We start from the raw sequence: 57,671 nt of genomic DNA, 5'->3' as shown, positions 1-57,671 counted from the left end.
GCAATACGCTGCGAATAAATTTCAATTTTGCCGCTCTCCGTTTTTAACGGGTGCGTTTGCGGGTCACGGCGGAAATCGGCAAAACGAACAAAGCTGGCGTTCTCTGCGTTCTCTGGCATTTCGAAAATTTCATTCGCTTCCCAGAATTGGGCGAACGGCGGTAGTGTCACGCCCTGCGACGCGCCGCGCTGTCCGGCAATCTGATAAAACGTCTCAAGCCATTCAAGATCGGATTTACCTTCAGTAAAACGCTCCCGACCGCCCTGCTCCCAGCGCTCACTCAGCTCCGCGAACACCTCAAAATCATCGCGCGCCTCATCACGTGGCGGCACTACCCGCTTCATCGGCACCATATGCTGATTGCTGTAATCACCGGTCATGGTGAGATCGTTACGCTCAAATGAGGTCGTCGCCGGCAGAACGATATCGGCATGTCTGGCCGCTGCCGTCCAGAAGCATTCAGAAATAACCACCAGCTCGGGCTTTTGCCAGGCACGAATCAGGCGGTTAGTATCCTGATGGTGGGTAAAGTTAGCGCCGCCCGCCCACCAGACAAAACGAATATCCGGGAAATGGCGATCCATCCCGTTGTGCTGATAAAAACCGCCCGGATTCTCCAGCGCTTCGACAATGCGCGCGACCGGAATTTTCTCTACCGCATCAATGCCCCCCTGCACAGAACCTTGCATCGAGGCCAGCACCGCCGCGCGACGCGTCGGATTGCCGCCATTGGCAAAGTGATAGGAGAGCCCAAAACCGCCGCCCGGGGTGCCAATCTGACCCAACATGGCCGCAAGTGTCACCAGCATCCAGTGTTTTTGCTCGCCAAACTGCTGGCGCTGCATTCCCCAGCCGGACATCAACATAGTGGTGTTTTGATGGAACAACGCTGCAAGTTCACGAATTTTAGCGCTCTCAACGCCACAAATTTCCGCAGCCCACTCCGCGGTTTTGGCAACACCGTCGGTTTTCCCTGTCAGGTAGTCGGCGAAGGTGTCAAAGCCGGTCGTGCAGCGCGCCAGAAACGCAGCGTCATGCCAGCCATTTTCCACCAGCGTATGGGCGATCCCTAACATCATGGCGACATCGGTGCCCATATGCGGGGCGATCCACTCGGCGCTTTCTCCCAGGAAATCCATCGTTTCAGAACGCATCGGATCGATGCAGATCAATCGCTTGCCGCTTTTACGCAGGGCGTCGAAATAAGGAATGCCCTGCTCATCCGAGGCATTCCACGCAATTTTCAGGGTGTTGAGTGGATTGGCGCTCCACAACACCACCACATCGGTATGCTCCAGCACCAGCGGCCAGCTGGTCTGCTGCTGGTAAACTTCATTGCCCCCCACGACGTAGGGCATAATCGCCTGCGCCGCACCGGTGGAATAGTCGCCAAGATGCCCGGTGTAACCGCCCGCCAGGCTCATGTAGCGCTGTAGCAAGGTGGCTGCTTTATGCAGCACGCCGTTGGAGCGCCAGCCATACGACCCCGCGAAAATGGAAGAAGAACCGTAGCTGTCGCGGATGCGCTGATGCTGAGAGTGGATCAGCGCCAGCGCGTCGTCCCAGCTCACGCGCACAAATTCATCCTGCCCGCGAATCCCCTGCGGTTTATCCGGCGAGGCCAAAAAGCCTTTACGCACCATCGGCCAGCGCACGCGCGTTTTACTGTGAACCTGATCGCGCACAACGGTTTGTAGCGAGTTGGGGTGCGTTGTTGGCAGCGCCCCGCGCGAGGACAACACATTCTCGCCGTCGGTTTCAACCAGCATCGGGCCCCAGTGGGCTGCGGTCAGAATCGTTTTTGTTTTGGTGGTCAAAGCGTGCGCTCCTGGGTTGGCTGTTGCAGGTATGACGGCCTTCTTTGAGGCTGTTTATGGTTTGACACAAATTTCAGAGTTATCCCCGGAATTTTCTACGTATCCGGACGTCATAATCAACCGCCACGTGCGTCGTGGCAAAGAATAAAAAGGATTAAGGAAAGAAGATGAATAAACGCGTACTCGTTATTGCCGCTCTGGTGAGCGGAGCTCTGGCTGTTTCTGGCTGCACCACAAACCCTTATACCGGTGAACGCGAAGCGGGCAAATCCGGTATTGGCGCAGGGATTGGTTCATTGGTAGGCGCAGGCGTGGGCGTGCTCTCCTCCTCGAAAAAAGATCGCGGCAAAGGCGCTCTGATTGGAGCGGCAGCAGGCGCAGCGCTCGGCGGCGGCGTGGGTTATTACATGGATGTGCAGGAAGCCAAACTGCGTGACAAAATGCAGGGAACAGGCGTGAGTGTGACGCGAAGTGGCGATAACATCATCCTGAACATGCCAAACAATGTCACCTTCGACAGCAGCAGCGCAACGCTTAAACCGGCAGGCGCGAACACCCTGACCGGCGTGGCGATGGTCCTGAAGGAGTACAGTAAAACGGCCGTCAACGTGACGGGCTACACGGACAGCACGGGCAGTCAGGATCTGAATATGCGCCTGTCTCAGCAGCGTGCCGATTCAGTCGCCAGCGCGCTCATTACTCAGGGAGTCGCCGCTAACCGCATCCGCACCAACGGGATGGGGCCGGCAAATCCAATCGCCAGCAACAGTACGGTAGAAGGCAAAGCGCAAAACCGCCGCGTTGAGATCACCTTAAGCCCGATTCAGTAAGTCAATCCAACGGCAACACCCGTTGCCGTTGCGTGTTTTCGCCCTCTCACTGTGGGGATGCGGACATCAGCGTGCGCATTTCCCCCTCTCCCTCAAGGGAAAGCCTCCCGTGGAGAGGGCCGGAGTGAGGGCATCAGGCCACACAGACCATCCGGCACGAAGCGCTTGCCATAGTTATTTTTCCCGCTAAGGTGTTCTCACTAATCCCAAGGGAATCAACGATGAGCAAATCAGCACGGCCAACCATCAGCGATGTGGCGAAAGCCGCCAAAACCGGTAAAACCAGTATTTCACGCTATCTGAATGGCGAGAAACATCTGCTTTCCGATGCATTGCTGGCCCGTATTGAACAGGCCATCGCTGAACTCGATTATCGTCCCAGCCTGATGGCACGCGGCCTGAAGCGCGGGCGTACCCGCCTTATCGGGCTGATTATCGCCGACATTACCAACCCCTACTCGGTGAACGTATTGAGTGGCATTGAAGCCGCCTGCCGCGAAAAAGGGTTTACGCCGCTGGTCTGTAACACCAATAACGAAGTGGACCAGGAGCTGCACTATCTCGATCTGCTGCGCAGTTACCAGGTTGAAGGCATTGTCGTTAATGCCGTTGGGATGCGTGAAGAAGGGCTTAACCGCCTGCAACAATCCTCTCTGCCGATGGTGCTCATCGACCGCAAAATCCCGGAATTCGCCTGCGATGTGGTGGGGCTGGACAACACTCAGGCGGCGACAACCGCCACAGAACATCTTATCGAGCAGGGTTTTGAGGCGATTTTATTTATGAGCGAGCCGCTGGGAATGGTCAACACCCGCCGCGATCGCCTGAGCGCATTTCGCGCCACTTTGGCTCGTTATCCCGGCGTCATCGCCGAAAATGCCGAAATTCCGCTGCATGAAGCCGATCAAATGGATAATACCCTGCGCCAGTTCCATACCCGTCATCGCGGAATGCGTAAAGCGGTGATCTCGGCCAACGGTGCCCTCACGCTGCAGGTTGCACGCTCCCTCAAGCGCATCGGACTGCACTGGGGCAGCGATATCGGTCTGTTAGGGTTTGACGAACTGGAATGGGCAGAGCTGGCAGGTGTCGGCATTACGACGCTCAAACAGCCCACCTGGCAGATAGGCTACGCCGCTGTCGAACAGGTGGTACGCCGCATTGAAGGTCTCAACGATGCCGTTCGTGAGCAGGTTTTCTCTGGTGAGCTGATCGTGCGGGGTTCAACCGCACGTTAATTTCCCCTTCGTGATGACGATCATAAATTCACTATCCTGACCTTTCTTTTGGAACCGGTTCCATCTAGCGTATTTATTATCAGCTATGAACAGGAATCAGCCAATGGCCAGGAAAATCATCGTCGTGACCGCCGCGTATGGCGCGGATAAGGTACGTCAGGCAGGCGGACAGCGAGCCATGCTGCCGATCATCGCTTCGGGTGGCGCAGATGGCGTCGAGATCCGGCGTGAACTCTTCAGCGATGAGGAGTTGCAGACACTCCCAACGCTGGCGCAGTCAATCGAATTGCTGGGGTTGTTTGCCTGCTACTCCGCCCCCGACGCGTTATTGATGCCCGACGGCACGCTCAATCCTGAACTCCCGCGCTATCTCGCGGAAGCCAGTACGCTGAATGCGCTGTGGCTCAAGGTGTCACTCGGCCATTTCCGCGACAAACAACCGCTTGACGAGCTGCGTGCTTTGCTCGTTGAGAGCGGTATGCCGCTGGTTGTCGAAAATGACCAGACCGACTGCGGCCAACTCGCGCCAATGCAGCGCTTCAAGGCCGCGTGTCGGGTGATGGAATTACCTGTCACCCTCACATTTGATACCGGCAACTGGCTGTGGGTTGGCGAATCACCGGAAGAGGCCGCCCGCCATCTGGCACCAGCGGTCAGTTATATCCACGTCAAAGCCGCTGTTCCGCACCATCATCACTACCGCGCCGTGGCGCCGGATAACGCCGATTCTCGCTGGCTGGATCTGCTCAATCACCTTCCGGCGGATGCGCCGCGCGGCATTGAATTCCCGCTCGAAGGCCCGGATTTAGCCGCGGTGACCCGCCATTACGTCAATTTACTGCGTGAGGAATAACGCTATGTCTGACTCTCTGGATGTCATCACCATCGGTGAAGCGATGGCCATGTTTGTCGCCACCAAAACCGGTGAACTGAGCAGCGTCGACTCCTTTATCAAACGCGTTGCCGGGGCCGAACTGAACGTCGCAACCGGCCTGGCGCGTCTGGGTTTGAACGTCGGCTGGGTCAGCCGCGTAGGTAACGACAGCTTTGGCCAGTTTGTTCTCGATTCGCTGAAAAAAGAGGGGATTGATGCAGCAGGCGTGACGCTCGACGGACGCTTTCCGACCGGGTTTCAGCTGAAGTCTAAAGTCGAAAATGGAACCGATCCCATTGTGGAGTATTTCCGTAAAGGCTCCGCAGCGAGCCATCTTTCGACCGAAGATTATCACCCGGCATATTTCTCCTCGGCACGGCATCTGCATTTGAGCGGCGTAGCGGCAGCGCTGTCGGCCAGCTCTTATACCCTGCTTGATCATGCGGCCAGCACAATGAAAGCCCAGGGGAAAACCATTTCCTTCGATCCAAACCTGCGCCCGGTGCTGTGGAAAAGCGAAGCGGAGATGGTTGAAAAACTGAACCACCTCGCCTTCAAGGCCGACTGGGTTTTACCCGGTGTGAAAGAGGGCATGATCCTGACTGGCGAAACAACACCGGAAGGCATTGCCGATTTTTATCTGAATCAGGGCGTGAAAGCGGTCGTGCTGAAAACGGGTGCCGACGGAGCATGGTTTAAAACCGCCGCAGGAGAGAAAGGCGCGGTGGCCGCGGTGAAGGTTGATAACGTTGTCGATACCGTCGGCGCAGGCGATGGATTCGCCGTGGGGGTGATCAGCGCACTACTGGAAGGCAAAACGCTGCATCAGGCCGTCGCGCGCGGCAACACCATCGGCTCGCTGGCGATTCAGGTGCAGGGCGATAGCGAAGGGCTTCCAACGCGAAAACAACTATCTGAGTGATAACAATTTACCTCCGTGTACCCTACAGACCACGGCGGTACAAACCTCAACCACAGAGGCAAGCCTATGAACAACTCGACCAATGCAGTAAAACGCTGGTGGTACATCATGCCGATCGTGTTTATCACGTACAGCCTGGCGTATCTCGATCGCGCAAATTTTAGTTTCGCTTCCGCTGCCGGGATCACTGAAGATCTGGGGATCACCAAGGGCGTCTCCTCTCTGCTAGGCGCCCTGTTCTTCCTGGGATATTTCTTCTTCCAGATCCCGGGGGCGATCTACGCTGAACGTCGCAGCGTACGCAAACTGATCTTCATCTGCCTGATTTTGTGGGGAGCCTGCGCGTCGCTCACCGGGATGGTCAATAATATCCCTGCGCTGGCCGCGATTCGCTTTATTCTCGGCGTGGTCGAAGCCGCCGTTATGCCTGCGATGCTGATCTACATCAGCAACTGGTTTACCAAATCAGAACGTTCACGCGCCAATACCTTCCTGATTCTGGGTAATCCGGTCACGGTGCTGTGGATGTCAGTGGTCTCCGGATACCTGATCCAGTCGTTCGGCTGGCGTCACATGTTCATCATTGAAGGGTTCCCGGCCATCATCTGGGCATTCTGCTGGTGGGTGCTGGTCAAAGACAAACCGACGCAGGCTAAATGGCTCTCTGAAGCGGAAAAAGCCGCGCTGCAGGCAGAGCTGGATAAAGAGCAACAAGGACTGAAAGCCGTTCGTAACTACAGCGAAGCCTTCCGTTCGCGCAACGTGATCCTGCTTTGTATGCAATATTTTGCGTGGAGTATTGGGGTTTACGGTTTTGTGCTGTGGCTGCCGTCCATTATTCGCAGCGGCGGCGAAAACCTAGGCATGGTCGAAGTCGGCTGGCTCTCATCTGTTCCCTATTTGGCCGCGACCATTGCGATGATTGTCGTCTCCTGGGCATCCGATAAGCTGCAAAACCGTAAGCTTTTCGTCTGGCCGTTGCTGCTGATCGCCGCTTTCGCCTTTATCGGGTCCTGGGCGGTAGGTACCGACCACTTCTGGGTCTCTTACACCTTGCTGGTGATTGCTGGTGCCGCAATGTATGCCCCGTACGGCCCGTTCTTTGCCATTATTCCGGAGATGCTGCCGCGTAACGTCGCGGGTGGCGCGATGGCGCTGATTAACAGCATGGGCGCGCTCGGCTCATTCTTCGGCTCCTGGTTTGTTGGCTATCTGAACGGCGCCACCGGTAATCCTTCAGCTTCATACATTTTTATGGGGGTGGCACTTTTTGCTTCAGTGTGGCTTACTTTGATTGTTAAGCCTGCTAATAATCAACAGTTCCCTGCTGGCGCACGCCACGCCTGAACCTTTTAAAATCAACGGAGATTAGCATGAAGCCGTCCGTCATTTTGTATAAAGCACTGCCCGATGATCTGCAAAAACGTCTTGAAGAACACTTCAGCGTGACTCAGGTGAAAAATTTGAGCCCGGAGACCGTGGCGCAGCACGCAGAAGCCTTTGCCAGCGCCGAAGGGCTGCTGGGTTCAAGCGATAAAGTCGATAGCGCATTGCTGGAGAAAATGCCAAAGCTTCGCGCAACATCGACCATCTCGGTGGGCTACGACAACTTTGATGTCGAGGCCCTCAACGCACGCAAAATCCTGCTGATGCACACGCCGACCGCACTGACAGAAACGGTCGCCGATACGCTGATGGCGCTGGTGCTGAGTACCGCTCGCCGCGTGGTGGAAGTTGCAGAGCGCGTGAAGGCGGGAGAATGGACCAAAAGCATCGGCCCGGACTGGTTCGGCGTTGATGTGCATGGCAAAACGCTGGGCGTCGTTGGCATGGGGCGTATCGGGCTGGCGCTGGCTCAGCGCGCCCATTTCGGCTTCAATATGCCAGTTCTCTACAACGCGCGCCGTCACCACAGCGAAGCCGAAGAGCGCTTCAACGCCCGCTACTGTGATTTAGATACGCTGTTACAGGAAGCGGATTATGTCTGCCTGATCCTGCCGCTGACGGATGAAACCCATCATCTGATCGGTAAAGCCGAATTTGAGAAAATGAAGAAATCAGCCATTTTCATCAATGCGGGTCGTGGCCCGGTTGTGGATGAAAAAGCGCTGATTGAGGCCCTGCAAAATGGAGAGATCCACGCCGCCGGTCTGGACGTGTTTGAACAAGAGCCGTTGCCTGTCGATTCGCCGCTGCTGACGCTGCCCAATGTGGTTGCCCTGCCCCATATTGGCTCCGCCACGCATGAAACCCGCTACAACATGGCGGCCACGGCGGTGGATAATCTGATCGACGCACTGAACGGTAAGACAGAAAAGAACTGCGTGAACCCGCAGGTAAAATCATAAAGCCCTAAACGAAAAAAACCCGCCAGAGGCGGGTTTTTAAATTCTTGTGCTGCTGAGTTGGAAGCTTACAGGCTTACAACGTTACCAGCTGCTGGGCCTTTAGCGCCGCTTTCGATGGTGAAGGAAACTTTCTGACCTTCGTCCAAAGATTTGTAGCCTTCGTTCTGGATAGCAGAGAAGTGTACGAATACATCTTTAGAGCCATCGTCAGGAGTGATGAAGCCGAAACCTTTATCAGCGTTGAACCATTTTACCAGACCAGTCATTTTACCAGACATAGAAATTACCTTTTTAAAAATACGTTTTGCCTTCCGGCGCGATGATGGAATGTGTTACAGATTTTTAAGCGATGAAGGAAGGGTCACTACGAAGGTATCTTTGGATAACTCATCTGGACTGCTTAACTAAACTGCTTTAGGTCTGTGTAACAAACCGACAGGAATAGTTATACCGATGTGATAGATGAATGACAAGCTTTATTTTGATTCATTCGTAAAAAACCCCGCACGAGGCGGGGTTTTATTTTATTCCGTCGCGCTGACTGCCGCGCCCCATGCCTGACTAAAGGCCTGGTGCTGAGAGGCCAGAGGCCCAATCAACGTATTGTACTGACTGGCTTGTTGAGAGGTCGGGAACTGGATACCGTTCGAGACAAAGCTCACCTGCGTACCCTGCTGGGAGATAAAATCACCCACCTGAACCAGCTGCTGGCTAAAAATCTGCGCTGCCGGAATCAGCGGCTGCATCGCATCAGAAGGTTTAGTGACCACTTTCTCGTACACCTTGTCAAACACAGGCTTCAGATCTTCGCCCTGTTTCAACGCGGAGCGGGCAGCATCAGCCTGCATTTTTGCATTCTGTAACTGCTGGCTCAACACGCCAAGCGCGCCGTTAGACTGACGAAGTGGCTCACGCTGGGTCATATAATCCTGCGGAACGCGAATCGCATTCACGCTGTCCACAACCGGACGCAACCCAGAATCCATCGCCTGATTCACTTGCTGTGAATAACCATAAAGGATGGCGTAATCAGAAACGAACGGGCCGAACTGTTTTTTCTGATCCGCAGTCAGCGTAGGCAAATGCTCCCCACTGCGCATCACGGTATTCTGCAGAAAATCGATAAACGCTTTGCGTTGATCGCCTTCTTTATCGAAACACCCACTCAGGCTAATCACCATTAATAACGCCGCAACAGGCGCAAACCAGCGAGAGCAGGACTTTCCTGTCGCCATTTTCTTACTCCTTTCACCCAAAAAAGCGCACACTGGCACACGCGTGCCCAACGCTGACAAGAATAGTCCAGGAGCGGCCTGCAAGATACTCTTTTCATGCAAAACGGCTATTGCCGATTTATTTCTTAGGATTTACAAAAAAATACCACTCAACGCCTGCTTATGATTAATCAGGTAATTAGCATAACTACGCAATGTGCTGAAACGCGTAAGGCGTTAGTTACCGCACGATTAATCACATACGTTACGATCCTTCGCTTGTTTTAATGACTATTCTTAAGTGGCTCTCTGATGTTCATGATCCCGTTGTGCGATTTATGAGGAGTTCTTAATGGAATCTAAAGATCCTATGTTTGAGCTGCTAAGCAGCCTGGAACAAATTGTTTTTAAAGAGTTATCACAGACGATTACCCCGAATCAAAAACCTAATCCCTTTACAGAATTTGAGCGATTGCGCAAAGGGACGGGCCTGAAGACCGATGATTTCGCCAGAGCAATGGGTGTCAGCGTGGCGATGGTTCATGAATGGGAATCAAAACGTGTAAAACCCTCCATGACCGAGTTAAAGCTGATGCGCCTGATTCAGGCAACTCCCACCGTTCAGCAAGCCGTAAATTAACTCTGTACTTATATCGCCCCCGCATTTGCGGGGGTTTGTATTTTATCCATACCGTTCGCAGCGCCATCCCTCCTCTGTCCATACCATCTCATGCGTTAGCCCCAGTCCGTTCAGAAAGGCATCATCATGCGAAACCACCAGCACTGCGCCAGGAAAACCGCCCAACGCCGCCTCGATCGCCTGCACCGAAGCCAAATCAAGATGGTTGGTTGGCTCATCCAGTAGTAGCAACTGAGCGGGGTTTTCCCGCCACAGCACACAGGCCAACGCCGCTTTCAAGCGCTCGCCGCCACTCAGCTCACCCAACGGGAGCATTACTTTATCGGCACCCAGCTGTAACTGTGCCAAACGACTTCGCAGCACGCCCTCTTCTAGCGGCGTGTCATTCAGACTGAGATGTGTGATAAGAGACTGCGTGAGATCCAGTTGAGACAGATGCTGATCGAGATACGCAGTGGTGACGGACACACGACAGACCCCGGAAACAGGCTGGCACTTGCCCAGGATAACGTTCAGCAGAGTCGATTTTCCGCAACCGTTCGGCCCACGTAACGCCACGCGCATCGGCCCGGCCATGCGCCAGTTTATCGGCGCCAGCCCGACGAAAGGCAGGACCACCTCCTCCAGCACCACCACTTGCTTGCCTTCCGCAAGACGGCTACCCGGTAGCGTAAACATCACCGGATTATCCTCTTCGACCCTTTCACGGGCCTGACTGACGGCGCTATTGAGCGCATCGTTTTGATCGCGATGCTGTTTGCGCCATGCACCCGGACGCTCTTTGGCCGCCATCTTGTATTTGATGCGCTCAAACGAGGCGATGTTAAGTGTATCTACCGTGCGCAGGGTTTGCGCGGAGCGTCGTTGGCTTGCGTCATGTTCTTTTTGCATCCGCGCACGCGTTCGTCTGCGCTCCGTTGCTGCATGTTCCAGAGCCGCACGGGCAGACTGCTGTTCGGCCTCCCGCAGACGTTGGTAGTCGGCATAATTTCCGCCATAGACGTGCAAGCCGGATGCACTCAGTTCCAGAATACGTGACACCTGTGCCAGTAACTCGCGATCGTGCGACGCCACCAGCACACCGCCCTGCCAGCGGGCGAGCTGGGCGTAAAACCATTCGCGTCCCTGTCTGTCGAGATGGTTCGTAGGCTCATCGAGTAGCAAAAAGTCAGCACCGGCAGCAAATGCGCCGCACAATAGCGCACGCACGCGTTCGCCGCCGCTCAATTCTGAGGCCGGTTGGTCAGGATCAAAAGGAGGAAGATTGGCCGTGAGAAACGCCGCGGTTAATCGTTCCGCTAAGTCCCAGTAACCGTCGAGACGTTCCAGATCATCCGGCTGATAATCACCGCTGTCGATGCGTCGACGGGCTGCGAAAATGGGGTCGTAGCCAAGCAATTCGGCAAGGGTGGTCTGCGCAGAAATATCGTGCTGCTGTGCCACGTAAACATGCGAACCAAAACGCTCGATATGCCCCTCTGCCGGTGAGTCCAGCCCTGCCAGCATTCGTAACAGCCGCGTCTTGCCGCTACCGTTACGCCCAACCAGCGCGCAGAGCGACGGTTCCAGAGATAAATTCACAGGGCCAAAAAGGATATCGCCCATTGCAAACTGACAGGTGACCTGATGCAAAATAAAAGAAGGGGATTGCGCAAAATGAGCCATAAGCATTCCTGAATGAAATCAAAACATCCCCTGCTGACGCAAAAGCGTTTAGCAAGGATCGAAATTCATCAGTCGTGTTTGTTCATTTTCGGGAAGCGCTCCGGGGAAGAAAAGTTAACGCCGATCAGGATAGCGGCAATCTGGCCCGGATTTCAAGGTTATTTTTTAGCCATTAAAAAACCCGCCGAAGCGGGTTTTAACATTGCTAAGCAAAAGGCAGTGTTACTGCAGCAGCGAAATATCCGCCACACGCAGGAACAGTTCACGCAGTTTTTCGAGCATAGAGAGGCGGTTAATACGCAGCTCTTTATCCTCAACGTTGACCATCACTTTCTCGAAGAACGCATCGATCACTTCACGCAGCTCGGCCAGCTCCACCAGCGCTTCCTGGTAGCGTCCTTCCGCGAAGTACGGCTCCAGCTTGTCGCGCAGCACCACAACCTGCATCGCCAGCGCGATCTCTTCTGGTTCTTTCAGCGTCGCGGCGTTGACACGGTCGGTGAGCTGTTCATCGGACTTCGCCAGAATGTTGGATACACGCTTATTAGCCGCAGCCAGCGCAGACGAAGCTTCCAGGGTACGGAAGTGCGAGACCGCCTTCATACGGGCATCGAAATCTGCCGGACGAGTCGGACGACGCGCCAGTACCGCCTGAATGGTATCAACGGTGTAGCCTTCGTCCTGATACCAGGCGCGGAAACGGCCCAGCATAAAGTCGATAACATCATCCACCACGTTGGCGTTGGTCAGCTTGTCACCGTACAGACGCACCGCTTCTTCGGTGAGCGTCTGCAGATCCAGAGACAGGTTTTTCTCAACGATGATACGCAGTACGCCCAGCGCAGCACGACGCAGCGCAAACGGATCTTTGTCACCTTTTGGATGCTGACCAATACCGAAGATCCCCGCGAGGGTATCCATCTTATCGGCAATCGCGACAGCGCACGCAACCGGGTTAGACGGCAGATCGTCACCCGCAAAGCGCGGCTGATACTGTTCATTCAGCGCAACGGCAACGTCTTCTGCTTCGCCATCGTGACGCGCATAGTGCATACCCATCACACCCTGGGTGTCGGTAAATTCAAACACCATGTTGGTCATCAGGTCGCACTTGGAGAGCAGGCCCGCGCGAGTCGCGTGGTTTACATCTGCGCCAATCTCACGAGCGATCCAGCCGGACAGCTCTGCGATACGGTCGGTTTTGTCGCGCAAGGTGCCCAGCTGCTGCTGGAACAGCACGGTTTGCAGACGCGGCAGGTGATCTTCCAGACGCTTTTTACGGTCGGTATTGAAGAAGAACTCCGCATCCGCCAGACGCGGGCGCACCACTTTCTCGTTACCAGAGATAATCTGGATCGGATCTTTAGATTCGATGTTCGCCACGAAGATGAAGTTTGGCAGCAGTTTGCCGTCGTCGGCGTACACCGGGAAGTACTTCTGGTCACCCTTCATGGTGTATACCAGCGCTTCTGCCGGAACGGCGAGGAATTTCTCTTCAAACTTCGCGCTCAGTACCACTGGCCACTCAACCAGAGAGGTCACTTCTTCCAGCAGGCTTTCGCTCAGATCGGCGTTACCGCCAATTTTGCTCGCAGCTTCTTCGGCGTCCGCTTTGATTTTGGCTTTACGCTGTTCGTAATCGGCGATCACTTTGCCGCGTTCCAGCAGAATTTGCGGATACTGATCGGCATTGTCGATGGTGAACTCTGGCTCGCCCATAAAACGGTGGCCGCGGATCACGCGATCGGACTGAATACCCAGGATCGTCGCCGGAATGACGGTATCGCCCAGCAGCAGGGTCACAGTATGAACCGGACGCACAAAGTGTACGTCGCTTGCGCCCCAGCGCATCAGTTTCGGGATCGGCAGTTTTGCCAGTGACGTGGCAATCATGTTTGGCAGCAGCGCTGCTGCACTTTCGCCTTTCACATGGGCGCGATACAGCAGCCACTCGCCTTTGTCCGTCGTCAGGCGCTCGGCCTGGTCAACGGTGATACCGCAACCACGCGCCCAGCCTTCAGCGGCTTTGCTTGGTTTACCTTCGGCATCAAACGCTTGCGAAATCGCAGGACCGCGTTTTTCAACTTCGCGATCCGGCTGGGAAGCCGCGAGATTCGCCACTTTCAGCGCCAGACGACGCGGTGCAGCAAACCATTTGATATCACCGTGCGCGAGGCCAGCATTATCCAGCTCCGCCGTCACGTTCGCAGCAAAAGATTCCGCCAGGCTGCGCAGGGCTTTTGGTGGCAGCTCTTCGGTGCCGATTTCCACCAGGAAAGTATTCTCAGACATGGCCGCCTCTTATTTATTTCGGTTGCACATCGGGAAGCCAAGGGCTTCACGGGACGCGTAGTAAGCTTCTGCAACGGCTTTGGTCAGCGTGCGGATACGCAAAATATAGCGCTGACGTTCAGTCACGGAGATCGCTTTACGGGCATCGAGCAAGTTGAAGCTGTGGGCGGCCTTCAGAATACGCTCGTAGGCGGGCAGCGGCAGCGGAGATTCCAGCGCCAGCAGCTGCTGTGCTTCTTTCTCGTACTGCTCGAAGCAGGTGAACAGGAAGTCCACATCCGCGTATTCGAAGTTATAAGTGGATTGCTCCACTTCGTTCTGATGGAACACGTCGCCGTAGGTGGTTTTACCCAGCGGGCCGTCGCTCCAGACCAGGTCGTAAACGCTGTCTACGCCCTGAATGTACATCGCCAGACGTTCCAGACCGTAGGTGATTTCACCTGTGATCGGTTTACACTCCAGACCACCGACCTGCTGGAAGTAAGTGAACTGAGTCACTTCCATGCCGTTCAACCACACTTCCCAACCCAGTCCCCAGGCACCCAGCGTTGGGTTTTCCCAGTTATCTTCTACGAAGCGAATGTCGTGAATGGTCGGATCCACGCCCAGCTCTTTCAGTGAACCGAGGTACAGTTCCTGAATATTGTCAGGCGAGGGTTTAATCACCACCTGGAACTGATAATAGTGCTGTAAGCGGTTCGGGTTTTCGCCATAGCGTCCATCAGTTGGACGACGGGAAGGTTGCACATACGCGGTCGCCATAGGTTCTGGCCCCAACGCACGCAGGCTGGTCATCGGATGTGAAGTGCCGGCGCCAACTTCCATGTCCAAAGGTTGAACAATGGTGCAGCCCTGACGAGCCCAGTAATCCTGTAATGTCAGGATCAGGCCCTGGAAGGTCTTGGTATCAAACTTTTGCATAGTATTTCGTGCTGGATACGTGTGGTTTTAAATGGAAGGGATCAGTATACCCGCTGACTGCAAGATATACAGTACGAAACGGGTTTGTTTAGGGAAAATTGGGAAATAAGGCTTTTAGCCCGCGGGCAAAGGCTTAGCTCGCGGTAGCGCAGATGAATTAGCGCATGGAGAGATGCAAAAATTGCCCGTCTGCGTCAAAAGAGCAGACAAAGCCCTCTTTACGCGATGTCGAACCCCGCATCTCATAGCTGCCCTGAAACTGTTCAAAACCGGTCACCGCTATTTTTTGCGCGCCGGTGTTGTAGCGATGCGCTGCCTGATCTTTACACAGCTGCTCCATATTTAACGAACGTTCCGGGCTGACTTTGCTTTTTTGCGCTCGCTGTACCGGAGCGTCTTCTTGTGCACTGCATCCTGCGAGTAAAACCAGCAGAATGAGTGACACCGCGCGCGTGATCATCATTTTTTTTACCGTCTTGGTCTCTGGCTGTTATTTTTAGTATTAAAACTTTATAGATTATGGCCCCGCATTCTGCGAATCTCGCGACTTTCACTCAAGTTCGCTATATCAAACTCAGAATTATCCAGTGAGAGGCTAGCACACATTAACAGTCAGACCGTATTTGCAACGGAAACAGAGGAACTGATGCAGTCAAAAATTAACTGGATTGATAATTTGCGAGGGATGGCCTGCCTGATGGTGGTTATGATTCACACTACCACCTGGTACATCACCAATGCGCACAGCATCAGCGCGATTAACTGGGATATTGCGAATATCCTCAACTCTGCATCACGCGTCAGCGTTCCGCTTTTTTTCATGATCTCCGGTTTTCTGTTTTTTGGCGAACGAAGCGCACAACCGCGCCATTTCCTGCGCATCGGCCTGTGTCTGCTGTTTTATAGCACTGTTGCGCTGCTCTACATCGTCCTGTTTACCTCTATCAACGCTGAACTATCGCTGAAGAATTTACTGCAAAAGCCGGTTTTCTATCATCTGTGGTTTTTCTTCGCCATCGCTGTGATTTACCTGGTTTCGCCACTTATCCAGGTAAAAAACGTGAACGGTAAAATGCTGCTGGCGCTGATGATCGTCATTGGTGTGGTTGCCAATCCAAATACGGTTTCGCTGAAAACGGGCGGCTTCGAATGGCTGCCGGTTAATCTCTATATTAACGGCGATACTTTTTACTACATTCTTTACGGTATGCTCGGGCGTGCCATTGGCATGATGGATACGCGCAAACCGTGGTTAACGTGGCTATGCGCCGCTCTGTTTATCGTCGCGGTATTTGTTATCTCCCGCGGGACATTGCATGAGCTGCGCTGGCGCGGGAATTTTGCGGATACCTGGTATCTGTACTGCGGTCCAATGGTCTTTATTTGCGCCGTTTCCCTGCTAACGCTGGTCAAAAATACGCTGAATACGCGACCTTTACCGCTTCTTGGACTTATCTCGCGCCACTCGCTCGGCATTTATGGTTTTCACGCGCTGGTGATCCACGCCCTGCGTACGCGAGGCGTTGAACTGAAAAGCTGGCCGTTGCTGGATATCGTCTGGATTTTCACTGCCACGCTCGCCATCAGCCTGCTGCTGTCGATGCTGTTGCAGCGCGTCGACACACGCCGGTTTGTCAGTTAGCGGCGCGCTGTTTTGCCCGGTGCAGCTGGCGCGGCGAAGAAAAACCCGCCGCCATAGCTGCCTGCTCAACGCCCCTTCCCTGCATTAACCACTGTTGGGCAACAGCCAGACGCAATTGCTCCAGGTAGTCACGCACGCTAATGCCCAGATGTTCCTGAAACAGCCGCGTTAAATGGCGCGGACTCACATGTGCGAGAACAGCAATATCGGCAAGTTGCCAGCTTTTTTGCGGCTCCGCCGTGAGCGCGTCCTGCGCCCGATGAATCGCCGGATGAAGATGGTTACGGTACCGCAACCACGGCGAAAGCTGGGGGTCGTCTCCTGATCGCCGGAACCAGACAACCATTTCCCGCGCGACTGCCAGCGCCTTTTCGGGGCCACATAAGCGGTTAATCATATGCAGCGCGAGATCGATGCCCGAGGTGATCCCCGCGCTGGTCCAGAGGTTGCCATCCTGCACGAAGATCCGATTTTCTTTTATTAACGCGCCTGGCGCAGCGGCACGTAATCGCCCGATTACGTCATGATGTGTGGTGCAAGATTTACCGTTCAGCAAACCCGATTTTGCCGCGAGAAGCGCGCCTGAACAGACGCACATGACGGTGATAGCCTGACGGTGAATATCAGGTTGCAAGCGCATAAGCCAGTGCTGCACGCTCTGAGCATGAACCGTAGAAAACTGATGGTTAGAGTCGCTGACCCCCGGTAAAACCAGCAGACTCCCTTCCGGTAAGGACTCCGGCAACGGTTCAATTCCGCTCATCGTCAGGCCAATTGAGGTTGGCACAGCGGGCTGCGGGCCAATGAAGTGCAGACGAAATGCATCGCCTGCAAGGACAAACGTTTCTGCCGGGCCGGTCATATCCAGCGACAAAACTCCCGGCAACATCACAAACCAGACGTCGATACTCATCAGAGAGACTCCAGTGTCTCCGCAACAGTTTTGATTTCAGCGAAACGTCCGGCCAGTACCATTTCAGTGCGGTGACGCAGTTCGTGGGTATTCAACGTAATGCCCTTGTGCGTCATCGGAAACGTCAGCGTCGCTTCACTGACAAAGGTGACGGCATAGCCCAAATCAGACGCCACGCGGGTGGTGGTTTCGCAGCATTGTTCCGTACGCAGACCGCAAATGATCAGATGGTTAATATCACGCTCGCGTAACCAGTGGTCAAGGCCGGTATCAGTAAAAGCATTATGAACATGTTTCTGGAAAACCACTGCCGGCTGATGACGCAAAAAGGACATTGGCTTCACATAACCACTTTCCAGAGAGAACGGGCCGCTATCATCCACATGGAAGATATCGATTACCGGTATTTCACGGGATTCGCAACCTTCGATAAGCCCCAGAATCGCCTGCTGAAATTCTTGAAAACCTTCTTCCTGCCAGTAATCGCGGTGATGGAACGACTGTTGGGTATCAATATTGATTAATGCGGTGCGCGACATGATGATTCTCCTCGTCAGTGGGTATAACTCTATCCTGACGAGGAGACGGCTCCACGAGAAGACCAAAAAAGGACATCATCACGTCGCATTGGGACAACTTAGCCTTACGACATTAACGGCAAAAGCTGTTGATAGATTTTACGGAACACGACACGTTGCTCGGCATAGTGAGCGTGACGAACCGCATCCGGACGATGCGCTTGTTCGAGCGCAAGCTGCGGCAGCAACTGCGAAAGAGGCTGCCCGGGATTCGCTGCAATTTGCGCCAGACGCACTGCACCCAGCGCCGGCCCCACATCACCACCGGTGCGATAATCAAGCTGCAAGCCGCTGATATCAGCCAGCATCTGCCGCCAGTAGCTGCTTCGCGCACCTCCGCCAATCAACGTGATACTGGACGGTTTCAGCCCGCAATCATGAACCACATCCATCCCGTCCGCCAGTGCGTAGCCAACACCTTCGAGCACCGCGCGGGCAAGTTCGGCCGGGCCGTGTTGATGAGTCAGACCAAAAAACACGCCTTTGGCCTGCGGATTGTTATGCGGTGTGCGCTCACCGGAAAGATACGGCAGGAACCACACAGTTCCTGCGCTGTCGTCGGCCTGTTGGGCCGCAGCGATTAATGCTGGAACATCCTCAAGCCCTGTTAACTTCGCCGCCCAATCCAGACAGGACGCCGCACTTAACATCACCGACATCAGATGCCACTTACCCGGGAGTGCATGACAGAAGCTATGAACGGCGCTCTCTGGGTTACTACGATAACCGTCGCTGACCGCAAAATAGACACCTGAAGTCCCGAGCGAAAGCATAGCCTGTCCGGTTTCGACCATACCTACACCGACGGCACCCGCCGCATTATCGCCACCACCCGCCACTACCGGCACAGCAGGCATATTCCAGCTATCTGCAACCGCGGGATGTAAAACACCGGTGATTTCGCTGCCCTCAAAAAGTGTAGGCATGTGATCGCGCGTCAACTGGCACGCCTCAAGCATCGCCTCGCTCCAGTCGCGTTTTGCGACATCGAGCCACATCGTGCCCGCGGCATCAGACATATCACTGGCAAAATCGCCGGTCATGCGAAAGCGCAGGTAATCTTTTGGCAGTAGCACCTTCGCAACCTGGCGGAAAATTTCGGGTTCATGCCGCTGGACCCACAGCAGCTTTGGCGCAGTAAAACCCGGCATCATCAGGTTGCCGGTTATCTCGCGAGAGGTCGGAACACACTCCTCCAGCATGGCGCACTCTTCGCCGCAGCGGCCATCGTTCCATAAAATAGCCGGACGCAGGATCCGATTATTTTTATCCAGTAATGTCGCGCCGTGCATCTGTCCGGCAATTCCCAGCGCTTTTACCTCACGCAAAGTATGCCGATCGCTCAATGCTTTTATTGCGCGATCGGTCGCCTGCCACCACTGTTCGGGATCCTGTTCTGACCATAAGGGATGTGGACGCGAGACATGCAGCTTCTCAGTATGCGAAGCCAACACGTCGCCCTGCTCGTTTAACAGGATGGCTTTCACACCTGATGTGCCAAGATCGATCCCGATATACATAGTGGTTACTCCTTAAAAGAGAAACCCGGCAACACGCTGTTTGCCGGGCACGGTCAGTTACTTATTGAACAGGTAGTGATTCACCATATTTTCCAGCAGCTCCTGGTGACCGCTCTGATGGCTCGGCGCCAGGTTGTGCTGTTCAGCGTACTTCGCGATCTCGGCAAGGGATAACTGACCTTTCAAAATTTGCTGACCCAGCTCACCGTTCCAGCCGGAATAGCGCTTCGCAACACGTTTATCCAGCTCACCGTCCTCAATCATGCGCGCCGCGACCTTCAGCGACAGTGCCATCGTATCCATTGCACCAATATGACCGTAGAACAGATCGTATTTATCAGTGCTTTGACGACGGACTTTGGCATCAAAGTTCAGGCCGCCGGTGGTGAAGCCGCCCGCCTTAATGATTTCATACATCACCAGCGCGTTCTCTTCGACGCTGACAGGGAACTGGTCAGTATCCCAGCCGAGCTGCGGGTCGCCGCGGTTAGCATCAACAGAACCAAAGATGCCCAGTGCGATTGCAGAGGCTATTTCATGATGGAAAGAGTGACCCGCCAGCGTGGCGTGGTTGGCCTCGATATTCACTTTGATCTCTTTTTCCAGACCAAACTGCTTGAGGAAGCCGTACACCGTTGCGACATCGTAATCGTACTGATGCTTGGTAGGTTCCTGAGGTTTTGGTTCAATCAGCAAGGTGCCGCGGAAACCGATTTTGTGTTTATGATCCACCACCATCTGCATGAAACGGCCAATCTGTTCACGCTCCTGACGCAGGTCAGTATTCAGCAGCGTTTCATAACCTTCACGACCGCCCCACAGTACATAGTTTTCGCCGCCCAACTGGTGCGTGGCATTCATTGCTGTCGCTACCTGAGTGGCTGCCCAGCTGAACACTTCTGGATCAGGGTTAGTCGCCGCACCCGCACCGTAGCGAGGATTCGTGAAGCAGTTCGCTGTGCCCCACAGCAGTTTAACGCCGCTTTGCTGCTGCTTTTCGCCCAGATAATCGACCATCTGTGCAAAGTTGTTCAGATACTCTTTCAGCGATGCGCCTTCCGGAGAGACATCCACATCATGGAAGCAGTAGTAAGGCACATTCAGTTTGTGGAAGAATTCAAAGGCAACATCCGCTTTACGCTTTGCCAGCTCCAGCGCTTCACCAGGCTGCTGCCATGGGCGGTCAAACGATCCGACGCCAAACATGTCTGCGCCATTCCAGCAGAATGTATGCCAGTAACAGGCGGCAAAACGCAGGTGATCTTCCATACGCTTACCCAGCACCAGTTCGTCAGGATTGTAGTGACGAAACGCTAAGGGATTTGTGGATTTTGGGCCTTCATAGCGTACGCGCTCAAGTTGGTCGAAATAAGATTGCATATTGAACTCCATAATCAAGAGGTGCGGCGAATCATTGATAATGGAGTAATAGTGAATACTCATTGCCACTTGCTCAATTACGTTATTTCACACTGCTATTGAGAGAATGCACAAACGTGCGCTGGCTCGCAAAAATAATACGCAAGCAAACGATTTTTCGGCGCTTATTCCAAAAACATGCGCTAATGAATAAGTTCTACAATTTAAAATCAGATCACGGTCATAAATTCGCAAATAAACCAAATATCGTAATGCGAAGATAAAAATCTATAATTGCCAGTTTCCCATTCCCCGTTAAGAATTTGCTGCGTATCTGGCAGTGAATGAGTCTTTTACCTCAGCATCACCACCCTACAAAAAAAGGTAATATAATGATGACGATAAGAAACCTGTGCCTGACCCTCTGCGCTTCGCTCCTGCTTTCAAGCGTTGCGGGGCATGCCAAAGAAGTCAAAATCGGAATGGCGATTGACGATCTGCGTCTTGAGCGCTGGCAAAAAGACCGCGATATTTTTGTGAATAAAGCAGAATCTCTCGGTGCAAAGGTTTTTGTACAATCGGCTAACGGTAATGAAGAAACTCAAATGTCGCAGATTGAGAATATGATCAATCGCGGTGTGGATGTTCTGGTAATTATTCCTTACAACGGTCAGGTGTTAAGTAATGTGGTAAAAGAGGCTAAACAAGAAGGCATTAAAGTTTTAGCTTACGACCGCATGATTAATAATGCCGATATCGATTTTTATATCTCCTTCGACAATGAAAAAGTGGGTGAAATACAGGCACAAAGTCTGGTGAATAAAGTCCCTCAAGGAAATTATTTCCTGATGGGCGGCTCTCCTGTTGATAACAACGCCAAATTATTCCGCGAAGGGCAAATGAAAGTGCTGAAGCCTTATATCGACGACGGCAAAATTAAAGTTGTTGGCGATCAGTGGGCCGACGGATGGCTGCCAGAAAACGCGCTGAAAATTATGGAAAACGCGTTAACGGCCAACAATAACAAAATTGATGCCGTCGTCGCCTCTAACGATGCAACGGCAGGTGGCGCGATTCAGGCACTCAGTGCGCAAGGCCTGGCCGGGAAAGTCGCCATTTCCGGCCAGGATGCCGATCTCGCTGGCGTAAAACGTATTATCGCGGGCACACAGACCATGACGGTCTACAAACCCATCACCGAGCTCGCTAATACCGCAGCAGAAATTGCTGTCGAGCTGGGCAATGGTCAGCAGCCGAAGGCCGATTCCTCACTGAATAATGGCCTGAAAGACGTCCCTGCCCGCCTCTTGACTCCTATTGAAGTCAACAAAGAGAACATTGATGCCACTGTGGTAAAAGACGGTTTCCATAAAAAGAGTGAACTGTAATCCATGAGCGCCCCTGCATGGCAGGGGCACGTCGACTTGTACGGTTCTTCCTTCGGGTCATGTGGAGCAGTTATGCCTTATTTATTGGAAATGAAAAGCATCACCAAAGCGTTTGGCATGGTGAAAGCCGTCGACAACGTGAGCCTGCGGCTCAACCCCGGCGAGATCGTATCTCTCTGCGGCGAGAATGGGTCCGGCAAATCCACGCTCATGAAAGTGCTTTGCGGTATCTATCCGCACGGCAGTTATGACGGTGAGATAATCTTTGCAGGCGAAACGCTGCAAGCCACGCATATTCGCGATACCGAACGCAAAGGTATTGCCATCATTCACCAGGAACTGGCTCTGGTGAAGAATCTGACCGTTCTGGAGAATATTTTCCTGGGCGCCGAAATATCACGCCACGGAATTCTGGACTACGACACCATGACGCTGCGCTGCGAAAAGCTGCTGGCTCAGGTGAGTCTTGCGATTTCGCCTGATACTCGCGTCGGTGACCTCGGGCTTGGTCAGCAACAGTTGGTTGAAATCGCTAAAGCGCTGAATAAGCAGGTTCGCCTGCTGATCCTCGATGAACCTACCGCGTCGCTAACCGAGCAAGAGACCGCGGTCCTGCTCAATATCATCCGCGATCTGCAAAACCACGGCATTGCGTGCATTTACATCTCGCACAAACTGAATGAAGTGAAAGCCATCTCTGACACCATCTGCGTGATACGCGACGGACAGCATATTGGTACGCGAGAAGCAGCGGGTATGAGTGAAGATGACATCATCACAATGATGGTGGGCCGTGAACTGACGGCGCTGTACCCCAACGAACCTCATACTTGCGGGGATGAGATATTGCGCGTCGAAAACCTGACCGCATGGCATCCGGTTAATCGCCATATCAAACGCGTTAACGGAATTTCCTTCTCACTGCGGCGCGGGGAAATCCTCGGTATCGCGGGGTTGGTGGGAGCCGGAAGAACCGAAGCGGTACAGTGTCTGTTTGGCGTCTGGCCAGGGCGCTGGGAGGGCAGCATTTATATTGATGGGCAGCTCGTACAGATCAATAGCTGTCAGCAGGCCATCGCACAGGGTATCGCAATGGTTCCGGAGGACCGCAAAAGAGACGGCATTGTGCCGGTCATGGCAGTGGGGAAAAACATCACACTCGCGGCACTGAGCCAGTTTTCAGGTGCGCTTAGCAGCCTGGATGACGCTGCCGAACAGCAATGTATTCTCCAGTCGTTAGCACGTCTCAAAGTCAAAACCTCGTCACCCGAGCTGGCGATTGGCCGCCTGAGTGGTGGTAATCAGCAGAAAGCGATTCTGGCGCGCTGCCTGTTGCTTAATCCTCGCATCCTGATCCTGGATGAACCCACGCGCGGGATCGATATCGGGGCGAAATATGAAATCTACAAACTCATTAATCAGCTTGTACAACAGGGCATTGCCGTCATTGTTATCTCATCTGAATTACCCGAGGTGCTTGGCCTGAGCGATCGCGTCCTTGTGATGCACGAAGGCAAACTGAAAGCCAATTTGATCAACCAAAACCTGACCCAGGAACAGGTAATGGAAGCCGCCCTGAGGAGCGAACGTCATGTCGAAAAGCAATCCGTATGAAAGTAAAGCCGCTGTTCCAGCGCCAGGTGCGTTCTCGGGACTTAAAGCGCTAAACCTGCAGGTTTTCGTGATGATCGCGGCCATTATTGCGATCATGCTGTTCTTTACCTGGATGACAGACGGCTCGTATCTGAGCGCCCGAAATATCTCTAACCTGCTGCGGCAAACGGCTATCACCGGCATTCTGGCGGTCGGGATGGTGTTCGTGATTATCTCAGCAGAAATCGACCTGTCGGTCGGCTCAATGATGGGACTTTTAGGCGGAGCTGCCGCTATTTTTGACGTCTGGCTCGGATGGCCACTGCCGCTCACCATCGTCGTCACCCTGGCACTCGGTCTTTTGCTCGGCACCTGGAACGGATGGTGGGTGGCATACCGCAAGGTGCCTTCTTTTATTGTCACCCTGGCAGGAATGCTGGCGTTTCGCGGCATTCTGATCGGCATAACGAATGGCACGACTGTTTCGCCCACCAGCGCATCAATGTCGCAAATCGGTCAAAGCTACCTCTCAGACGGCGTTGGGTTTACCCTCGGAGCGATCGGTCTGATGGCGTTTATCGCCTGGCAATGGCGCGCCCGGATGCGTCGTGAGGCGCTTGGCCTCGCTGCTCCGGCCTCAACGTCCGTCGTTGGGCGGCAAGCACTCACAGCCGTTATAGTGCTGGGGGCGATCTGGCTGCTCAATGATTATCGTGGTGTTCCAACGCCGGTATTAATCCTGACGCTGCTGCTGTTGGCTGGCATGTTTATGGCGACACGTACCGCCTTTGGGCGGCGAATTTATGCTATCGGCGGTAATCTCGAAGCCGCTCGTCTTTCGGGCATTAACGTCGAGCGCACTAAGCTTGCGGTTTTCGCCATCAATGGCCTGATGGTGGCAATTGCCGGGCTAATTCTGAGCTCGCGACTGGGAGCCGGATCGCCGTCCGCCGGAAACATTGCCGAACTGGATGCGATCGCCGCCTGTGTGATTGGCGGAACCAGCCTCGCAGGCGGTATCGGAAGCGTGGCGGGCGCGGTGATGGGAGCATTTATTATGGCATCGCTGGATAACGGAATGAGTATGATGGACGTGCCAACCTTCTGGCAGTATATCGTTAAAGGCGCCATTTTGTTGCTGGCGGTCTGGATGGACTCGGCAACCAAGCGACGGGCATGAAGGCCATTGTGTCACTTATTTGGGAAAGATAAGCCATGTTTGAAAAGCGTCACCGCATTACGTTGTTATTCAATGCCAACAAAGCCTATGACCGTCAGGTCGTGGAGGGCGTTGGCGAATATTTGCAGGCGTCGCAATCTGAGTGGGACATTTTTATTGAAGAAGATTTCCGCACCCGTATCGAAAATATCAAAGACTGGCTCGGCGATGGCGTTATTGCCGACTATGACGATCCGGTGATCCAGCAGCTACTGACAGACGTCGACGTCCCGATTGTGGGCGTCGGCGGTTCCTATCACTCGCCTACGAATTATCCTCCGGTTCATTACATCGCCACTGATAATCATGCGCTGGTAGAGAGCGCGTTTTTGCATTTAAAGGAAAAGGGTGTCGACCGCTTTGCCTTCTACGGCCTGCCGACTTCAAGCGGCAAGGGCTGGGCGATGGAGCGTGAATATGCTTTCTGTCAGATTGTCGCTCAGGAAAAGTATCGTGGTGTGGTTTATCAGGGCCTGGAGACCGCACCCGAAAACTGGCAGCACGCGCAAAACCGACTGGCTGACTGGCTGCAAACCCTGCCGCCGCAAACCGGTATTATCGCCGTGACAGACGCGCGCGCGCGTCATGTGCTTCAGGTGTGCGACCATTTGCACATTCCCGTTCCCGAAAAGCTGTGCGTCATTGGCATTGATAACGAGGAACTGACCCGTTATCTGTCGCGCGTGGCCCTTTCTTCTGTAGCTCAGGGCACGCGCCAGATGGGCTATCAGGCCGCTAAACTTCTGCATCGCCTGCTGGATAATGAATCTTTGCCTCTTCAGCGTCTGCTGGTGCCACCTGTCCGCGTGGTCGAGCGTCGTTCAACCGATTACCGGTCATTAAACGATCCTGCTGTGATACAGGCGATGCATTACATTCGCAACCACGCGTGTAAGGGTATCAAAGTGGAACAAGTGCTGGATGCGGTGGGTATTTCTCGTTCTAATCTGGAGAAACGTTTTAAAGAAGAGGTCGGAGAAACGATCCATGCCGTCATTCACGCCGAGAAACTGGAGAAAGCCCGTAGCCTGTTGATCTCGACGTCGCTGTCGATCAATGAAATCTCGCAAATGTGCGGTTATCCGTCTTTACAGTATTTCTATTCGGTCTTTAAAAAAGAGTATGACACCACACCGAAAGAGTATCGGGAGCGTTTCAGCGAAGTACTGATTTAACAAACAAAAACGCCTTCCACTGGAAGGCGTTTATTCAGAATGGCATTACATATGAGCGGCGATTAAGCGCTGGTTATCCTGGTACATCGCGAACAGGTAGTTGTTGTAGCTTTTACCTTGCGTCGAATAACCTTTCAGTTTGTGAATCATGGTGCTGGCGGTCACTTCCTGGTCCGCTTTACGCAACTGAGCGCGTGACTTACGGAACGAAGAGTAGGCCGGATGCGTGTTCAGATTCACCACATAAGCATTCACGGAGTCTTTAACGGACTCAAACTGTGAATAACCTTTCACTTTGCCTGGCGCATTGTTACAGCGGCCTTTGGTGCATTTCATGCCGAAGAGATTGTTGTTGCTGCGGGCCAATTTTGATGTCCCCCAGCCACTCTCAGCTGCTGCCATAGTGGCGACCATACTGCCTGGAATGATATCGACGCGCTCAAGCAAGGTGTTCCATGGAACACGACGGGTGTTACCGTTCCAGCTCACTTTGTAGCGTTTCGAGATCTCTTTCAGGCGCGTGCGTTCAGTCGGCGACCAACGGCTTGCGTACTGTTTCGAAATCAGCCAGTTACGATCCGCGGTAATCGCAGAGTTTTGACTGGTTATATAAGGCATTACCGTCCGGAGAAACGCTTTTTTCCTTGGTGTCCCGGAAGGGTATTTTCGCAAATCAGGAAGTGAACTGCTCTTTACACTATTGCGAGAATACTCTTGTTTACTGCTAACCTTATGCTTACTGCTTGTCGTCGTCTTTATGACGTGGGCTTTCTTACTCGTTGTATCCGTGTGCGTCTTCGCAAGCACCTCACCTGAAAATATCACGGTGAGCAACATGAGTATCGTAGCCCCAAATCGTCGTATGGGAGTCGATATCATTAGGTCTCCTGGTCGGATTTAAACATTCCAACACCTTATTTTTTTCACAAAATTGAGAGCGGAATCTCAAATCATATCAAAAATAGTCTTCCAGAGCATTCAAAGAAATAGTCTAAATCCGAAACTATGTCATCTGAAACTTGCTCATTTAAGCACCATTTCTACAAAATTGTGTGCGATATCGCAGATAACCGCCTAATTATGCGCGGGATCACTCACCCTTTCGGCTCATCCACTGAGAAAGTGCAGGGGGATGAGTTGGAGAAGGTAAGCAGATGGCACACTGGTCAAAATTGCCGCGACAGGAAACTGGAATGAAACGCTCCGCTTTAATCCTTTTGCTTTTACCCGCAATGGCGAACGCTGACTGGTCATCTCCCGGCTTCTCCACATTCAATTCCCTGGGGAGTGGAGTTTTCATAAGCCAGGCAAAGCTTGCAAAGGGTACGCGTCCTCTCACGATTAGTTTTGACAACGCGTGCTGGCAGCCAACAAATAGCATTAAACTCAATGAGATGCTGTCACTAAAACCCTGCGAAGGAACTCCGCCACAGTGGCGGTTATTCCGGGAGGGTGATTACCAGATGCGTATTGATACGCGTTCCGGCACTCCGACCCTGATGCTGACGTTGCAAAGCGCGAGTGAACAACCCGTTGCGAATGTCATTCGCCAGTGCCCTAAGTGGGACGGTAAACCTCTTACTATTGATGTGGCAGATACCTTTCCTGAAGGCTCCGTTGTACGCGATTTTTACAGCAAGCAGACCGCAACGGTGCAGCGAGGAAAAATCACCCTACAACCCGCCGCCAACAGCAATGGCCTGCTTCTGCTCGAGCGCGCAGAAGTGGATAAACCGGCTCCCTTTAGCTGGCAAAATGCCACTGTCTATTTTGTAGTAACGGACCGCTTCGTGAATGGCGATCCGGACAATGACCACAGCTATGGTCGTCATAAAGACGGCATGCAGGAAATTGGCACTTTTCACGGGGGTGACCTGAAAGGACTCACCAGTAAACTCGATTATCTGCAACAACTTGGCGTGAATGCACTTTGGATTAGCTCGCCGCTGGAGCAAATCCATGGCTGGGTGGGCGGAGGAACCAAAGGTGATTTCCCGCACTATGCCTATCATGGCTACTACACGCAGGACTGGACGAAGCTTGATGCCAACATGGGTAGCGAAGACGATTTGCGTCATCTGGTCGATGAAGCCCACAGGCGCGGCATCCGCATTCTGTTCGACATCGTCATGAATCACACCGGCTATGCCACGCTGGCGGATATGCAGGAATATCAGTTTGGCGCGTTATATTTACAGGGCGATCAGCTGAAAAAAACGCTGGGCGAGCGCTGGACCGACTGGAAGCCCGGCGCAGGTCAAAGCTGGCACAGTTTTAATGACTATATTAATTTCAGCGACAAAGTCGGGTGGGAAAAATGGTGGGGCAAAAAATGGATCCGCACCGATATCGGCGATTATGACAACCCCGGCTTTGACGATCTCACCATGTCGCTGGCCTTCTTACCCGATCTCAAAACTGAATCGGCTACACCTTCTGGATTGCCAAATTTCTATCGCCATAAGCCCGACACGCTTGCTAAAGAGGTCACAGGTTATACCCCACGTGATTACCTGACCCACTGGTTAAGTCAGTGGGTGCGCGACTATGGCATTGATGGTTTCCGCGTGGATACCGCCAAACACGTTGAACTCAGCGCCTGGCAAGCGTTAAAAGAGCAATCCACTGAAGCCCTCAAAGCGTGGAAGCAGGCTAACCCGGATAAAACACGCGATGATACGCCGTTCTGGATGACGGGTGAGTCATGGGGACACGGGGTGATGCAAAGCGATTATTACCGTCATGGCTTTGATGCGATGATCAATTTTGATTACCAGGAACAGGCCGCAAAGGCGGTGGATTGTCTGGCCGACATCGACATCACCTGGCAACAGATGGCCGAAAAACTTCAGAATTTCAACGTACTGAGCTATCTCTCGTCCCACGATACGCGGTTGTTCCGTGAGGGCGGTCAACGCGCAGCCGAACTGCTGTTACTTGCCCCCGGCAGCGTACAGATTTATTACGGTGATGAATCTGAGCGTCCGTTTGGACCGACAGGCTCCGACCCGCTACAGGGCACCCGCTCAGACATGAACTGGCAGGATATCGCAGGTAGTCAGGCGCAAACGGTCAGCCACTGGCAGATCCTCGGGCAATTCCGGGCGCGTCATCCGGCGATTGGTCAAGGCACGCAAACCACGCTATCCGGCCAGCAGGGCTATAGCTTCGTGCGCCAGCACCAGGACGATAAAGTCATGGTCGTCTGGGCGGGAAATCCATAAAACAAGTGTCGCCCCTCCCCATCGGATGGGGCGACACCCATCAGAGCATTACTCTGCAATATTTAAAATTTAAAATACAAAACCCCAACCAACCCCTCTGACCTCGATTTGCACCGACACGATGCTAGCGTTATGGTTACCCACTTTCATAATAAGTACGATAGATCACCTGCTATGACGTTTTCACTTTTCGGCGACAAATTCACCCGCCATTCAGGCATTACTCGCCTGATGGAGGATCTCAACGACGGGCTGCGCACACCTGGCGCAATCATGCTCGGCGGCGGAAACCCGGCACAAATTCCGGCCATGAATGACTATTTTCATGATCTGCTGGCCGAGATGCTGCAAAACGGCAAAGCCACTGATGCGCTTTGTAATTACGATGGCCCACAGGGAAAAACGGAGCTGTTGTCGCTTCTCGCCAACATGCTTCGTGACGAACTGGGTTGGGATATCGAACCACAGAATATTGCACTAACAAACGGCAGTCAGAGCGCATTTTTCTACTTGTTTAATCTCTTCGCAGGGCGTCGCGCCGACGGCACCACCAAAAAAGTGCTGTTCCCGCTCACACCGGAGTACATTGGTTACGCCGATTCCGGGCTGGAAGAGGAGCTTTTCGTTTCGGCACGCCCGAATATTGAGCTGTTACCGGAAGGCCAGTTCAAATACCACGTCGATTTTGAGCATCTGCACATCGGCGAAGAGACGGGCATGATTTGTGTCTCGCGGCCCACCAATCCGACGGGTAACGTCATCACCGACGAAGAGCTGATGAAGTTAGACGTGCTGGCTAACCAGCACGGTATTCCGCTGGTGATTGATAATGCTTACGGCGTACCGTTCCCCGGTATTATCTTTAGCGAAGCGCGCCCGCTGTGGAACCCAAATATCGTTTTGTGCATGAGCCTCTCCAAGCTTGGTCTGCCGGGAAGTCGTTGCGGCATCATCATCGCCAACGAGAAAATCATCAATGCCGTGACCAATATGAACGGCATTATCAGCCTCGCCCCTGGCGGCATGGGTCCGGCGATGATGTGCGAAATGATCAAGCGTAACGACTTGTTACGCCTGTCCAGTGATGTGATTAAGCCGTTCTATTATCAGCGCGTTCAGGAAACTATCGCGACGATACGCCGCTATCTGCCTGAAGATCGCTGCCTGATTCATAAGCCTGAAGGCGCCATTTTCCTGTGGTTATGGTTTAAAGATCTGCCGATCTCGACTGAACTCCTGTACCAACGGCTGAAAAAACGCGGCGTGCTGATGGTACCGGGCGATTACTTCTTCCCTGGTCTCGATAAACCGTGGCCACACACTCACCAGTGCATGCGCATGAACTACGTGCCAGACCCCGACAAAATCGAGGCCGGCGTGAAGATTCTTGCCGAAGAGATTGAAATCGCCTGGAGTGAAGGCAGCCAGTAATGGCTTACGCCAGAGAGCGCAGGCGTTCGGAGCGTAATCTGGCGGGATCAATACAGCTCAACGCGTGAGTCGGGCAGGCAGCGACACACGCTGGCCCGCTCTGGCGATGGCCGCAGAGATCGCATTTCAGCGCCTGAGGTTTTTGTTCCAGACACGTCACCTGCATCGCGCCAAACGGGCAGGCGATCATACAACTTTTACAACCGATGCAGCGCTGTTGCGCCACCAGCCACACCCCCTCATTATGGCGAATCGCCTGAGTCGGGCAGACATTCGCGCAAGGTGCATCCTCACACTGATGACACGAAACCGCCGTGGTAAAAGAATCGCCTTTTACCACCCGGATTCGCGCGGCAAACGCCACGGCTGAAACCGCCGCGCTGTCCTCATTTTCCTGATGCGAGACCACGCAGGCCACTTCACAAGTGCGGCAGCCAATGCACTTCGCTGAATCGGCAACGATAAATCGGTTCATCTTTCTGCTCCGCACGTCTGTAAAAAACCAGCTTGCCAGAGAAGCCCAACATTGCGCTTTGATCAGAAGAGGGAAAAGGGGGAGATTGACAAGGCAGAGGACAGTTGAGATTAAACTCACCTGCCCCCATCCCTGAGTGCAGGTTTTCAGGCGATTAGAAACGCCAGCTCATGCCGGTCATCAGGGCAAAACTGTCATCACGATCGATCATCGGACTGTTTTTCACGTCATCCGGCAGGACGGTATAGACCGCACTCGCGTTGATAAAGAGATTTTGCGTCAGCTGATATTTAGCGACTACGCCAACGTAAGGGTTCCAGCTATCTCCTGCGGTGTACTTATCGAGGCCGCTGCGGCGAGATTCATTACCTGATACGCCGTAATAATAGTCATTGAAGCTTTCGTCATAGTAGAAAACACCCATGGATGGGATCAGGGTCAGACGTTCCAGACGGAAAGGATGGAAGTAAGATATTTCACCGACTACTCCGCCGCTTTCATCCATCGCATCGGCAGAGACAGCAAACTTCAGGCCGCCCCAGCTTTCATGGCGATAGTAAGCGCCACCCAACATGGCTGAAGCTTTGCGCTCATCAAGCTGCTTCATCGCATGCTCATCATTGTCGTCAGGGTCAAAATGCAGTGGCATCCATGAAGCTGTCAGACTAAGTTCATTCTTACTGTCTTTCCAGAATGCCCAACCGGCAGTCATCTGACGAACATAAAAATTATCACCCTCATAGCTAATGAGCGGAACCGCTGAAGTATTTTCGTTATACCCTTTGTAAGCTGACTCATTAAAAACAGCGCCCGCACCCAGTGACAATTCACCAGCCATTGCTGATGATGCCGAAAGTAATGCTGCAGCGATAAGCAAATTCTTTTTGATCATCATTCCCTGTATTCCATTAAATGCCAAACAAGCGAGGCGAATAATAATGGTTACAAATTTGCCGATGCAACGATGCAGTTTATATAATAATATATCTAAAATCATATAGATGAGCGTGCACGATGAATCATTTACAGATAAAGCCGCGTGAGTTAAAAATTATCTCCGTCATCGCTGCCACGCACAGCATTGGAGACGCCGCCGCTCTGTTAGGCATGGCGCAGGCCAATGTCAGTAAATATCTTGCCGACTTCGAAACTCGCGTTGGGCTGAAGGTCTTTGAACGCACCACCCGCCAGCTGGCGCTGACGCAGTTTGGTGAGGTGCTGGTACCTTATATCAATGCGTCACTGGAAAAAAATACTCAGCTCATTAATTTTATCGCTGATTATAAACATGAAAAAAGCGGACGCGTAACGATCTACGCGCCGACCGGGATCATTACCTATCTTGCCCGTCATGTCATTCATACAATTGAAGAAATTGGCGACATTCGTATTTGCCTGAAAACATATAATCCTAATCGTAATGAATTATCTGAGGGCGTTACGTTTCCCGATGACGGCGATATTTTAATTACTTACGCCCAACCTAAAGACGAAAATCTTGTCGCCTATCAACTCACAAAATATCCCGTTACCGCTTTCGCCACCCCGGATTATATAAAAAAACATCCTATTTTCAGTCCGGACGATTTAATTAATCATTCCTGTATTCTGCTCGATTCAATCCTGGTCGATGATGCCAACATCTGGCGTTTTCGCGTTCATGGAAGCGAAGAAGTACGCGACTATAAAGTGACCGGTAATTATATTTGCGATAATACCCAGGCAGCGCTGGAGTTAGCCCGTAATCATCTCGGCATCGTTTTTGCGCCAAAAGAGAGCCTGAAACATGAAGTTGAGCAAGGCATTTTAATGCCCTGCTTTTCCCATCAGGAAGAGTGGTGGCTCGATCTCAACGCCATTTTCCGCAAGCGAGAGTATCAGCCGTGGCGTGTGCAGTACGTTCTGGATGGCGTGCTGAACAGCTTGCGCCAGCGTATTGATCAGGCCCTCCAGGGAGGACCTGATCCGGATAATCAGAACAAACCCAGCGGTTTATCGGAATAACTCACCAGCAGGCATTTCGTCTGCTGATAATGATCCAACATCATTTTGTGCGTTTCACGCCCGATACCTGACTGTTTATATCCTCCGAACGCCGCATGAGCGGGATAGGCATGGTAGCAGTTGGTCCAGACGCGTCCGGCCTGAATACCCCGTCCCATTTTGTATGCCAGATTACCGTTGCGGCTCCAGACCCCAGCGCCAAGCCCGTACTGGGTATCGTTGGCCAGTTCCAGCGCTTCATCCATTGTTTTAAAGGTTGTGACGGCCAGCACGGGGCCGAAAATCTCTTCCTGGAAGACCCGCATAGTGTTTTTGCCATAGAGGATCGTCGGCTCAAGGTAATAGCCCTCTTTCAGATCGCCTTCCAGCACTTTTCGACGCCCGCCTGTCAGGACATCCGCCCCCTCTTTCTTGCCAATGTCGATATAGTTGAGAATAGTTTCGAGCTGTCCTTGAGAGACCTGCGCCCCCATCTGGGTCACGTTATCGAGCGGGTTGCCGCTGCGAATTGATTCCACACGACGAATGGCCCGCTCCATAAAGCGTTCATAGATGGATTCCTGCACCAGCGCACGGCTTGGACACGTACAGACTTCGCCCTGGTTAAAGGCAAACAGCGCGAACCCTTCCAGCGCCTTATCAAAAAACGCATCCTCTTCGTCCATCACATCGGCAAAGAAAATGTTGGGTGATTTGCCGCCCAGCTCCAGCGTTACCGGAATAATGTTCTGAGTGGCATATTGCATGATTTGCTGGCCGACCTCGGTGGAGCCGGTGAACGCAACCTTCGCGATTCGTTTAGAGGTCGCCAGATACTCACCGATCTCGCCTCCCGCCCCGTTGACCACGTTGATGACACCCGGAGGCACCAAATCGCCAATAATTTCCATCAGCAGCAGAACCGATAGCGGCGTTAACCGTGCGGGTTTAAGCACCACGCAGTTACCCGCTGCCAGCGCCGGCGCCATTTTCCAGCTCGCCATCAGCAGCGGGAAGTTCCACGGGATGATTTGTCCAACCACCCCCAGCGGCTCCTGGAAGTGATAGGCGACCGTTTCACTGTCGACTTCACTGATTCCCCCCTCCTGAGCGCGAATACAGGAGGCAAAATAGCGGAAATGGTCAATCGCCAGCGGAACGTCAGCAGCGATGGTTTCGCGGATCGGTTTACCGTTATCCCATGTCTCTGCCGCCGCCAACAGCTCCAGATTTTGCTCCATACGGTCAGCGATTTTGAACAGTATGGCGGCCCGATCCTGGACAGAGGTATGCGCCCATTTCTCTTTCGCTTTATGCGCAGCATCCAGCGCCAAATCAATATCTTTTTTGCCGGAGCTGGCGATTTCGCACAGCGGCTGTCCCGTGACAGGCGTCAGATTCGCATAATATTCGCCATCGACGGGCGCAACCCAGCCGCCGCCAATAAAGTTGTCATACCGGGGTTTTAACTTGAGGGGAAAACCGTATTCGCCGGGCAACATACGTGCTGAGGGAGGATTGTTGGTCATGACCGTCTCCTTGCTGTTGATGTCTAACAAGGGTAGTCATAGCTGGCGATTTTCTCGCCAGCCGCTTACAGCTTTACGACGGGTATCACGGATTCAATCGCGCGACTCTTTTTCCGCATCGGGTCGGTTTTCGGGAAACAATAATGAATCACGCAAGACATGATCATTGCCGCGACGACGCGTAAAGCCAATGCGATTAAAATATTCGAGGATCTGAATCGCCAGTTTACGCCCGACGTTAAGCCGATCGCGAAAATCCCCGGCACAGGTTGAGCCTTTCGCCTGATCCAGTTCGCGGATCAAACTGGCGAACGTCACAATACGATCGTTGCGGTAATAGCGATCTTTGACGATCGCTGTGATAAGCCCCTGCTGCGCCGCGTGCCGCAACACCTGGCGCATCACCTGCTCATCGGTCATCGTCTCATGGGCTAAGTCACGCACCCACCAGGGCTCATCGCCAAACAACGGCGCGGCTTTCTGCCAGACCGCTTCTTGTTCCGCCGTAAAGCCCGCTTTGTGATCGGGCAGATGCAGCCAGCCGTGATGGCTATGGATCATGCCGCTTTCGCGCATCTTCTCAATCAACAGCAGCACCAGCGCATCGTCTTCCATCGGCAGCGCCATCCGGCGCAGGCGTTCCCGCCCTGGCCCCGGCTCGTCCTGATGCTGCTCGTGGTACGTTGCAAGCGTGGTCAGCACTTTTCGTTGCCAGCGCGCAGCAACCTGCGCATTCAGCAAGCTTTGCCCTGCCTGGATAAAACCGGGTTGTTCAGTAAGCTGGCGAAGACCGCTATCACTCAGCTGACGCGCCCATGCGAATTCGGCAAGATTTACCGCACCGCGATCGAGATGCACCGCCAGCGCCGCCCGGTCATCTTCTGCATTGGCGAGTGCTGCCAGCCATTGCAGATACTCCGCTTTTCGCTTGCCACGACGCGGGGGATTGAGCGTCACCACGCGCGCGCCTGCCAGCGTTTCCCGCGCGGAGATATCCCGCAGCACCAGCCGGTCGTTATCCGCCAGCCACAGCGGTGTATCAAACACCAGCTCTGCCAGATCGTTTTCCAGTAGGGAGACGCGCCCGGTGACGTGGCTGGCAGCATGATGAATATGCAGCGGCTGCCACTGCACAAGCGGCGTGAACATTTGCAGAGAAACAATGACCCGTTCAGACACTTCACAAGGCGCCTCGCTCAGCAGCCAGTTGCCACGGGTTAACCGATCTTTCTCAGCATCGCCAGCAATGTTAAGCGCAATACGTTGTCCGGCGTGGGCCTGTTCAACAGGCTGATTCTGCGCATGCAATCCGCGCACGCGCATCGGTTTATTGACGCCCGTCAGCCAAAGGCTATCGCCAACAGCCACTTCACCACTGAGCGCCGTTCCTGTCACCACCAGACCGGCACCCTTTACGGTAAACGCACGGTCAATCGCCAGACGGAAGCGATGATCGCTCGCGCGTTCACGCGCAGAAAGCTGCTGCAAATGGTCACGTAATGCCTCGATTCCGCGCCCTTCTGTCGCCACGGTGACAAAAAATGGCGTATCCGCAAAACCGTATTCACCCAGCGTTGCCTGAAGTTCTTTGCGCACCTCATCAATGCGGCTTTCATCGACACGATCCGCCTTCGTCAGCGCAACCGTCAGCTGCGGCTTGCCTGTGAGTTGTAAAATGGCCAGATGCTCGCGCGTCTGCGCCATTACGCCATCATCACACGCCACCACCAGCAGCGCGTGGTCAATGCCCCCGACACCTGCCAGCATATTTGAGAGAAACTTTTCATGCCCTGGTACGTCAATAAAACCCAGCACCCGACCATCCGGCTGCGGCCAGTAGGCATAGCCCAGGTCGATTGTCATGCCGCGCTTTTTCTCTTCCGGCAAACGATCGGCATTTACCCCGGTAATGGCCTGCAAAAGCGTGGTTTTTCCGTGGTCAACGTGACCCGCTGTGGCAATAATCATTTCAGCATCATCTCCAGAAACCGTTTTTCATCTTCAAGGCAGCGCAGATCCAGCCACAGGCGACCGTCGTAAATGCGACCGATAATCGGCGTGGTCAACGCACGCCAGCGCCTGGATAACGTCTCAAGCTGGCTGCCGCGACCGTCACGCGGGGTAAAGGTTAATGCCGCGCTGGGCAGTCGATCGACCGGCAACGAGCCACTGCCGATCTGCGACTGGCATGACTCAAGGCGCACATCGAAATCAGCATAATGAGCGGAGATTTGCGCCAGTAAAAGCTCGCCCTGAGCGCGAATAGAGGCCGCATCCCGCGACAGCAGGCGCAGCGTCGGCAAACGCTCCGCCAGTTTTTCCGGGCAAAGATAGAGCCGCAAGGTGGCCTCTAACGCTGCCAGCGTCATTTTATCGGCGCGCAGCGCCCTTTTCAGCGGGTGTTGCTGCAGCTTTGCGATGAGATCGCGCTTGCCAACCACAATCCCGGCCTGGGGGCCACCCAGCAGCTTATCGCCGGAGAAGCTCACCAGACTGACGCCTGCGGCGATCATCTCCTGCGGCATCGGCTCTTTTGGCAGGCCGTACAGGCTGAGATCCACCAGCGAGCCGCTGCCAAGATCGGCGATCACCGGCACGTTCAGTTCGCGGCCAATCTCCGCCAGCTCCGCCTCTTCCACCGTTTTGGTAAAGCCTTCGATGTGATAGTTGCTGGTGTGGACTTTCATGAGCAGCGCGGTATTTTCGTTAACCGCGGCGCGATAATCCTTCGCATGGGTGCGATTAGTCGTGCCGACCTCATGCAGCGAGCATCCCGCCTGGCGCATAACATCCGGAATGCGAAACGCGCCGCCAATCTCTACCAGTTCGCCGCGCGAAACTACCACCTCTTTGCCATTCGCCGTCGCCGCCAGCATCAGCAACACCGCCGCCGCATTGTTGTTCACGATGCAGGCGTCTTCCGCCCCCGTAATTTGGCACAGGAGATCGGCCAGCGCCCGGTCGCGATGCCCACGCCCCGCGCCGTCGAGGTCGTACTCCAGCGTCACGGGCGACCGCATCGCCTGCGTCACCGCGTCGATTGCCTCTTCAGCCTGCTGAGCGCGTCCTAAATTGGTGTGCAGTACCGTTCCCGTCAGATTGAGCACCGGGCGCAACGCATGCCGCGCTTGCGTGGCCAGACGTTTCTCCACCTCGTTCGCCCAGTCCTCGCACCACTGCGGCAGCGTATTTTGCGTCTGAATGTGCTGGCGGGCTTCGTCCTGCATCACATTCAGGAGCGCCACCATGCGGGTATGCCCGGATTGTTCAAGCAGGGGCGTGATTTGGGGATCGCGAAGCAGACGGTCGGTCGCAGGGATCTGGCTGTAAAGGGAACGATGAGTAGTCATTAAAACGCCTGGCGGTTGGATATCTTCCCCCCTCCCGACGGGAGAGGGAGTCACATGCTGTGGGATTGTACAACTAACAGAAAGGAAGTGTTATAACCCGCATCAAGCCTTTGGCGGTTCAGTGCGGGCAAAGCTTTCGCGCTGGAAGAGGGTCCCGGCGAGCTTCACCAACAGCGGCCGCTCCACGCACCAGCCGGGTGAGACGCGACGAAAATTGAGATAGCCGATCGCGCAGGCGATAGCGATAGTCGCCAGATTTAAGGTATCGGTTTGCAGTTTGCCGTCGCGCAAAAGTTGTTCGCAACTGTCGAGGCTGCGACTAATTTTCTCACGCTGGCGCAACAGCTCGGCTTCAGATTGCTGCGCAGCCGGACGCGCTTGCTCGCGCACAGATGTCAGCGCCGCATCCATAATGCCATCCGCTAACGCCTCAATTTGCTTCACCGCCAGCGCCGCTTTGGGCTCACGCGGCATCATCGCCGGGGCAATCCCCAGCAGTTCGATATACTCGGCAATAATCGGTGAATCAAACCAGCACTCACCCTCATCAGTGACCAGCGCCGGGACTTTGCCCAGGGGGTTGTACTGCGCCACACCATTTTCAGCCTGATACGGTTGTTCGTTCACAAATTCAAATGTGATGCCTTTTTCCAGCAGGAGAATCGAAATTTTACGCACAAATGGGCTGGTGTAGCTGCCGATGAGTTTCATTGCCTGATCCTTTACGCCAACAAAAGTGTAAGTATGGATCAGGCAACAAAAAAAGCAGAAGGTTAATGGTCGAGATAAAGGTAATGCATCCAGCTGGTCATTCGCAGCAGCACTTTACGCATCACCGAGACGTGAGCGAAATGGTCGGAATAGACCGCGACCTGGGCATAAATGCCGTCCGGTAACGCGTCAACGTCTGCGTTTGGGTCCAGATCGATTGTCGCCAGCACGCCGTCTGTCCCCGGAACCACCGACAGCGATTGCAACGAACCTTGCGCCTGATACGAGCCACCGGGCACCACGGGCAAAATAGTGCTCAACTTGCCGTGGAAGACTTGTCCGGGCAGAGCATTAAACACCACTTCGGCGTCGTCGCCTGGCTTTAAACGCAACAGAGAGTTCTGGCGGAACTGCGCCACAATCTGGCGTTTCTGTTCGGGAATAAACACCATGACCGGGCGCAATGGGAGCGCGGCAGCATAGGTCCCCGGGCGAATCAGCACCTGGGTAACGTAACCATCGCTTGGGGCGCGGACCACCGTTTGATCGAGATTGTACGTTGCCTCTGTCAGCTGCGCTCGCAGGCTGGCAATCTGCGACTGCTCGCCATTCACCATGCTGTCCAACTGGCTCTTGATCTGCGCCTGATCGGCGATGGAGGCTTTGACCATCGCATCCTGCGCCAGATAGTTTTGCCGTGCGTTATCAATATCGCTTTCGGAGAACGGATTCACCTTCGCCCGGCTCCCTTTCAAGTAGCGCTGGAAATCCTTATACAGCCGATCGCGTTCGGCAGCGACGCGGGTGGTATTCGCTTCCGCTTCTGAAAGTTGCCCTTTCATCACATCAATATTAAAAGTCGCGGTCACCAAATCAGCGTGCAATCTGTTCACTCTGGCCTGATAACGAGTCGGGTCAATTTTAAATAACACGTCACCTTTTTTAATGAGCTGGTTATTTTTATCGGTGACTTCGCTAACGACTCCGGTAACCTGTGGCGTAATCGGAATAGAAATAACCGCTTTTTGTGCCGTAAAGGTATAAGGGTGGTTATAGTTCATTAACAAAATAAGTCCGGCCACAATGAACACGCCCCCTAATGCGGCGGTGGCAAGTGTCCACTGATTGACCGGAATACGAAATATTTTAAAAACTGCCCACGCCAGGGCCACATAGGTCAAAATAATTAACAGATCCATGATTAGCGCTCCGGCCTGTTTTTATCTGCGGGTGTTGTCGCAGCGGCAAGCCGCTTTTCAAGATCGGCAACACGTTGAGAAAGCGCGTCTATATTGGGTTGTTCCCCTGGCTGCACGACATGGTTTTGCATGCCCCAGCCGCGTTCCGGCTGGTATAACGTCGCCCAAATCCATAAGAATGGCCAGATGATATGCAGCGTAAAAAGGCTCACCCAGCCCGCGGTATGAATCGCATCGGCATGGGGATGATTGCGCTTCTTTGCGATCAGATAAGGGATATCATGGATGGCTATGATTCCATAGAAAATGACCAGAAAAACGAAAATCAATACGCCCAGCGCAAAATAGTTAAGAAACATATTTGCCTCACTAAAACATCTTCAACTATTTAAATAAAATGATAAGCAACCAAATTAATATAATGAGTAACAATAGCATCAAAATATATAATCCGGAGCCGGGAAGTATTGTTTCTATAATACCTGCACGCAAGTTTAATAGCGTGACAAAATATATCATGAATAATAATAGACTTAAGTTTACATTAGCAGATTAACTCGTATTAAGCATTATCGCCATAACACTAAGGGATGACGTTCTGATGAAAGTGATAAGGAACAGGTTACAGCCTGGCTGAAATGAGAAAGCAGAATATGCCGATGATCACACCTGGAGAATTCTGCCTTAAAATTTATTGTGAAGACGATCACAAAGCACCAACAAATCCGACCCATCAAAACGTGATTCCAGTCACATTTAAGCGTCAATAAGGACTGATTTAGCCGCGCTGTATTTTTTTTAGACGCCATTTTTGTGATCAGAATCACTTCATTTTTATCCTCACCCCCTACATTTACGTGATTGAGATCACACAAATTTTCGCTGTCTGGACAGTTGAACGATTCAGTGCCAGATTTCACACCATCAGAACAGGGCTCGGCTACCTCTGCCGCCGCACATTAACGATAAACCTCGGGCCGCAAGCCTCAGTGTAAACATAAGAAGGGGTGTTTTATGTCATCCGATATCAAGATCAAAGTGCAAAGCTTTGGTCGCTTCCTGAGCAACATGGTGATGCCAAATATCGGCGCGTTTATCGCGTGGGGTATTATCACCGCGTTATTTATTCCGACAGGGTGGTTGCCGAACGAAACGCTGGCGAAACTCGTTGGCCCAATGATTACGTATCTCCTGCCATTGCTCATCGGTTATACCGGTGGTCGCCTGGTGGGCGGAGACCGCGGCGGCGTGGTCGGGGCAATCACCACCATGGGTGTGATTGTCGGTGCGGATATGCCGATGTTCCTCGGCGCAATGATTGCCGGTCCTTTGGGCGGCTGGGCAATTAAACGTTTTGACGTCTGGGTTGATGGCAAGATCAAATCCGGCTTCGAAATGCTGGTGAACAACTTCTCCGCTGGCATCATCGGTATGATCCTGGCGATTCTGGCGTTCCTCGGCATTGGTCCTGCGGTCGAAGTGCTGTCCAAAGTGCTGGCGGCTGGCGTTAACTTCATGGTGGCGCACGACATGCTGCCGCTGGCGTCTATCTTTGTTGAACCGGCGAAAATCCTGTTCCTCAACAACGCCATTAACCACGGTATCTTCTCACCGCTGGGTATTCAGCAGTCTCATGATCTCGGCAAGTCTATCTTCTTCCTGATTGAAGCGAACCCGGGTCCGGGTATGGGCGTTCTGCTGGCGTATATGTTCTTCGGTCGCGGCAGTGCTAAGCAGTCTGCTGGCGGTGCGGCTATCATCCACTTCCTGGGTGGTATCCACGAAATTTACTTCCCGTATGTTCTGATGAATCCACGTCTGATCCTGGCCGTTATCCTCGGCGGTATGACTGGCGTGTTCACTCTGAGCGTGCTGGGCGGTGGTCTGGTTTCACCGGCTTCCCCTGGTTCCATCCTTGCTGTTCTGGCGATGACGCCAAAAGGCGCGTACTTCGCCAACATCGCAGCCATCTGTGCGGCAATGGCGGTCTCCTTCGTTGTCTCCGCTATCCTGCTGAAAACCAGCAAAGTGAAAGAAGAAGACGACATCGAAGCCGCGACCCGTCGTATGCATGACATGAAAGCCGAATCCAAAGGCGCGGTAACTCCGCTGTCAGCGGGCGATGTGTCTAACGACCTGAGCCACGTGCGTAAAATCATCGTCGCATGCGATGCCGGTATGGGTTCAAGCGCAATGGGTGCTGGCGTGCTGCGTAAAAAAGTTCAGGACGCGGGCCTGAGCCATATCTCCGTCACCAACAGTGCTATCAATAGCCTGCCGCCGGATGTTGACCTGGTCATCACGCACCGCGATCTGACAGAACGAGCGATGCGTCAGGTTCCACAGGCACAGCATATTTCGCTGACCAACTTCCTCGACAGCGGCCTGTACACCAGTCTGACCGAGCGTCTGATTGCTGCTCAGCGCCACACTGAGAACGAAGTGAAAGTCCGTGACAGCCTGAAAGACAGTTTCGATGCGAACGACAGCCACCTGTTCAGACTGGGTGCGGAAAACATCTTCCTTGGCCGTACCGCGAACCACAAAGAAGAAGCGATTCGTTTTGCCGGCGAGCAACTGGTGAAAGGCGGTTACGTTGAGCCTGAATATGTTGATGCCATGCTGGAACGTGAGAAACTGACCCCAACCTACCTGGGCGAATCCATTGCGGTTCCGCACGGGACCGTGGAAGCCAAAGATCGCGTTCTCAAAACCGGTGTTGTGTTCTGTCAGTATCCAGACGGCGTTCGCTTCGGTGAAGAAGAAGACGATATCGCCCGACTGGTGATTGGTATCGCCGCTCGCAACAATGAGCACATTCAGGTGATTACCAGCCTGACCAACGCGCTGGATGATGAATCGGTCATTGAGCGCCTGGCGCAGACCACCAGCGTAGAAGAAGTGCTGGCCCTGCTGAACAAGTAACGTTCGCCCTCGCCCCTGCCTCTCCCACAGGAGAGGAAATAAAACAGGGGTGCGGTCTATTCCCTCTCCCTTTGGGAGAGGGTTAGGGTGAGGGAAATGCCTCACCCCAGCCCTCTCGGGTAAAAACATTGATGAAGGTTAATACTATGAAAGCATTACATTTTGGCGCAGGTAATATCGGTCGTGGCTTTATCGGCAAACTGCTGGCAGACGCGGGCATTACGCTGACATTCGCCGATGTGAATCAAGTGGTGCTCGACGCCCTGAATGCCCGTCATAGCTATCAGGTTCACGTGGTGGGCGAAAACGAGCTGGTTGAAACCGTCTCGGGTGTGAATGCCGTCAGCAGCATTGGCGACGACGTTATTGACCTGATTGCGAGCGTCGATCTGGTGACCACCGCTGTAGGACCTGTGGTGCTTGAGCGCATCGCGCCTGCCGTGGCAAAAGGCCTGGCAAAACGTAAAGCACAGGGCATCACGACGCCGCTGAATATTATCGCCTGTGAAAACATGGTGCGCGGCACTACGCAGCTGAAAGGCCACGTTCTGGCTGCCGTCGCCGACGAAGATAAAGCCTGGGTCGAAGAGCACGTTGGTTTTGTGGATTCCGCCGTGGACCGTATCGTCCCACCGTCAGAATCAGCCACTAACGATCCGCTGGAAGTCACGGTTGAAACCTTTAGTGAGTGGATTGTCGATAAAACGCAGTTCAAGGGCGCTCTGCCAACCATCCCGGGTATGGAGTTAACCGATAACCTGATGGCATTTGTCGAACGCAAACTCTTCACGCTGAACACCGGGCATGCTATAACCGCGTACCTCGGAAAATTGGCCGGTCATCAGACCATTCGTGATGCGATTCTCGATGAGAAAATCCGCGCGGTGGTAAAAGGTGCAATGGAAGAGAGTGGCGCGGTTCTGATCAAACGCTACGGTTTTGATGCCGAAAAACATGCGGCATACATTCAGAAAATCCTCGGTCGTTTTGAAAACCCGTATCTGAAAGATGACGTTGAGCGCGTTGGCCGTCAGCCACTGCGTAAACTGAGCGCGGGCGACCGACTGATTAAACCGCTGCTGGGTACGCTGGAATACGGCCTGCCACACGCTAACCTGGTCAAAGGGATCGCCGCCGCTATGCATTATCGCAGCGAGCAGGATCCGCAGGCGCTGGAGCTGGCTGAGCTTATCGACGGCAAAGGTCCACAGGCCGCGCTGGCAGAAATATCGGGCCTTGAGGCCAACAGTGATGTGGTTGTGGAGGCGGTTAACGCATATAACGCAACCAAATGATTCAGGATCAGGCGCAGGTCATCCTGCGCCCGAACGACAGATTGTCAGATATGCAGGCAATAATGGAACAAACCCAGGCCTTTGAAAATCGTGTGCTTGAGCGTCTGAATGCTGGCAAAACCGTACGAAGTTTCCTGATTGCCGCCGTGGAGTTACTGACCGAGGCGGTGAACATTCTGGTACTTCAGGTGTTCCGCAAAGACGACTACGCGGTAAAATATGCTGTAGAACCGTTACTGGACGGCGACGGACCGCTGGGCGATTTATCGGTTCGCCTGAAGCTGATTTATGGCCTCGGCGTACTCAGTCGGCCTGAATACGAGGATGCAGAGCTGTTGATGGCGCTGCGCGAAGAGTTGAATCACGACGGTAATGAGTACGCTTTTACCGACGATGAAATTCTCGGACCCTTCGGCGAATTACACTGCGTATCCGCCCTGCCGCCGGCGCCTCATTTTGAGAACAGCGATCCTGAACTCTATGCGATGCAAAAGCTTCGTTATCAACAGGTTGTGCGTTCTACGATGGTCCTTTCCCTGACTGAGCTGATTTCCCGAATCAGCTTAAAAAAAGCGTTTCAGAAGTAAGCCTGCGCACATTGGTGTATCCTTCCCTGTAATTCCCCTGTTTTTAGAGCTATATGTGATGAAAGAAGTCGAAAAGAACGAAATTAAACGCCTGAGCGACCGTCTGGATCTGATCCGCCACCAGCAGGCTGAACTGTCGCTGGTTGAGTCCGCGGAGAAGTACGCTGAACTTGAAAAAGAGATCGCGACGCTGGAAACCGAAATCGAGCGCCTGCGTGAAGTGAAAGGCCAAAAGCTGAGTAAAGAAGCGCAAAAGCTGATGAACATGCCGCATCGCCGTGCCATTACCAAAAAAGAACAGGCCGATATGGGCAAGCTGAAGAAAAGCGTGCGCGGCCTGGTCGTTGTCCACCCGATGACGGAACTGGGTCGTGAAATGGGTCTGAAAGAGATGACCGGTTTTTCGAAGACCGCGTTCTGATTTTCATCCCCATGCCCCTCACCCCGACCCTCTCCCCATAGGGGAGAGGGAGAAAAAACTTCTCCGTGCGCTCCCCCTCCCCATAGGGGCGAGGGAGAAAAGACTTCTCCGTGTGCTCCCCTCTCTCCTATGGGGCGAGGCAGAAAAGACTTCTCCGTGCGCTCTCCTCTCCCCATAGGGCGAGGGAGAAAAGACTCTCCGTGCGCTCCCCCTCCCCATAGGGCGAGGCAGAAAAAACTTCTCCGTGCGCTCTCCTCTCCCCATAGAGGCGAGGCAGAAAAGATTTCTCCGTGCGCTCTCCTCTCCCCATAGGGCGAGGGAGAAAAGACTTCTCCGTGCGCTCCCCTCCCCCCATAGGGCGAGGGAGAAAAGACTTCTCCGTGCGCTCTCCTATGCCCACAGGGGCGAGGGAGAAAAGACGTCTCCGTGCGCTCCCCTCTCCCCATAGGGCGAGGGAGAAAAGACTTCTCCGTGCGCTCCCCTCTCCCCACAGGGGCGAGGGAGAAAAGACTTTTCCGTGCGCTCCCCTCTCCCCATAGGGCGAGGGAGAAAAGACTTCTCCGTGCGCTCTCCTATGCCCACAGGGGCGAGGCAGAAAAGATTTCTCCGTGCGCTCTCCTCTCCCCATAGGGCGAGGGAGAAAAGACTTCTCCGTGCGCTCCCCTCTCCCCTATGGGGAGAGGGTTAGGGTGAGGGGTGCCATCAAACCTCACCACTTAAAATTGGCCCAACCAATCTCCCAACTAATACTCCTCTGGTTCACACTTCCATTATTTTTGCTCACAAAATCATTGCCCATCTATAACATTTAATTAACCATTCATTGTCATTACCCCTACATCACACTATTGGCAGGACCACTTTTACACAGACTGTGACGCCGAGATGAGCGCAGACTCACCGCGAAGCGGAATGTGTGGTCCTCAGGAGACCTGCAATGAGCCTCTGGCAACAAAACTACGATCCGGCCGGAAACATCTGGCTGTCGAGCCTGATCGCATCGCTACCGATTCTGTTCTTCTTCTTCGCGCTGATTAAACTCAAGCTGAAGGGCTATCTCGCCGCAACCTACACCGTCGCGATCGCGCTGCTGGTGGCGCTGTTCTTCTACAAAATGCCGGTCGATCACGCGCTGGCCTCGGTGGTTTACGGCTTCTTCTACGGATTGTGGCCGATTGCGTGGATCATCATCGCCGCGGTGTTTGTCTATAAAATCTCGGTCAAAACCGGGCAATTCGACATTATCCGCTCGTCGATTCTCTCTATTACGCCCGATCAGCGCCTGCAAATGCTGATTGTCGGTTTCTGCTTCGGGGCGTTCCTCGAAGGGGCGGCGGGCTTTGGCGCACCGGTGGCGATCACCGCCGCGCTGCTGGTCGGGCTCGGCTTTAACCCGCTGTATGCTGCCGGTTTGTGCCTGATCGTCAACACCGCACCGGTCGCGTTCGGCGCGATGGGGATTCCTATTCTGGTCGCCGGGCAGGTCACCGGTTTAGACAGTTTCGAAATCGGCCAGATGGTGGGCCGCCAGCTGCCGTTCCTGACAATTATCGTCCTGTTCTGGATCATGGCGATTATGGATGGCTGGCGCGGCGTGAAAGAGACCTGGCCTGCGGTGGTGGTAGCGGGTGGTTCTTTTGCCATCGCGCAGTATCTGAGTTCTAACTTCATCGGCCCTGAACTGCCAGACATCATCTCTTCCCTGGTGTCACTGGTATGCCTGACCCTGTTCCTCAAACGCTGGCAGCCGGTGCGCATCTTCCGCTTTGGCGATATGGGCGCCTCGCAGGTCGATCAGACGCTGGCACGCACAAATTACACCGTCGGCCAGATTGTTCGCGCGTGGTCGCCGTTCCTGTTCCTGACCGCCACGGTAACGCTGTGGAGCGTCCCGCCGTTTAAAGCGCTGTTCGCTCCTGGCGGCGCGCTGTATGACATGGTGATTAATATCTCCGTGCCGTTCCTTGATAAGATGGTTGCCCGTATGCCACCTGTCGTTCACGAAGCGACGCCGTATGCCGCGGTCTATAAATTTGACTGGTTCTCCGCGACCGGCACAGCAATCTTGTTTGCGGCTATCCTGTCTGTAGTGTGGCTGCGGATGAAGCCCGCCGCTGCTATCCAGACATTTGCCAGCACCCTGAAAGAGCTGGCGCTGCCGATTTACTCCATTGGAATGGTGCTGGCGTTTGCGTTTATCTCGAACTACTCCGGCCTGTCATCGACGCTGGCTCTGGCGCTGGCCCATACCGGCCACGCGTTCACCTTCTTCTCGCCGTTCCTCGGCTGGCTGGGCGTGTTCCTGACCGGTTCTGATACGTCATCTAACGCCCTCTTTGCCGCGCTTCAGGCGACCGCCGCCCAGCAGATCGGCGTGTCTGACGTACTGTTGGTGGCGGCGAATACCACCGGCGGCGTGACCGGAAAAATGATCTCCCCGCAGTCGATCGCCATTGCCTGTGCGGCGGTGGGACTGGTGGGTAAAGAGTCGGACCTGTTCCGATTTACCGTCAAACACAGCCTGATTTTCACCTGCATGGTGGGCGTTATCACCACGCTGCAGGCCTACGTCTTAACCTGGATGATTCCATGATAGTGATGCCCAGACGCCTGTCCGACGAGATTGCCTCTCGCGTGCGGGCGCTGATTGAAGAACAACAGCTGGAAGCGGGCATGAAATTGCCCGCGGAGCGTCAGCTGGCGGCACTGCTTGGCGTGTCGCGCAACTCACTGCGCGAAGCGCTGGCGACGCTGGTGAGCGAGGGTGTGCTGTTGAGCCGTCGCGGTGGCGGCACTTTTGTCCGCTGGCAGCACGACGACTGGTCCGAGCAAAACATCGTTCAGCCGCTTAAAACGCTGATGGAGAACGACCCGGACTACAGCTTTGATATTCTGGAAGCCCGCCATGCCATTGAAACCAGCACCGCATGGCATGCCGCGATGCGCGCAACCGAGGCTGATAAAGAGAAGCTTAAAGCCTGCTTTGACGCCACCCAAAGCAGCGATCCGGATATCGCCTCGCAGGCGGACGTGCGTTTTCATCTCGCCATTGCCGAGGCCTCGCACAACGTGGTGCTGCTGCAAACCATGCGGGGATTCTTCGATCTGCTGCAATCGTCGGTGAAACAGAGCCGCCAGCGCATGTACCTCGTCCCGCCGGTCTTTGCCCAGCTCACGGAGCAGCATCAGGCCGTGCTTGACGCCATTCTGGCGGGCGATGCGGAAGCCGCGCGCAAAGCAATGATGGCGCATCTGGGCTTCGTCCATACCACCATTAAACGATTCGATGAAGATCAGGCCCGACAGGCGCGCATCACCCGCTTGCCCGGCGATCACGATATTTCCAGGGAGAACAAAGCATGATTATTTCCGCAGCCAGTGACTATCGCGCCGCAGCGCAGCGCATCCTGCCGCCGTTCCTGTTCCACTATATCGACGGCGGGGCGTACTCTGAATACACCCTGCGTCGCAACGTGGAAGACTTGTCCGAAGTGGCCCTGCGCCAGCGCGTGCTGAAGAATATGTCTGACCTGAGTCTTGAGACGAAACTGTTCAACGAGACGCTCGCGATGCCCGTCGCCCTTGCGCCAGTCGGTTTGTGCGGTATGTACGCCCGTCGCGGCGAAGTTCAGGCCGCCGCCGCCGCCGATGCCAAAGGCATCCCGTTTACGCTCTCTACCGTCTCCGTGTGCCCGATTGAAGAGGTGGCACCGACCATTAAGCGACCGATGTGGTTCCAGCTGTACGTCCTGCGCGACCGCGGCTTTATGCGTAACGCGCTGGAGCGTGCCAAAGCCGCAGGCTGTTCAACGCTGGTCTTTACGGTCGATATGCCTACGCCGGGCGCTCGTTACCGCGATGCACACTCCGGCATGAGCGGAACAAATGCGGCCATGCGTCGTTACTGGCAGGCGGTAACGCATCCTCAGTGGGCGTGGGATGTGGGCGTAAACGGTCGCCCGCACGATCTGGGAAATATCTCCGCCTATCTTGGCAAACCGACAGGGCTTGAGGATTACATCGGCTGGCTGGCGAATAATTTTGACCCATCGATCTCGTGGAAAGATCTGGAGTGGATCCGCGAGTTCTGGGACGGCCCGATGGTCATCAAAGGCATTCTCGACCCCGAGGATGCCCGCGATGCAGTACGCTTTGGCGCAGACGGGATTGTGGTATCGAACCACGGCGGGCGGCAGCTGGACGGCGTGCTCTCCTCCGCGCGCGCGCTGCCGGCCATTGCCGACGCGGTGAAGGGCGATATTGCGATTCTGGCCGACAGCGGCATCCGTAACGGGCTGGACGTGGTGCGCATGATTGCCCTTGGCGCAGACAGCGTGCTGCTTGGCCGCGCATATCTTTACGCACTGGCGACTCACGGCCAGGCCGGCGTGGCGAATCTGCTGAATCTCATCGAAAAAGAGATGAAAGTCGCCATGACGCTGACCGGCGCGAAAACGATCGGTGAAATCAGCAAGGATTCGCTGGTGCAGGAGCTGAGTAAATTACCGGCGGCGCTGGCGCCATTGGCGCGAGGGGATGCGGCGTAGGCTGAGTGCGGTCGGTTGCCCTCTCCCTCTCCCACAGAGAGAGGGAGAAAAGAAAGTCACCTCTCGCTGTGGCTGAGGGTTAGGGTGAGGGGAAATTTCTGCTATTCTGCCCGCGCATTTTTGAGCCTATCCCAGTAGGCGTATATTGTTGCAGCCAGTTCGGCCCTGGACAGCGCGGAACAACCGGAATGTACACGTAGTACGTGAGGGTTGTGAGCACTGCCCAGGGCCGAAATGGCAAATAAAATAGCCTAGTGGGATAGGCTCCAGGGGGCTGCATGCTTAACATCGTATTATTCGAACCAGAAATTCCACCGAATACCGGGAATATCATCCGCCTGTGCGCCAACACCGGTTTTCGTCTGCATATTATCGAGCCAATGGGTTTTGCGTGGGATGACAAACGCCTGCGCCGCGCCGGACTGGACTATCACGAATTTACCGCCGTGGTCCGTCATCACGATTTTGCTGCTTTTGCAGAGGCAGAGAAGCCGCAGCGGATGTTTGCCCTGACGACCAAAGGCACGCCGGAGCATAGCGCGGTAAGCTATCAGGCAGGGGATTATCTGCTGTTTGGCCCGGAAACACGCGGCCTGCCAGCCAGCATTCTGGATGCCCTGCCTGCAGACCAAAAAATTCGTATTCCAATGATGCCAGACAGCCGCAGCATGAACCTGTCAAATGCGGTGTCGGTGGTGGTGTATGAAGCCTGGCGCCAGCTGGGATATGCCGGGGCGGTTTTACGTCGCTGATTTTGTCAGCCCGATACGCACAGCGCTACCGGGCGATAATTTAAATCCCGTCGCCATACTCAAAGGTGTGGTGAATGCCGTTGAAGTGCTGATCCATATCCATTGCGGGTTTATCGCTCTCAGGCTTGCCCACGATACGCGCTGGCACGCCAGCGGCGGTGGTATGCGGTGGAACAGGTTGCAGCACCACGGAACCGGCGCCGATTTTCGCGCCGCGCCCCACTTCGATATTGCCGAGAATTTTCGCGCCCGCGCCAATCATCACCCCTTCACGGATCTTCGGATGGCGATCGCCGCTGGTTTTACCAGTACCGCCGAGGGTGACGGATTGCAGGATAGAGACATCATCTTCAATCACCGCCGTTTCCCCGACAACAATCCCGGTCGCATGGTCGAGCATGATCCCGCGACCAATTTTCGCCGCCGGATGAATATCCACCTGGAAGGTCACGGACACCTGATTTTGCAGGAAGATAGCCAGCGCGCGGCGGCCTTCATTCCATAGCCAGTGGCCGATACGGTAGGCCTGTAACGCGTGGAAGCCTTTCAGGTACAGCAGCGGCGTGGAGTATTTATCCACCGCCGGGTCACGCGTGCGTACCGCCTGAATATCACAGGCCGCAGAGGCGATCATTTCAGGGTCAGCGGCATACGCCTCTTCCACCACTTCGCGAATCGCGATCGCGGGCATGATCGAAGAAGCCAGTTTGTTGGCGAGCATGTAGCTCAGGGCGCTGCCGAGATTTTCGTGCTTAAGTAGCGTCGCGTGGTAGAAACTGGCCAGCATAGGCTCGCAGTCAGCCAAAGCCCGGGCTTCGGATTTAATATTGTTCCAGACGATATCCAGTTCTTCACACGGCATTGCTTACTCCAGGCGGTATCATAATGACCGGCCGGTTCTGCGCCAGCCGGGTCATTCAGGTGACTAAGGTTCCCTGCGATTAGTGATTGCTGCGCTCGTCCTTGCGTGAGCGCCCTAACAAGGTTAATGCTGCCTCGCGAGCATTTTTTCCGCAATACAATACCTGATAAATTTCCTCGGTTATTGGCATTTCGACACCAAAACGGTGCGCCAATTCCCGAACTTCTTTGGTATTGCGGTAACCTTCGACCACCTGGCCAATCTTCTCCTGCGCGCCGATAACATCCATGCCCTCTCCGAGCATCATGCCGAAACGACGGTTGCGCGACTGGTTGTCGGTGCAAGTCAGGACCAGATCGCCTAACCCCGCCATCCCCATAAAGGTGGCGGGATCGGCGCCAAGTGCGGCTCCGAGACGGGACATTTCCGTTAAGCCGCGGGTGATCAGTGCCGTGCGCGCATTCGCGCCAAAACCGATTCCGTCGGACATACCCGCGCCAATCGCGATAACGTTTTTCACCGCCCCGCCCAGCTGTACTCCGATAAAATCAGGATTGCTGTAGACGCGGAAACTTTTACCGCAGTGCAGTAAATGCTGGAGATCGTCGGAGAAGGTCTGATCGGTCGATGCCAGAGAAATCGCCGTTGGCAGGCCGGCGGCCAGCTCTTTAGCAAACGTCGGGCCGGAAATCACCGCCAGCGGGATATCATCACCCAGGATTTCTCGGGCGACATCCTGCAGCAGACGTCCGGTTTCGGCTTCCAGGCCTTTGGTCGCCCATACAATGCGCGCATCAGCGCGCATCAACGTTTTGATTTGTTTCAGTACCTGGCCAAAAACGTGACTCGGTACGACAACCAAAATGTTGCGGCTGGCAGCAAGCGCCGTCGCCAAATCGCTTTCTAGATGCAGCGAATCAGGGAACTGGACATCCGGAAGAAACGCGACGTTGCAACGATCGTGCTGTAACGTCGCGATATGTTTTGGATCGTGGCCCCAAAGAACCACTTCGTGACCATTTCTTGCCAAAGTGATAGCAAGAGCGGTGCCGTACGAGCCGGCACCGATCACTGTCATTGACGCATTAACAGTACTCATCAGGCATCCTGATGTTGTTCAGTACCTTCGCCAGCTTGCTGCTGCAGATAGTTCATGAACAGCGCATCAAAGTTAACTGGCGCAAGGTTCAGTTGCGGGAATGTACCGCGGGATACCAGGCTGGTGATACACTCGCGAGCATACGGGAACAGAATGTTCGGGCAGTATGCACCCAGGCAATGCGCCAGCTGATTACCATCGATACCGCCAACGGAGAAGATACCACCCTGCTGTACTTCACACAGGAATGCGGTTTCTTCGCCCAGAGACGCGGTAACGGTCACGCGCAGCACAACTTCATACACATCTTCTGCCAGTTGGGTAGAAGCGGTATCAAGATCAAGTTTAACCTCTGGCTGCCAATCTTTCTGGAAAACGTGTGGCGCGTTTGGAGCTTCGAACGAGACATCTTTGGTGTAGATGCGCTGGATCTGGAAACTCATTTCGTTGTTGTTTTGTTCTGACATGGAAATACCCTTTTTAATTGTCCTAAAACGCATTAACGCAGCAGGGGATCAAGCCCGCCACTTGCATCTAGCGCATACAAGTCATCACAGCCACCAATGTGCTGCGCATCAATAAAAATCTGCGGAACCGTCGTACGGCCACTACGTTTGATCATCTCTTCACGTTTCGCCGCATCACCATCAATAGGCAGTTCCTGGAAGGTCACGCCTTTGCCGCTCAGCAGCGCTTTTGCGCGATGGCAAAACGGGCAAGTCGCTTTGGTATAGATTTCAATATTGGCCATAACGTCGTTCCTCTTATTTACCGCGAACTAAAGGCAGATTTTCGCCGCTCCAGCCTGAAATGCCATCTTTCAGTACGAAGACTTTTTCAAAGCCTGCTTTGGTCAGCGCGCTGGCTGGGTCCTGGGCCTGCATGCCGGTACCGTCAACGACGATAATCGGTTTGTCTTTATGCTTTTCCAGCTCGCCAAGGTTATTGGCTTTGACTTCGGCAGGCAGCAGGTTGATCGAACCTGCAATGTGACCCTTGCGGAAATCATCACGCTGGCGCAAATCCACGACAACCGCTTCTTCTTTATTGATGAGACGAGTTGCTTCGCCACGAGTGATGACCTTAACTTTAGACGTAAGGCCTTTGAAAGTGGTGAACAGCACTGCTGCCAGTAAACCAATCCACGCGATACTCAGTACTGGGTGGCGGCTAACAAATTGCATAATTTCTTGCATGGGGGGTAACAACTCCCAACGTAGTGATAAAAAAACCAGGACAGGAGTATACCTGTGCGTTGTGGCAAATACAGCCAGCCAGAATAAGCTAATCCATTTTCTGCGGCATGCCACGAAAAAAAACAGTGAAAATGAGCCAACCCGCCGCTTGTGCCACTCCTTTCTTTGATCTTCTGCGGCTATTTTATCGATTCAGCTGTAGTAAAATTACGCAAATTTTTTGTCTCTTGAACATGAGGTTGTCGCAATGTCGGTTTCTAAAAAACCTATGGTACTGGTGATTCTGGATGGTTATGGCTATCGCGAAGAAAGCCAGGATAACGCCATTTTCAGTGCTAAGACCCCGGTCATGGATGCGCTGTGGGCCAAACGTCCACATACCCTGATTGACGCTTCTGGCCTGGAAGTTGGCCTGCCAGACCGTCAGATGGGCAACTCCGAAGTTGGACACGTTAACCTGGGCGCGGGCCGCATCGTTTATCAGGATCTGACCCGTCTGGATGTTGAAATTAAAGAACGTACTTTCTTCTCCAACCCGGTGTTAACTGCCGCCGTCGATAAAGCGGCAGCTGCGGGTAAAGCGGTGCACATCATGGGTCTGCTCTCTGCTGGCGGCGTTCACAGCCACGAAGATCACATTCTGGCGATGGTTGAAATGGCCGCCGAGCGCGGTGCAGAAAAAATCTATCTGCACGCTTTCCTCGACGGTCGCGATACCCCACCGCGCAGCGCGAAATCCTCCCTGCAAACCTTCGAAGAGAAGTTTGCTGAACTGGGCAAAGGCCGCGTGGCGTCTATCATTGGCCGCTACTTTGCTATGGACCGCGACAACCGCTGGGATCGCGTTGAGCAAGCCTACAACCTGATGACTCAGGCATCTGGCGAATTCCAGTTTGATACCGCTGTTGCCGGTCTGGAAGCCGCTTATGCGCGCGACGAAAACGACGAATTCGTGAAAGCGACCGTGATTCGTGCAGAAGGCCAGGCCGATGCCGCAATGGAAGACGGCGACGCGTTGATCTTCATGAACTTCCGCGCTGACCGCGCGCGCGAAATTACCCGCGCTTTCGTGAACGCCGATTTCGACGGTTTCGCGCGTAAAAAAGTCGTGAACCTCGACTTCATCATGCTGACCGAATACGCCGCAGATATTAAAGTGCCTTGCGCGTATCCACCTGCATCGCTGGCAAACACCTTCGGCGAGTGGATGGCGAAGAACGACAAAACGCAGCTGCGTATTTCTGAAACCGAAAAATATGCGCACGTAACGTTCTTCTTCAACGGCGGCGTCGAAGAGCCGTTCAAAGGCGAAGATCGCATTCTGATCAACTCACCAAAAGTGGCGACCTACGACCTGCAGCCTGAAATGAGTTCTGCCGAGCTGACTGAAAAACTGGTCGCGGCAATCAAAAGCGGTAAGTACGACACCATCATCTGTAACTACCCGAACGGCGATATGGTCGGCCATACGGGCGTGATGGAAGCAGCGGTGAAAGCGGTGGAAGCACTGGATCACTGCGTTGACGAAGTGACCAAAGCGGTTGAATCCGTTGGCGGCCAATTGCTGATCACCGCTGACCACGGCAACGCAGAGCAGATGCGCGATCCGTCTACCGGTCAGGCGCACACAGCACACACCAACCTGCCTGTTCCGCTGATTTACGTGGGTGAGAAATCTCTGAAAGCAGTGGAAGGCGGCAAGCTTTCCGACATCGCGCCAACCATGCTGACGCTGATGGGTATGGAAATCCCGCAAGAGATGACTGGCAAGCCGCTGTTCATCGTGGAATAATCCCTCCCCATGAGGGGAAAGGCGATTTTTTCAATCACATGGGTCGTGAAGCCGTTACGGTTATCAGTCAGGCCTCTGCTTTACGCCAGCGCACTCAGCGCTGGCGTATTGCTGTGCGCCGCATCCGCCCATGCGGATGACCGTGACCAGCTCAGATCCATTCAGGCTGATATCGCCGCGAAAGAACGCGCGGTTCGTCAGCAACAGCAGCAACGCTCCTCACTTCTTGCGCAGTTAAAACAGCAGGAAGAAGCCATCTCCGCCGCCGCGCGAAAGTTACGTGAAACCCAAAACACGCTTGCTCAGCTCAATAAGCAGATCGACGAAATGAACGCTTCGATTGCCAAACTTGAACGCCAGAGAGCCAGCCAGGAACGTAATTTAGCAGCACAGCTCGACGCTGCATTCCGTCAGGGCGAACATACCGGCATCCAGCTGATTCTGAGCGGTGAAGAAAGCCAGCGCGGGCAACGTTTGCAGGCCTACTTCGGCTATCTGAACCAGGCGCGCCAGGAGACCATCGCGCAGCTCAAGCAGACGCGCGAAGAGGTCGACACGCAAAAAGCCGAGCTGGAAGAGAAGCAAAGCCAGCAGCAGACCTTGCTGTACGATCAGCAGGCCCAGCAGGCGAAGCTGGAGCAAGCACGAAACGAGCGTAAGAAAACGCTTTCCGGGCTGGAATCGTCCATTCAGGAAGGCCAAAGCCAGCTGGGTGAAATGCGCGCCAACGAATCTAAACTGCGCAACAGCATCGCCCGTGCCGAAGCGGCGGCGAAGGCGCGTGCCGAAAAAGAGGCACGTGAAGCGCAGGCCGTGAAAAATCGTCAACAAGAAGCGTCCCGCAAAGGTTCAACCTATAAGCCAACTGAAAGCGAGCGTTCGTTAATATCACGTACCGGCGGACTTGGCGCACCACGAGGGCAAGCCTACTGGCCAGTGCGTGGTTCAATTTTGCATCGCTATGGCGAACAGCTGCAGGGTGAGCTACGTTGGAAGGGTATCGTGATTGGCGCTTCTGAAGGAAGCGAAGTCAAAGCGATTGCCGATGGCCGCGTGATCCTTGCCGACTGGCTGCAGGGTTACGGACTTGTCGTTGTGGTAGAACATGGTAAAGGCGACATGAGTCTTTACGGTTACAACCAAAGCGCTCTGGTGAGCGTCGGCACTCAGGTCCGCGCAGGACAACCCATCGCCCTTGTGGGCAGTAGTGGCGGTCAGGGCCGCCCGTCACTCTATTTCGAAATTCGTCGCCAGGGTCAGGCGGTCAATCCACAGCCGTGGTTGGGAAGATAGGTTTTGCTTCAATTTCGTCAAATTGTTCTCTCCATCGTCGGCACTCTGGCGCTGACAGCACCGGTTTACGCAGGCAAACTGGCCATTGTGATCGATGACTTTGGCTATCGTCCGCACAACGAAAACCAGGTTCTGGCAATGCCCTCCGCCGTCTCCGTCGCCGTGTTACCCAACGCGCCACACGCGCGTGAAATGGCGACTAAAGCCCACAACAGCGGGCACGAAGTGTTAATCCACCTTCCTATGGCGCCGCTGAGCAAACAGCCGCTGGAAAAAGACACCCTGCGTCCGGACATGAGCAGCGACGAGATCGAGCGCATTATCCGCGAGGCCTATGGCAAAGTGCCGTTTGCGGTCGGGCTGAACAACCATATGGGCAGCGCGATGACATCCAGCCTGTTTGGCATGCAAAAAGTGATGCAGGCGCTGGAACGCTACAACCTCTATTTCCTCGACAGTATGACGATTGGCAATAGCCAGGCGATGCGCGCCGCGCAGGGCACCGGTGTAAAGGTGATTAAGCGTAAAGTGTTCCTTGATGACACGCAGAACGAAGCTGATATTCGCTTCCAGTTTAATCGCGCCGTACAGCTGGCTCGTCGGAACGGATCAGCGATTGCCATTGGTCATCCGCATCCGTCTACGGTTCGGGTCTTACAGCAAATGCTGCCGACCCTGCCATCAGATATCACGCTGGTCCGCCCGAGCAGCCTCCTGAACGAACCACAGGTTGATACCTCGCGCCCGAACACCGCCGCACCAGCGGGGACGACTCCCGCCACCACGCCGCGTAATCCGTTCCGTGGTGTGCAGATGTGCAAACCAAAACAGCCGCCTGAGCCGGTCTATGCC

At 54.1% G+C, this 57,671-nt stretch carries 51 protein-coding genes (2 of these 51 only partly in view); 26 read left to right on the top strand and 25 right to left on the bottom strand.

Annotated features, from left to right (window positions below; all coding sequences use genetic code 11):
* Window positions 1-1,769 carry the 5' portion of a molybdopterin guanine dinucleotide-containing S/N-oxide reductase gene (locus SOM82_RS00770; protein WP_320460715.1) on the bottom strand. The gene continues 511 nt to the left of window position 1, outside the view, so only the first 1,769 of its 2,280 coding nucleotides appear in the window; it begins with the start codon at window positions 1,767-1,769; the stop codon falls past the left edge of the window.
* 215 nt (window positions 1,770-1,984) lie between these two features.
* On the opposite strand from SOM82_RS00770, the gene SOM82_RS00765 reads away from it, so the two are divergent.
* The 6 genes from SOM82_RS00765 to ghrB all read left to right on the top strand — a co-directional run bounded on the left by SOM82_RS00765 (window position 1,985) and on the right by ghrB (window position 8,029).
* Complete coding sequence (locus tag SOM82_RS00765; RefSeq protein WP_320460704.1) at window positions 1,985-2,647, top strand: OmpA family lipoprotein; 663 nt, start codon at window positions 1,985-1,987, stop codon at window positions 2,645-2,647.
* A gap of 221 nt (window positions 2,648-2,868) precedes the next feature.
* Window positions 2,869-3,885, top strand: coding sequence for a LacI family DNA-binding transcriptional regulator (locus SOM82_RS00760; RefSeq protein ID WP_320460703.1), 1,017 nt, complete (start codon window positions 2,869-2,871; stop codon window positions 3,883-3,885).
* Between the two features lie 103 nt (window positions 3,886-3,988).
* Window positions 3,989-4,738: a sugar phosphate isomerase/epimerase family protein gene (locus SOM82_RS00755; protein WP_320460702.1), complete on the top strand. Its 750-nt coding sequence runs from the start codon at window positions 3,989-3,991 to the stop codon at window positions 4,736-4,738.
* A gap of 4 nt (window positions 4,739-4,742) precedes the next feature.
* Window positions 4,743-5,681 (top strand): sugar kinase, encoded by a 939-nt coding sequence (locus SOM82_RS00750; protein WP_320460701.1) that lies wholly within the window; start codon window positions 4,743-4,745, stop codon window positions 5,679-5,681.
* A gap of 66 nt (window positions 5,682-5,747) precedes the next feature.
* Window positions 5,748-7,028, top strand: coding sequence for an MFS transporter (locus SOM82_RS00745; RefSeq protein ID WP_320460700.1), 1,281 nt, complete (start codon window positions 5,748-5,750; stop codon window positions 7,026-7,028).
* Between the two features lie 26 nt (window positions 7,029-7,054).
* A complete protein-coding gene (gene ghrB / locus SOM82_RS00740; protein ID WP_320460699.1) occupies window positions 7,055-8,029 on the top strand; it encodes a glyoxylate/hydroxypyruvate reductase GhrB in 975 nt (324 codons plus the stop codon).
* A 65-nt stretch (window positions 8,030-8,094) separates the two neighbouring features.
* On the opposite strand, the gene cspE is transcribed toward ghrB, so the two are convergent.
* Together cspE and SOM82_RS00730 are read right to left on the bottom strand one after the other, a co-directional pair.
* A complete protein-coding gene (gene cspE, locus SOM82_RS00735) occupies window positions 8,095-8,307 on the bottom strand; it encodes a transcription antiterminator/RNA stability regulator CspE (RefSeq protein ID WP_006177792.1) in 213 nt (70 codons plus the stop codon).
* A 246-nt stretch (window positions 8,308-8,553) separates the two neighbouring features.
* Window positions 8,554-9,264 (bottom strand): DUF3053 domain-containing protein, encoded by a 711-nt coding sequence (locus SOM82_RS00730; RefSeq protein ID WP_154128612.1) that lies wholly within the window; start codon window positions 9,262-9,264, stop codon window positions 8,554-8,556.
* A gap of 331 nt (window positions 9,265-9,595) precedes the next feature.
* Here SOM82_RS00730 and SOM82_RS00725 point away from each other — a divergent pair, with 331 nt between their 5' ends.
* Window positions 9,596-9,883 (top strand): HTH-type transcriptional regulator, encoded by a 288-nt coding sequence (locus SOM82_RS00725; RefSeq protein WP_154128611.1) that lies wholly within the window; start codon window positions 9,596-9,598, stop codon window positions 9,881-9,883.
* 42 nt (window positions 9,884-9,925) lie between these two features.
* Here the strand turns inward: SOM82_RS00725 and SOM82_RS00720 are convergent, their stop codons facing one another.
* The 4 genes from SOM82_RS00720 to SOM82_RS00705 form a co-directional block, all read right to left on the bottom strand.
* Complete coding sequence (locus tag SOM82_RS00720) at window positions 9,926-11,548, bottom strand: ABC-F family ATP-binding cassette domain-containing protein (RefSeq protein WP_320460698.1); 1,623 nt, start codon at window positions 11,546-11,548, stop codon at window positions 9,926-9,928.
* A gap of 222 nt (window positions 11,549-11,770) precedes the next feature.
* Window positions 11,771-13,840, bottom strand: coding sequence for a glycine--tRNA ligase subunit beta (glyS, locus tag SOM82_RS00715; RefSeq protein WP_320460697.1), 2,070 nt, complete (start codon window positions 13,838-13,840; stop codon window positions 11,771-11,773).
* Between the two features lie 9 nt (window positions 13,841-13,849).
* Window positions 13,850-14,761, bottom strand: a complete 912-nt coding sequence (glyQ, locus tag SOM82_RS00710) for a glycine--tRNA ligase subunit alpha (protein ID WP_095280253.1) — start codon at window positions 14,759-14,761, stop codon at window positions 13,850-13,852.
* 157 nt (window positions 14,762-14,918) lie between these two features.
* A complete protein-coding gene (locus tag SOM82_RS00705; protein WP_154128607.1) occupies window positions 14,919-15,224 on the bottom strand; it encodes a YsaB family lipoprotein in 306 nt (101 codons plus the stop codon).
* A 183-nt stretch (window positions 15,225-15,407) separates the two neighbouring features.
* Here SOM82_RS00705 and SOM82_RS00700 point away from each other — a divergent pair, with 183 nt between their 5' ends.
* Entirely contained in the window at window positions 15,408-16,403 is a 996-nt protein-coding gene (locus SOM82_RS00700; protein ID WP_320460696.1) for an acyltransferase, read from the top strand.
* Here SOM82_RS00700 and SOM82_RS00695 read toward each other — a convergent pair.
* The 4 genes from SOM82_RS00695 to xylA all read right to left on the bottom strand — a co-directional run bounded on the left by SOM82_RS00695 (window position 16,396) and on the right by xylA (window position 20,794).
* Entirely contained in the window at window positions 16,396-17,316 is a 921-nt protein-coding gene (locus SOM82_RS00695) for a GlxA family transcriptional regulator (RefSeq protein ID WP_320460695.1), read from the bottom strand. The two genes, SOM82_RS00700 and SOM82_RS00695, sit on opposite strands and share 8 nt — an antisense overlap.
* Window positions 17,316-17,855, bottom strand: a complete 540-nt coding sequence (locus SOM82_RS00690; protein WP_320460694.1) for an isochorismatase family protein — start codon at window positions 17,853-17,855, stop codon at window positions 17,316-17,318. The genes SOM82_RS00695 and SOM82_RS00690 overlap by 1 nt, the downstream gene beginning before the upstream one ends.
* Window positions 17,856-17,959: 104 nt before the next feature.
* Entirely contained in the window at window positions 17,960-19,414 is a 1,455-nt protein-coding gene (gene xylB, locus SOM82_RS00685; RefSeq protein WP_320460693.1) for a xylulokinase, read from the bottom strand.
* 57 nt (window positions 19,415-19,471) lie between these two features.
* Window positions 19,472-20,794, bottom strand: a complete 1,323-nt coding sequence (gene xylA / locus SOM82_RS00680; protein ID WP_320460714.1) for a xylose isomerase — start codon at window positions 20,792-20,794, stop codon at window positions 19,472-19,474.
* 374 nt (window positions 20,795-21,168) lie between these two features.
* Between xylA and xylF the strand changes: the two genes are divergently transcribed.
* The 4 genes from xylF (at window position 21,169) to xylR (ending at window position 26,148) form a co-directional block, all read left to right on the top strand.
* Window positions 21,169-22,161, top strand: coding sequence for a D-xylose ABC transporter substrate-binding protein (xylF, locus tag SOM82_RS00675; RefSeq protein ID WP_154128635.1), 993 nt, complete (start codon window positions 21,169-21,171; stop codon window positions 22,159-22,161).
* A 72-nt stretch (window positions 22,162-22,233) separates the two neighbouring features.
* Window positions 22,234-23,775: a xylose ABC transporter ATP-binding protein gene (locus SOM82_RS00670; RefSeq protein ID WP_320460692.1), complete on the top strand. Its 1,542-nt coding sequence runs from the start codon at window positions 22,234-22,236 to the stop codon at window positions 23,773-23,775.
* Complete coding sequence (gene xylH, locus SOM82_RS00665) at window positions 23,753-24,934, top strand: xylose ABC transporter permease XylH (RefSeq protein ID WP_320460691.1); 1,182 nt, start codon at window positions 23,753-23,755, stop codon at window positions 24,932-24,934. The genes SOM82_RS00670 and xylH overlap by 23 nt, the downstream gene beginning before the upstream one ends.
* Before the next feature lie 35 nt (window positions 24,935-24,969).
* Window positions 24,970-26,148 carry a D-xylose utilization transcriptional activator XylR gene (gene xylR / locus SOM82_RS00660; RefSeq protein WP_320460690.1) on the top strand — a complete coding sequence of 393 codons (1,179 nt, stop codon included), beginning with the start codon at window positions 24,970-24,972 and terminating at the stop codon, window positions 26,146-26,148.
* Between the two features lie 45 nt (window positions 26,149-26,193).
* Here xylR and SOM82_RS00655 read toward each other — a convergent pair whose 3' ends face one another.
* Window positions 26,194-27,027: a protein bax gene (locus SOM82_RS00655; protein WP_154128598.1), complete on the bottom strand. Its 834-nt coding sequence runs from the start codon at window positions 27,025-27,027 to the stop codon at window positions 26,194-26,196.
* A gap of 314 nt (window positions 27,028-27,341) precedes the next feature.
* Between SOM82_RS00655 and SOM82_RS00650 the strand changes: the two genes are divergently transcribed.
* Entirely contained in the window at window positions 27,342-29,372 is a 2,031-nt protein-coding gene (locus SOM82_RS00650) for an alpha-amylase (RefSeq protein WP_320460689.1), read from the top strand.
* 174 nt (window positions 29,373-29,546) lie between these two features.
* Window positions 29,547-30,803: a valine--pyruvate transaminase gene (gene avtA, locus SOM82_RS00645; RefSeq protein ID WP_414672117.1), complete on the top strand. Its 1,257-nt coding sequence runs from the start codon at window positions 29,547-29,549 to the stop codon at window positions 30,801-30,803.
* Between the two features lie 4 nt (window positions 30,804-30,807).
* Here the strand turns inward: avtA and SOM82_RS00640 are convergent, their stop codons facing one another.
* Both SOM82_RS00640 and SOM82_RS00635 read right to left on the bottom strand, forming a co-directional pair.
* Window positions 30,808-31,278 carry a 4Fe-4S binding protein gene (locus SOM82_RS00640; RefSeq protein ID WP_320460687.1) on the bottom strand — a complete coding sequence of 157 codons (471 nt, stop codon included), beginning with the start codon at window positions 31,276-31,278 and terminating at the stop codon, window positions 30,808-30,810.
* 154 nt (window positions 31,279-31,432) lie between these two features.
* The gene (locus SOM82_RS00635; RefSeq protein WP_320460686.1) at window positions 31,433-32,173 is read right to left on the bottom strand and encodes a MipA/OmpV family protein; all 741 of its coding nucleotides are present in this window, start codon (window positions 32,171-32,173) and stop codon (window positions 31,433-31,435) included.
* A 119-nt stretch (window positions 32,174-32,292) separates the two neighbouring features.
* Between SOM82_RS00635 and SOM82_RS00630 the strand changes: the two genes are divergently transcribed.
* Window positions 32,293-33,282 carry a LysR family transcriptional regulator gene (locus SOM82_RS00630; protein WP_320460685.1) on the top strand — a complete coding sequence of 330 codons (990 nt, stop codon included), beginning with the start codon at window positions 32,293-32,295 and terminating at the stop codon, window positions 33,280-33,282.
* Here SOM82_RS00630 and aldB read toward each other — a convergent pair.
* The 6 genes from aldB to SOM82_RS00600 all read right to left on the bottom strand — a co-directional run bounded on the left by aldB (window position 33,252) and on the right by SOM82_RS00600 (window position 40,409).
* The gene (gene aldB / locus SOM82_RS00625) at window positions 33,252-34,790 is read right to left on the bottom strand and encodes an aldehyde dehydrogenase AldB (protein WP_320460684.1); all 1,539 of its coding nucleotides are present in this window, start codon (window positions 34,788-34,790) and stop codon (window positions 33,252-33,254) included. The genes SOM82_RS00630 and aldB overlap by 31 nt on opposite strands.
* 93 nt (window positions 34,791-34,883) lie before the next feature.
* Window positions 34,884-36,758, bottom strand: coding sequence for a selenocysteine-specific translation elongation factor (gene selB / locus SOM82_RS00620; RefSeq protein ID WP_320460683.1), 1,875 nt, complete (start codon window positions 36,756-36,758; stop codon window positions 34,884-34,886).
* On the bottom strand, window positions 36,755-38,140 hold the full coding sequence (gene selA, locus SOM82_RS00615; RefSeq protein ID WP_320460682.1) for an L-seryl-tRNA(Sec) selenium transferase: 1,386 nt from the start codon (window positions 38,138-38,140) through the stop codon (window positions 36,755-36,757). Before selA ends, selB begins: the two co-directional genes overlap by 4 nt.
* Window positions 38,141-38,242: 102 nt before the next feature.
* A complete protein-coding gene (locus SOM82_RS00610; RefSeq protein ID WP_320460681.1) occupies window positions 38,243-38,851 on the bottom strand; it encodes a glutathione S-transferase in 609 nt (202 codons plus the stop codon).
* 62 nt (window positions 38,852-38,913) lie between these two features.
* Window positions 38,914-40,050 (bottom strand): HlyD family secretion protein, encoded by a 1,137-nt coding sequence (locus SOM82_RS00605; protein WP_320460680.1) that lies wholly within the window; start codon window positions 40,048-40,050, stop codon window positions 38,914-38,916.
* A gap of 2 nt (window positions 40,051-40,052) precedes the next feature.
* The gene (locus SOM82_RS00600; protein ID WP_320460679.1) at window positions 40,053-40,409 is read right to left on the bottom strand and encodes a DUF3302 domain-containing protein; all 357 of its coding nucleotides are present in this window, start codon (window positions 40,407-40,409) and stop codon (window positions 40,053-40,055) included.
* 655 nt (window positions 40,410-41,064) lie between these two features.
* Between SOM82_RS00600 and SOM82_RS00595 the strand changes: the two genes are divergently transcribed.
* The 8 genes from SOM82_RS00595 to trmL all read left to right on the top strand — a co-directional run bounded on the left by SOM82_RS00595 (window position 41,065) and on the right by trmL (window position 50,577).
* Window positions 41,065-42,975, top strand: a complete 1,911-nt coding sequence (locus tag SOM82_RS00595) for a PTS mannitol transporter subunit IICBA (protein ID WP_320460678.1) — start codon at window positions 41,065-41,067, stop codon at window positions 42,973-42,975.
* 146 nt (window positions 42,976-43,121) lie between these two features.
* Window positions 43,122-44,270, top strand: a complete 1,149-nt coding sequence (mtlD, locus tag SOM82_RS00590; RefSeq protein WP_154128585.1) for a mannitol-1-phosphate 5-dehydrogenase — start codon at window positions 43,122-43,124, stop codon at window positions 44,268-44,270.
* Window positions 44,267-44,857 carry a mannitol operon repressor MtlR gene (gene mtlR / locus SOM82_RS00585; RefSeq protein ID WP_154128584.1) on the top strand — a complete coding sequence of 197 codons (591 nt, stop codon included), beginning with the start codon at window positions 44,267-44,269 and terminating at the stop codon, window positions 44,855-44,857. Before mtlD ends, mtlR begins: the two co-directional genes overlap by 4 nt.
* 58 nt (window positions 44,858-44,915) lie before the next feature.
* The gene (locus tag SOM82_RS00580) at window positions 44,916-45,278 is read left to right on the top strand and encodes a YibL family ribosome-associated protein (RefSeq protein WP_154128583.1); all 363 of its coding nucleotides are present in this window, start codon (window positions 44,916-44,918) and stop codon (window positions 45,276-45,278) included.
* Window positions 45,279-46,215: 937 nt separating this feature from the next.
* Window positions 46,216-47,871, top strand: coding sequence for an L-lactate permease (lldP, locus tag SOM82_RS00575; RefSeq protein WP_154128582.1), 1,656 nt, complete (start codon window positions 46,216-46,218; stop codon window positions 47,869-47,871).
* Entirely contained in the window at window positions 47,868-48,641 is a 774-nt protein-coding gene (gene lldR, locus SOM82_RS00570; protein WP_154128581.1) for a transcriptional regulator LldR, read from the top strand. Before lldP ends, lldR begins: the two co-directional genes overlap by 4 nt.
* On the top strand, window positions 48,638-49,825 hold the full coding sequence (lldD, locus tag SOM82_RS00565; protein WP_320460676.1) for an FMN-dependent L-lactate dehydrogenase LldD: 1,188 nt from the start codon (window positions 48,638-48,640) through the stop codon (window positions 49,823-49,825). Before lldR ends, lldD begins: the two co-directional genes overlap by 4 nt.
* Before the next feature lie 278 nt (window positions 49,826-50,103).
* On the top strand, window positions 50,104-50,577 hold the full coding sequence (gene trmL / locus SOM82_RS00560; RefSeq protein ID WP_320460675.1) for a tRNA (uridine(34)/cytosine(34)/5-carboxymethylaminomethyluridine(34)-2'-O)-methyltransferase TrmL: 474 nt from the start codon (window positions 50,104-50,106) through the stop codon (window positions 50,575-50,577).
* A 40-nt stretch (window positions 50,578-50,617) separates the two neighbouring features.
* Here trmL and cysE read toward each other — a convergent pair whose 3' ends face one another.
* From cysE to SOM82_RS00535, 5 genes are all read right to left on the bottom strand, one after another.
* Entirely contained in the window at window positions 50,618-51,439 is an 822-nt protein-coding gene (gene cysE / locus SOM82_RS00555; protein ID WP_320460674.1) for a serine O-acetyltransferase, read from the bottom strand.
* A 79-nt stretch (window positions 51,440-51,518) separates the two neighbouring features.
* Window positions 51,519-52,538: an NAD(P)H-dependent glycerol-3-phosphate dehydrogenase gene (gpsA, locus tag SOM82_RS00550; RefSeq protein WP_320460673.1), complete on the bottom strand. Its 1,020-nt coding sequence runs from the start codon at window positions 52,536-52,538 to the stop codon at window positions 51,519-51,521.
* Entirely contained in the window at window positions 52,538-53,005 is a 468-nt protein-coding gene (secB, locus tag SOM82_RS00545) for a protein-export chaperone SecB (RefSeq protein ID WP_320460672.1), read from the bottom strand. The genes gpsA and secB overlap by 1 nt, the downstream gene beginning before the upstream one ends.
* Window positions 53,006-53,037: 32 nt before the next feature.
* Window positions 53,038-53,289 (bottom strand): glutaredoxin 3, encoded by a 252-nt coding sequence (gene grxC / locus SOM82_RS00540; RefSeq protein ID WP_154128576.1) that lies wholly within the window; start codon window positions 53,287-53,289, stop codon window positions 53,038-53,040.
* 13 nt (window positions 53,290-53,302) lie between these two features.
* A complete protein-coding gene (locus SOM82_RS00535; RefSeq protein ID WP_154128575.1) occupies window positions 53,303-53,734 on the bottom strand; it encodes a rhodanese-like domain-containing protein in 432 nt (143 codons plus the stop codon).
* Window positions 53,735-53,981: 247 nt separating this feature from the next.
* On the opposite strand from SOM82_RS00535, the gene gpmM reads away from it, so the two are divergent.
* The 3 genes in view from gpmM to SOM82_RS00520 are tightly spaced (at most 33 nt apart) and all read left to right on the top strand, a layout consistent with a single transcriptional unit that may run on beyond the window.
* Entirely contained in the window at window positions 53,982-55,526 is a 1,545-nt protein-coding gene (gene gpmM / locus SOM82_RS00530) for a 2,3-bisphosphoglycerate-independent phosphoglycerate mutase (RefSeq protein ID WP_320460671.1), read from the top strand.
* 33 nt (window positions 55,527-55,559) lie between these two features.
* Window positions 55,560-56,819: a murein hydrolase activator EnvC gene (gene envC / locus SOM82_RS00525; RefSeq protein ID WP_320460713.1), complete on the top strand. Its 1,260-nt coding sequence runs from the start codon at window positions 55,560-55,562 to the stop codon at window positions 56,817-56,819.
* A 3-nt stretch (window positions 56,820-56,822) separates the two neighbouring features.
* Window positions 56,823-57,671 carry the 5' portion of a divergent polysaccharide deacetylase family protein gene (locus SOM82_RS00520; RefSeq protein ID WP_320460670.1) on the top strand. Its footprint extends 96 nt past the window's final position, so only the first 849 of its 945 coding nucleotides appear in the window; the start codon lies at window positions 56,823-56,825; the stop codon falls past the right edge of the window.

This window comes from Lelliottia sp. CFBP8978 (assembly GCF_034046055.2).
Classification (GTDB): Bacteria; Pseudomonadota; Gammaproteobacteria; order Enterobacterales; family Enterobacteriaceae; genus Enterobacter.
Note: the sequence above shows the minus strand (reverse complement) of the source record. Positions and strands in the feature narration are given on the sequence as shown.

Bases quoted from the DNA above. Each gene is read 5' to 3' on its own strand.
- SOM82_RS00765 (WP_320460704.1), top strand. From the start codon at position 1,985: ATGAATAAACGCGTACTCGTTATTGCCGCTCTGGTGAGCGGAGCTCTG.
- SOM82_RS00760 (WP_320460703.1), top strand. From the start codon at position 2,869: ATGAGCAAATCAGCACGGCCAACCATCAGCGATGTGGCGAAAGCCGCC.
- SOM82_RS00755 (WP_320460702.1), top strand. From the start codon at position 3,989: ATGGCCAGGAAAATCATCGTCGTGACCGCCGCGTATGGCGCGGATAAG.
- SOM82_RS00750 (WP_320460701.1), top strand. From the start codon at position 4,743: ATGTCTGACTCTCTGGATGTCATCACCATCGGTGAAGCGATGGCCATG.
- SOM82_RS00745 (WP_320460700.1), top strand. From the start codon at position 5,748: ATGAACAACTCGACCAATGCAGTAAAACGCTGGTGGTACATCATGCCG.
- ghrB (WP_320460699.1), top strand. From the start codon at position 7,055: ATGAAGCCGTCCGTCATTTTGTATAAAGCACTGCCCGATGATCTGCAA.
- cspE (WP_006177792.1), bottom strand. From the start codon at position 8,307: ATGTCTGGTAAAATGACTGGTCTGGTAAAATGGTTCAACGCTGATAAA.
- SOM82_RS00730 (WP_154128612.1), bottom strand. From the start codon at position 9,264: ATGGCGACAGGAAAGTCCTGCTCTCGCTGGTTTGCGCCTGTTGCGGCG.
- SOM82_RS00725 (WP_154128611.1), top strand. From the start codon at position 9,596: ATGGAATCTAAAGATCCTATGTTTGAGCTGCTAAGCAGCCTGGAACAA.
- SOM82_RS00720 (WP_320460698.1), bottom strand. From the start codon at position 11,548: ATGGCTCATTTTGCGCAATCCCCTTCTTTTATTTTGCATCAGGTCACC.
- glyS (WP_320460697.1), bottom strand. From the start codon at position 13,840: ATGTCTGAGAATACTTTCCTGGTGGAAATCGGCACCGAAGAGCTGCCA.
- glyQ (WP_095280253.1), bottom strand. From the start codon at position 14,761: ATGCAAAAGTTTGATACCAAGACCTTCCAGGGCCTGATCCTGACATTA.
- SOM82_RS00705 (WP_154128607.1), bottom strand. From the start codon at position 15,224: ATGATGATCACGCGCGCGGTGTCACTCATTCTGCTGGTTTTACTCGCA.
- SOM82_RS00700 (WP_320460696.1), top strand. From the start codon at position 15,408: ATGCAGTCAAAAATTAACTGGATTGATAATTTGCGAGGGATGGCCTGC.
- SOM82_RS00695 (WP_320460695.1), bottom strand. From the start codon at position 17,316: ATGAGTATCGACGTCTGGTTTGTGATGTTGCCGGGAGTTTTGTCGCTG.
- SOM82_RS00690 (WP_320460694.1), bottom strand. From the start codon at position 17,855: ATGTCGCGCACCGCATTAATCAATATTGATACCCAACAGTCGTTCCAT.
- xylB (WP_320460693.1), bottom strand. From the start codon at position 19,414: ATGTATATCGGGATCGATCTTGGCACATCAGGTGTGAAAGCCATCCTG.
- xylA (WP_320460714.1), bottom strand. From the start codon at position 20,794: ATGCAATCTTATTTCGACCAACTTGAGCGCGTACGCTATGAAGGCCCA.
- xylF (WP_154128635.1), top strand. From the start codon at position 21,169: ATGACGATAAGAAACCTGTGCCTGACCCTCTGCGCTTCGCTCCTGCTT.
- SOM82_RS00670 (WP_320460692.1), top strand. From the start codon at position 22,234: ATGCCTTATTTATTGGAAATGAAAAGCATCACCAAAGCGTTTGGCATG.
- xylH (WP_320460691.1), top strand. From the start codon at position 23,753: ATGTCGAAAAGCAATCCGTATGAAAGTAAAGCCGCTGTTCCAGCGCCA.
- xylR (WP_320460690.1), top strand. From the start codon at position 24,970: ATGTTTGAAAAGCGTCACCGCATTACGTTGTTATTCAATGCCAACAAA.
- SOM82_RS00655 (WP_154128598.1), bottom strand. From the start codon at position 27,027: ATGATATCGACTCCCATACGACGATTTGGGGCTACGATACTCATGTTG.
- SOM82_RS00650 (WP_320460689.1), top strand. From the start codon at position 27,342: ATGAAACGCTCCGCTTTAATCCTTTTGCTTTTACCCGCAATGGCGAAC.
- avtA (WP_414672117.1), top strand. From the start codon at position 29,547: ATGACGTTTTCACTTTTCGGCGACAAATTCACCCGCCATTCAGGCATT.
- SOM82_RS00640 (WP_320460687.1), bottom strand. From the start codon at position 31,278: ATGAACCGATTTATCGTTGCCGATTCAGCGAAGTGCATTGGCTGCCGC.
- SOM82_RS00635 (WP_320460686.1), bottom strand. From the start codon at position 32,173: ATGATGATCAAAAAGAATTTGCTTATCGCTGCAGCATTACTTTCGGCA.
- SOM82_RS00630 (WP_320460685.1), top strand. From the start codon at position 32,293: ATGAATCATTTACAGATAAAGCCGCGTGAGTTAAAAATTATCTCCGTC.
- aldB (WP_320460684.1), bottom strand. From the start codon at position 34,790: ATGACCAACAATCCTCCCTCAGCACGTATGTTGCCCGGCGAATACGGT.
- selB (WP_320460683.1), bottom strand. From the start codon at position 36,758: ATGATTATTGCCACAGCGGGTCACGTTGACCACGGAAAAACCACGCTT.
- selA (WP_320460682.1), bottom strand. From the start codon at position 38,140: ATGACTACTCATCGTTCCCTTTACAGCCAGATCCCTGCGACCGACCGT.
- SOM82_RS00610 (WP_320460681.1), bottom strand. From the start codon at position 38,851: ATGAAACTCATCGGCAGCTACACCAGCCCATTTGTGCGTAAAATTTCG.
- SOM82_RS00605 (WP_320460680.1), bottom strand. From the start codon at position 40,050: ATGGATCTGTTAATTATTTTGACCTATGTGGCCCTGGCGTGGGCAGTT.
- SOM82_RS00600 (WP_320460679.1), bottom strand. From the start codon at position 40,409: ATGTTTCTTAACTATTTTGCGCTGGGCGTATTGATTTTCGTTTTTCTG.
- SOM82_RS00595 (WP_320460678.1), top strand. From the start codon at position 41,065: ATGTCATCCGATATCAAGATCAAAGTGCAAAGCTTTGGTCGCTTCCTG.
- mtlD (WP_154128585.1), top strand. From the start codon at position 43,122: ATGAAAGCATTACATTTTGGCGCAGGTAATATCGGTCGTGGCTTTATC.
- mtlR (WP_154128584.1), top strand. From the start codon at position 44,267: ATGATTCAGGATCAGGCGCAGGTCATCCTGCGCCCGAACGACAGATTG.
- SOM82_RS00580 (WP_154128583.1), top strand. From the start codon at position 44,916: ATGAAAGAAGTCGAAAAGAACGAAATTAAACGCCTGAGCGACCGTCTG.
- lldP (WP_154128582.1), top strand. From the start codon at position 46,216: ATGAGCCTCTGGCAACAAAACTACGATCCGGCCGGAAACATCTGGCTG.
- lldR (WP_154128581.1), top strand. From the start codon at position 47,868: ATGATAGTGATGCCCAGACGCCTGTCCGACGAGATTGCCTCTCGCGTG.
- lldD (WP_320460676.1), top strand. From the start codon at position 48,638: ATGATTATTTCCGCAGCCAGTGACTATCGCGCCGCAGCGCAGCGCATC.
- trmL (WP_320460675.1), top strand. From the start codon at position 50,104: ATGCTTAACATCGTATTATTCGAACCAGAAATTCCACCGAATACCGGG.
- cysE (WP_320460674.1), bottom strand. From the start codon at position 51,439: ATGCCGTGTGAAGAACTGGATATCGTCTGGAACAATATTAAATCCGAA.
- gpsA (WP_320460673.1), bottom strand. From the start codon at position 52,538: ATGAGTACTGTTAATGCGTCAATGACAGTGATCGGTGCCGGCTCGTAC.
- secB (WP_320460672.1), bottom strand. From the start codon at position 53,005: ATGTCAGAACAAAACAACAACGAAATGAGTTTCCAGATCCAGCGCATC.
- grxC (WP_154128576.1), bottom strand. From the start codon at position 53,289: ATGGCCAATATTGAAATCTATACCAAAGCGACTTGCCCGTTTTGCCAT.
- SOM82_RS00535 (WP_154128575.1), bottom strand. From the start codon at position 53,734: ATGCAAGAAATTATGCAATTTGTTAGCCGCCACCCAGTACTGAGTATC.
- gpmM (WP_320460671.1), top strand. From the start codon at position 53,982: ATGTCGGTTTCTAAAAAACCTATGGTACTGGTGATTCTGGATGGTTAT.